General features: G+C 67.6%; 56 protein-coding genes and 1 tRNA gene (2 of these 57 only partly in view). 21 read left to right on the plus strand and 36 right to left on the minus strand.

Translation table 11 applies throughout. The features are described from left to right. The 18 genes from M1K48_RS03450 to M1K48_RS03535 all read right to left on the minus strand — a co-directional run. Positions 1 to 2,194, minus strand: partial view of a chemotaxis protein CheA gene (locus tag M1K48_RS03450; protein ID WP_249504475.1) — the 5' portion only. The gene continues 158 nt to the left of window position 1, outside the view; the window shows 2,194 of its 2,352 coding nt (coding positions 1-2,194); it begins with the start codon at positions 2,192 to 2,194; its stop codon lies beyond the left edge, outside the window. A gap of 75 nt (positions 2,195 to 2,269) precedes the next feature. Continuing rightward, the gene (rimM, locus tag M1K48_RS03455) at positions 2,270 to 2,749 is read right to left on the minus strand and encodes a ribosome maturation factor RimM (protein WP_249504476.1); all 480 of its coding nucleotides are present in this window, start codon (positions 2,747 to 2,749) and stop codon (positions 2,270 to 2,272) included. 77 nt (positions 2,750 to 2,826) lie between these two features. Continuing rightward, positions 2,827 to 3,387, minus strand: coding sequence for a 30S ribosomal protein S16 (gene rpsP / locus M1K48_RS03460; RefSeq protein WP_249504477.1), 561 nt, complete (start codon positions 3,385 to 3,387; stop codon positions 2,827 to 2,829). 27 nt (positions 3,388 to 3,414) lie between these two features. Continuing rightward, positions 3,415 to 4,872 (minus strand): signal recognition particle protein, encoded by a 1,458-nt coding sequence (gene ffh / locus M1K48_RS03465; protein WP_249504478.1) that lies wholly within the window; start codon positions 4,870 to 4,872, stop codon positions 3,415 to 3,417. Positions 4,873 to 5,054: 182 nt separating this feature from the next. Beyond that, on the minus strand, positions 5,055 to 6,323 hold the full coding sequence (gene clpX, locus M1K48_RS03470; protein WP_168069177.1) for an ATP-dependent Clp protease ATP-binding subunit ClpX: 1,269 nt from the start codon (positions 6,321 to 6,323) through the stop codon (positions 5,055 to 5,057). A 207-nt stretch (positions 6,324 to 6,530) separates the two neighbouring features. Then, positions 6,531 to 6,605 (minus strand) — tRNA-Gln (locus M1K48_RS03475). Positions 6,606 to 6,671: 66 nt separating this feature from the next. Beyond that, a complete protein-coding gene (locus M1K48_RS03480) occupies positions 6,672 to 8,264 on the minus strand; it encodes an MFS transporter (protein ID WP_249504479.1) in 1,593 nt (530 codons plus the stop codon). 52 nt (positions 8,265 to 8,316) lie between these two features. Continuing rightward, positions 8,317 to 9,189 (minus strand): branched-chain amino acid aminotransferase, encoded by an 873-nt coding sequence (locus M1K48_RS03485; protein WP_249504480.1) that lies wholly within the window; start codon positions 9,187 to 9,189, stop codon positions 8,317 to 8,319. A gap of 31 nt (positions 9,190 to 9,220) precedes the next feature. Further along, positions 9,221 to 10,009 carry a pyrroline-5-carboxylate reductase family protein gene (locus M1K48_RS03490; protein WP_249504481.1) on the minus strand — a complete coding sequence of 263 codons (789 nt, stop codon included), beginning with the start codon at positions 10,007 to 10,009 and terminating at the stop codon, positions 9,221 to 9,223. 235 nt (positions 10,010 to 10,244) lie between these two features. Continuing rightward, the gene (locus M1K48_RS03495) at positions 10,245 to 10,760 is read right to left on the minus strand and encodes a type III secretion system chaperone family protein (protein WP_249504482.1); all 516 of its coding nucleotides are present in this window, start codon (positions 10,758 to 10,760) and stop codon (positions 10,245 to 10,247) included. Between the two features lie 2 nt (positions 10,761 to 10,762). Beyond that, the gene (locus tag M1K48_RS03500; protein WP_249504483.1) at positions 10,763 to 11,140 is read right to left on the minus strand and encodes an accessory factor UbiK family protein; all 378 of its coding nucleotides are present in this window, start codon (positions 11,138 to 11,140) and stop codon (positions 10,763 to 10,765) included. A 2-nt stretch (positions 11,141 to 11,142) separates the two neighbouring features. Beyond that, a complete protein-coding gene (locus M1K48_RS03505) occupies positions 11,143 to 11,676 on the minus strand; it encodes a TspO/MBR family protein (protein WP_319941196.1) in 534 nt (177 codons plus the stop codon). Beyond that, positions 11,657 to 12,412 (minus strand): TlyA family RNA methyltransferase, encoded by a 756-nt coding sequence (locus M1K48_RS03510; RefSeq protein WP_249504484.1) that lies wholly within the window; start codon positions 12,410 to 12,412, stop codon positions 11,657 to 11,659. Before M1K48_RS03510 ends, M1K48_RS03505 begins: the two co-directional genes overlap by 20 nt. Positions 12,413 to 12,473: 61 nt before the next feature. Then, a complete protein-coding gene (locus M1K48_RS03515) occupies positions 12,474 to 12,887 on the minus strand; it encodes a GxxExxY protein (RefSeq protein WP_249504485.1) in 414 nt (137 codons plus the stop codon). Positions 12,888 to 12,923: 36 nt separating this feature from the next. Beyond that, positions 12,924 to 14,852 carry a 1-deoxy-D-xylulose-5-phosphate synthase gene (gene dxs / locus M1K48_RS03520; protein ID WP_249504486.1) on the minus strand — a complete coding sequence of 643 codons (1,929 nt, stop codon included), beginning with the start codon at positions 14,850 to 14,852 and terminating at the stop codon, positions 12,924 to 12,926. A 46-nt stretch (positions 14,853 to 14,898) separates the two neighbouring features. Further along, on the minus strand, positions 14,899 to 15,912 hold the full coding sequence (locus tag M1K48_RS03525; RefSeq protein ID WP_249504487.1) for an AAA family ATPase: 1,014 nt from the start codon (positions 15,910 to 15,912) through the stop codon (positions 14,899 to 14,901). Next, positions 15,909 to 16,472 (minus strand): nicotinamide riboside transporter PnuC, encoded by a 564-nt coding sequence (pnuC, locus tag M1K48_RS03530; RefSeq protein WP_249504488.1) that lies wholly within the window; start codon positions 16,470 to 16,472, stop codon positions 15,909 to 15,911. Before pnuC ends, M1K48_RS03525 begins: the two co-directional genes overlap by 4 nt. Before the next feature lie 35 nt (positions 16,473 to 16,507). After that, complete coding sequence (locus tag M1K48_RS03535; RefSeq protein ID WP_249504489.1) at positions 16,508 to 16,966, minus strand: Fur family transcriptional regulator; 459 nt, start codon at positions 16,964 to 16,966, stop codon at positions 16,508 to 16,510. Positions 16,967 to 17,036: 70 nt separating this feature from the next. Here M1K48_RS03535 and M1K48_RS03540 point away from each other — a divergent pair, with 70 nt between their 5' ends. Then, positions 17,037 to 17,729, plus strand: coding sequence for a TMEM175 family protein (locus tag M1K48_RS03540; RefSeq protein WP_249504490.1), 693 nt, complete (start codon positions 17,037 to 17,039; stop codon positions 17,727 to 17,729). On the opposite strand, the gene M1K48_RS03545 is transcribed toward M1K48_RS03540, so the two are convergent. Further along, a complete protein-coding gene (locus M1K48_RS03545) occupies positions 17,726 to 18,115 on the minus strand; it encodes a MerC domain-containing protein (RefSeq protein ID WP_249504491.1) in 390 nt (129 codons plus the stop codon). The two genes, M1K48_RS03540 and M1K48_RS03545, sit on opposite strands and share 4 nt — an antisense overlap. Positions 18,116 to 18,243: 128 nt before the next feature. Between M1K48_RS03545 and M1K48_RS03550 the strand changes: the two genes are divergently transcribed. The 4 genes from M1K48_RS03550 (at position 18,244) to rpsI (ending at position 20,863) form a co-directional block, all read left to right on the plus strand. Next, positions 18,244 to 19,347 carry a COX15/CtaA family protein gene (locus M1K48_RS03550; RefSeq protein WP_249504492.1) on the plus strand — a complete coding sequence of 368 codons (1,104 nt, stop codon included), beginning with the start codon at positions 18,244 to 18,246 and terminating at the stop codon, positions 19,345 to 19,347. A gap of 3 nt (positions 19,348 to 19,350) precedes the next feature. Further along, the gene (gene cutA, locus M1K48_RS03555; protein ID WP_249504493.1) at positions 19,351 to 19,671 is read left to right on the plus strand and encodes a divalent-cation tolerance protein CutA; all 321 of its coding nucleotides are present in this window, start codon (positions 19,351 to 19,353) and stop codon (positions 19,669 to 19,671) included. 126 nt (positions 19,672 to 19,797) lie between these two features. After that, positions 19,798 to 20,277 (plus strand): 50S ribosomal protein L13, encoded by a 480-nt coding sequence (rplM, locus tag M1K48_RS03560; protein ID WP_249504494.1) that lies wholly within the window; start codon positions 19,798 to 19,800, stop codon positions 20,275 to 20,277. A 1-nt stretch (position 20,278) separates the two neighbouring features. Beyond that, a complete protein-coding gene (gene rpsI, locus M1K48_RS03565) occupies positions 20,279 to 20,863 on the plus strand; it encodes a 30S ribosomal protein S9 (RefSeq protein ID WP_249504495.1) in 585 nt (194 codons plus the stop codon). 67 nt (positions 20,864 to 20,930) lie between these two features. Here rpsI and M1K48_RS03570 read toward each other — a convergent pair whose 3' ends face one another. The 3 genes from M1K48_RS03570 to M1K48_RS03580 all read right to left on the minus strand — a co-directional run bounded on the left by M1K48_RS03570 (position 20,931) and on the right by M1K48_RS03580 (position 22,986). After that, complete coding sequence (locus tag M1K48_RS03570; protein WP_249504496.1) at positions 20,931 to 21,365, minus strand: GFA family protein; 435 nt, start codon at positions 21,363 to 21,365, stop codon at positions 20,931 to 20,933. Continuing rightward, positions 21,362 to 21,838, minus strand: coding sequence for a DUF2238 domain-containing protein (locus M1K48_RS03575; RefSeq protein WP_249504497.1), 477 nt, complete (start codon positions 21,836 to 21,838; stop codon positions 21,362 to 21,364). The genes M1K48_RS03570 and M1K48_RS03575 overlap by 4 nt, the downstream gene beginning before the upstream one ends. A gap of 122 nt (positions 21,839 to 21,960) precedes the next feature. Then, complete coding sequence (locus M1K48_RS03580; protein ID WP_249504498.1) at positions 21,961 to 22,986, minus strand: aspartate-semialdehyde dehydrogenase; 1,026 nt, start codon at positions 22,984 to 22,986, stop codon at positions 21,961 to 21,963. A 58-nt stretch (positions 22,987 to 23,044) separates the two neighbouring features. Here M1K48_RS03580 and M1K48_RS03585 point away from each other — a divergent pair, with 58 nt between their 5' ends. Beyond that, complete coding sequence (locus M1K48_RS03585; RefSeq protein ID WP_249504499.1) at positions 23,045 to 25,285, plus strand: M20/M25/M40 family metallo-hydrolase; 2,241 nt, start codon at positions 23,045 to 23,047, stop codon at positions 25,283 to 25,285. Positions 25,286 to 25,362: 77 nt separating this feature from the next. On the opposite strand, the gene rplS is transcribed toward M1K48_RS03585, so the two are convergent. The 3 genes from rplS to M1K48_RS03600 are packed head-to-tail and all read right to left on the minus strand — an operon-like array spanning position 25,363 to position 26,779. Beyond that, the gene (rplS, locus tag M1K48_RS03590; protein ID WP_249504500.1) at positions 25,363 to 25,755 is read right to left on the minus strand and encodes a 50S ribosomal protein L19; all 393 of its coding nucleotides are present in this window, start codon (positions 25,753 to 25,755) and stop codon (positions 25,363 to 25,365) included. After that, entirely contained in the window at positions 25,752 to 26,489 is a 738-nt protein-coding gene (gene trmD, locus M1K48_RS03595; protein ID WP_249504501.1) for a tRNA (guanosine(37)-N1)-methyltransferase TrmD, read from the minus strand. Before trmD ends, rplS begins: the two co-directional genes overlap by 4 nt. After that, on the minus strand, positions 26,486 to 26,779 hold the full coding sequence (locus tag M1K48_RS03600; RefSeq protein ID WP_249504502.1) for a hypothetical protein: 294 nt from the start codon (positions 26,777 to 26,779) through the stop codon (positions 26,486 to 26,488). Before M1K48_RS03600 ends, trmD begins: the two co-directional genes overlap by 4 nt. Before the next feature lie 57 nt (positions 26,780 to 26,836). Here M1K48_RS03600 and M1K48_RS03605 point away from each other — a divergent pair, with 57 nt between their 5' ends. Further along, positions 26,837 to 27,823: an NAD(P)/FAD-dependent oxidoreductase gene (locus tag M1K48_RS03605; protein ID WP_249504503.1), complete on the plus strand. Its 987-nt coding sequence runs from the start codon at positions 26,837 to 26,839 to the stop codon at positions 27,821 to 27,823. Between the two features lie 5 nt (positions 27,824 to 27,828). Here the strand turns inward: M1K48_RS03605 and M1K48_RS03610 are convergent, their stop codons facing one another. Beyond that, positions 27,829 to 28,455, minus strand: a complete 627-nt coding sequence (locus M1K48_RS03610; protein WP_249504504.1) for a histidine phosphotransferase family protein — start codon at positions 28,453 to 28,455, stop codon at positions 27,829 to 27,831. Positions 28,456 to 28,543: 88 nt separating this feature from the next. On the opposite strand from M1K48_RS03610, the gene M1K48_RS03615 reads away from it, so the two are divergent. The 3 genes from M1K48_RS03615 to M1K48_RS03625 are packed head-to-tail and all read left to right on the plus strand — an operon-like array spanning position 28,544 to position 30,976. Further along, complete coding sequence (locus M1K48_RS03615) at positions 28,544 to 29,500, plus strand: RluA family pseudouridine synthase (RefSeq protein ID WP_249504505.1); 957 nt, start codon at positions 28,544 to 28,546, stop codon at positions 29,498 to 29,500. A gap of 60 nt (positions 29,501 to 29,560) precedes the next feature. Further along, complete coding sequence (gene rpoH / locus M1K48_RS03620; protein WP_249504506.1) at positions 29,561 to 30,463, plus strand: RNA polymerase sigma factor RpoH; 903 nt, start codon at positions 29,561 to 29,563, stop codon at positions 30,461 to 30,463. A 42-nt stretch (positions 30,464 to 30,505) separates the two neighbouring features. After that, complete coding sequence (locus tag M1K48_RS03625; protein ID WP_249504507.1) at positions 30,506 to 30,976, plus strand: NUDIX hydrolase; 471 nt, start codon at positions 30,506 to 30,508, stop codon at positions 30,974 to 30,976. On the opposite strand, the gene M1K48_RS03630 is transcribed toward M1K48_RS03625, so the two are convergent. Continuing rightward, positions 30,973 to 32,229: a YihY/virulence factor BrkB family protein gene (locus M1K48_RS03630; RefSeq protein WP_249504508.1), complete on the minus strand. Its 1,257-nt coding sequence runs from the start codon at positions 32,227 to 32,229 to the stop codon at positions 30,973 to 30,975. The two genes, M1K48_RS03625 and M1K48_RS03630, sit on opposite strands and share 4 nt — an antisense overlap. Before the next feature lie 173 nt (positions 32,230 to 32,402). On the opposite strand from M1K48_RS03630, the gene M1K48_RS03635 reads away from it, so the two are divergent. The 4 genes from M1K48_RS03635 to M1K48_RS03650 all read left to right on the plus strand — a co-directional run bounded on the left by M1K48_RS03635 (position 32,403) and on the right by M1K48_RS03650 (position 37,932). Further along, positions 32,403 to 34,430: an elongation factor G gene (locus M1K48_RS03635; protein ID WP_249504509.1), complete on the plus strand. Its 2,028-nt coding sequence runs from the start codon at positions 32,403 to 32,405 to the stop codon at positions 34,428 to 34,430. A 106-nt stretch (positions 34,431 to 34,536) separates the two neighbouring features. Beyond that, complete coding sequence (locus M1K48_RS03640) at positions 34,537 to 35,844, plus strand: dicarboxylate/amino acid:cation symporter (protein ID WP_249504510.1); 1,308 nt, start codon at positions 34,537 to 34,539, stop codon at positions 35,842 to 35,844. A 5-nt stretch (positions 35,845 to 35,849) separates the two neighbouring features. Beyond that, positions 35,850 to 36,638: an HAD hydrolase-like protein gene (locus M1K48_RS03645; RefSeq protein ID WP_249504511.1), complete on the plus strand. Its 789-nt coding sequence runs from the start codon at positions 35,850 to 35,852 to the stop codon at positions 36,636 to 36,638. 13 nt (positions 36,639 to 36,651) lie between these two features. After that, complete coding sequence (locus M1K48_RS03650; protein WP_249504512.1) at positions 36,652 to 37,932, plus strand: multidrug effflux MFS transporter; 1,281 nt, start codon at positions 36,652 to 36,654, stop codon at positions 37,930 to 37,932. On the opposite strand, the gene M1K48_RS03655 is transcribed toward M1K48_RS03650, so the two are convergent. Continuing rightward, on the minus strand, positions 37,850 to 38,731 hold the full coding sequence (locus tag M1K48_RS03655) for a phosphoenolpyruvate carboxykinase (ATP) (protein WP_249504513.1): 882 nt from the start codon (positions 38,729 to 38,731) through the stop codon (positions 37,850 to 37,852). The two genes, M1K48_RS03650 and M1K48_RS03655, sit on opposite strands and share 83 nt — an antisense overlap. A gap of 47 nt (positions 38,732 to 38,778) precedes the next feature. On the opposite strand from M1K48_RS03655, the gene M1K48_RS03660 reads away from it, so the two are divergent. After that, positions 38,779 to 39,816 carry a nucleotidyltransferase family protein gene (locus M1K48_RS03660; RefSeq protein ID WP_249504514.1) on the plus strand — a complete coding sequence of 346 codons (1,038 nt, stop codon included), beginning with the start codon at positions 38,779 to 38,781 and terminating at the stop codon, positions 39,814 to 39,816. Here M1K48_RS03660 and M1K48_RS03665 read toward each other — a convergent pair. The 7 genes from M1K48_RS03665 to M1K48_RS03695 all read right to left on the minus strand — a co-directional run bounded on the left by M1K48_RS03665 (position 39,806) and on the right by M1K48_RS03695 (position 48,409). Then, positions 39,806 to 41,185: an O-antigen ligase family protein gene (locus M1K48_RS03665; protein ID WP_249504515.1), complete on the minus strand. Its 1,380-nt coding sequence runs from the start codon at positions 41,183 to 41,185 to the stop codon at positions 39,806 to 39,808. The two genes, M1K48_RS03660 and M1K48_RS03665, sit on opposite strands and share 11 nt — an antisense overlap. Next, positions 41,182 to 42,372, minus strand: coding sequence for a tetratricopeptide repeat protein (locus tag M1K48_RS03670; protein ID WP_249504516.1), 1,191 nt, complete (start codon positions 42,370 to 42,372; stop codon positions 41,182 to 41,184). Before M1K48_RS03670 ends, M1K48_RS03665 begins: the two co-directional genes overlap by 4 nt. Next, positions 42,372 to 44,579 (minus strand): GumC family protein, encoded by a 2,208-nt coding sequence (locus M1K48_RS03675; RefSeq protein WP_249504517.1) that lies wholly within the window; start codon positions 44,577 to 44,579, stop codon positions 42,372 to 42,374. The genes M1K48_RS03670 and M1K48_RS03675 overlap by 1 nt, the downstream gene beginning before the upstream one ends. A gap of 37 nt (positions 44,580 to 44,616) precedes the next feature. Next, positions 44,617 to 45,312: a polysaccharide biosynthesis/export family protein gene (locus tag M1K48_RS03680; protein WP_249504518.1), complete on the minus strand. Its 696-nt coding sequence runs from the start codon at positions 45,310 to 45,312 to the stop codon at positions 44,617 to 44,619. 64 nt (positions 45,313 to 45,376) lie between these two features. Then, the gene (locus M1K48_RS03685) at positions 45,377 to 46,432 is read right to left on the minus strand and encodes an SDR family oxidoreductase (protein ID WP_319941197.1); all 1,056 of its coding nucleotides are present in this window, start codon (positions 46,430 to 46,432) and stop codon (positions 45,377 to 45,379) included. Further along, positions 46,425 to 47,207, minus strand: coding sequence for a metallophosphoesterase (locus M1K48_RS03690; protein ID WP_249504519.1), 783 nt, complete (start codon positions 47,205 to 47,207; stop codon positions 46,425 to 46,427). Before M1K48_RS03690 ends, M1K48_RS03685 begins: the two co-directional genes overlap by 8 nt. Before the next feature lie 11 nt (positions 47,208 to 47,218). Continuing rightward, complete coding sequence (locus M1K48_RS03695; protein WP_249504520.1) at positions 47,219 to 48,409, minus strand: glycosyltransferase family 4 protein; 1,191 nt, start codon at positions 48,407 to 48,409, stop codon at positions 47,219 to 47,221. 110 nt (positions 48,410 to 48,519) lie between these two features. On the opposite strand from M1K48_RS03695, the gene M1K48_RS03700 reads away from it, so the two are divergent. Continuing rightward, on the plus strand, positions 48,520 to 48,933 hold the full coding sequence (locus M1K48_RS03700; protein WP_249504521.1) for a hypothetical protein: 414 nt from the start codon (positions 48,520 to 48,522) through the stop codon (positions 48,931 to 48,933). A 68-nt stretch (positions 48,934 to 49,001) separates the two neighbouring features. Here the strand turns inward: M1K48_RS03700 and M1K48_RS03705 are convergent, their stop codons facing one another. Further along, on the minus strand, positions 49,002 to 50,222 hold the full coding sequence (locus tag M1K48_RS03705) for a polyhydroxyalkanoate depolymerase (RefSeq protein WP_249504522.1): 1,221 nt from the start codon (positions 50,220 to 50,222) through the stop codon (positions 49,002 to 49,004). Between the two features lie 128 nt (positions 50,223 to 50,350). Between M1K48_RS03705 and M1K48_RS03710 the strand changes: the two genes are divergently transcribed. The 5 genes in view from M1K48_RS03710 to paaZ are tightly spaced (at most 35 nt apart) and all read left to right on the plus strand, a layout consistent with a single transcriptional unit that may run on beyond the window. Further along, a complete protein-coding gene (locus M1K48_RS03710; protein ID WP_249504523.1) occupies positions 50,351 to 52,141 on the plus strand; it encodes an ABC transporter transmembrane domain-containing protein in 1,791 nt (596 codons plus the stop codon). Positions 52,142 to 52,149: 8 nt separating this feature from the next. Continuing rightward, on the plus strand, positions 52,150 to 52,635 hold the full coding sequence (locus M1K48_RS03715) for a YkgJ family cysteine cluster protein (RefSeq protein ID WP_249504524.1): 486 nt from the start codon (positions 52,150 to 52,152) through the stop codon (positions 52,633 to 52,635). Next, complete coding sequence (locus M1K48_RS03720) at positions 52,632 to 52,901, plus strand: PqqD family protein (protein WP_249504525.1); 270 nt, start codon at positions 52,632 to 52,634, stop codon at positions 52,899 to 52,901. Before M1K48_RS03715 ends, M1K48_RS03720 begins: the two co-directional genes overlap by 4 nt. Further along, the gene (gene paaG / locus M1K48_RS03725) at positions 52,898 to 53,680 is read left to right on the plus strand and encodes a 2-(1,2-epoxy-1,2-dihydrophenyl)acetyl-CoA isomerase PaaG (RefSeq protein ID WP_249504526.1); all 783 of its coding nucleotides are present in this window, start codon (positions 52,898 to 52,900) and stop codon (positions 53,678 to 53,680) included. Before M1K48_RS03720 ends, paaG begins: the two co-directional genes overlap by 4 nt. A 35-nt stretch (positions 53,681 to 53,715) precedes the next feature. Continuing rightward, positions 53,716 to 54,766: the 5' portion of a phenylacetic acid degradation bifunctional protein PaaZ gene (gene paaZ, locus M1K48_RS03730; protein ID WP_249504527.1), read on the plus strand. Its footprint extends 974 nt past the window's final position; only the first 1,051 of its 2,025 coding nucleotides appear in the window; its start codon is at positions 53,716 to 53,718; its stop codon lies off the right edge, out of view.

Raw genomic sequence — 54,766 nt, forward strand, 5'->3', positions numbered from 1 at the left:
TGGCGAGGTCCGCCTCCGCCTCGGCATCGGCCGGCACCACCCGGTAGCCCGCGGCCTCGACGATCGGGCGCAGCATGTTGCGCACCCACGGGTCCTTGAGCTCGAGCCGGCATACCGGCAAGGCGGCCGGGTCCCCGCCGGTAGCATTGGAGGCACCAGCGAACAGCCAGTGGGCATCGACCAATTCGGCCGGCTCACCCGCTACCAGGGTCACGCCTTCGACCATTCCCGGAGCCTCCGAAGAAATGATGTGATCGGCGATGGCTTCGAGGTCGATTACCTCGCTGAAGGCGAGACCAAGCTGAGACACGCCGTCACTGAGGCGGAACAGGCGCACCTTGGCGTCCGGTGCCGGTAGGGCGTCGAGCCCTTCCAGCGGAAGGATGTCGTCACCCAGTTGCACCCTCACCCGTCCGGCGGAGAGCGAGACGTTCGAGCCGCGGACTTCCTCGATCCGGTCGACCACGCCCAGACGGATGGCGCGGCGCGATCCGGCGCAGTCGCGGAACAGCAGCACCGGAGTGGCTTCCTCGGTGGCGACTGCCGACGCAGCATCGTCGAGCAGGCGAACGCTCCGCTCCTGCGCCTCGAAACGGACGCCGCCGACGCGGGCCAGACCGGCGGGATCGAACAGCAGGATGGGCGAGCCATCGTCGGCCAGCGTGGTGCCGGCATAGAGGCCGGTCGCCATCACCGCGGGCGCGGCTGGCTTCACCACCAGTTCCTCATGGTCGTGCACCCGGTCGACGCTAAGGGCATAGACGTCGCCGCCGGCGGGCTTGAGCACGATCAGCGTCCGCTCATGGCCAGGCAGGGGGCTGTCGAGGCCAAGCAGGTCCGCCAGCACCAGTTGGGGTACGCGGCGGCCGCGGATGGTGACGATCCCGGCGCCGCCGACTTCGGACAGCTGCACGCTGTCTCCGCGCGCGCGCACGATCTCCTCGATCGCCACGCGGGGAATGGCGAAATGCTGCGAACCGATCGACACGGTGAGGGCCGGAATAATGGTCAGGGTCAGCGGGACGCGCAGCGTCATCCGGGTGCCCTGTCCGGGGGTCGAATCGACCTCGACCACGCCGCCGATCCGCTCGACGTTGGATCGAACCACGTCCATCCCGACCCCGCGCCCGGAAATGCTGGTGACGGAGACGGCGGTCGACAGGCCGGCTTCGAAGATCAGGTGCAACTGCTCCTTCGGACTGAGCCGGGCGGCTTCTCCACGGTCGATGATGCCCGCCGAAATGGCCTTGTCGACCAGCCGCGCGCCGTCGATCCCGCGGCCATCATCGACGATGTCGATCAGGATCTGGTTGCCCGACTGGCGAGCCGACACGCTGAGCAGGCCGATTTCGCGCTTGCCGGCCTTGAGCCGCTCGGCCGGCGCCTCGATCCCGTGATCGACGGCGTTGCGGACGATATGGGTCAATGGGTCACGGATCATCTCGATCATCTCGCGGTCGAGTTCGACGTCGCCCCCATCGATGTCGATCAGCACCTGTCGCCCAAGCTCCGCCGACAGGTCGCGAACCATGCGGGGCAGGCCCACGAACAGGCTTTCGATCCGCTGCATGCGGGTGCGGGTGATGGCGTCGCGCATCTCGGCGATGATGCCGCTCATCCGCTCGAAGGCGCTGTCGACGGTGACGTCGGTGCTGCTGTCACGAAGCCGGCGGGCGAGTTCGTTGCGGGCAAGCACGAGGTCCGAGACGCCGCTCATCATGCGGTCGAGGAGGTCGACCGAGAGGCGGATAGTGCGAGGTGCGGCCTGGCCCTGCGGCGCGGCGCTGGCAGCGCTGGCCACCGGGGCCGCGGCGGGGGCCTGCTCGGCGCCTGGCTTCAGCGCTTCTATCAGGTCGTCGTCATGTCCGTCAGGTAGGGGCGACCCGCTGGCGATGACTTCCACCATTTCGCCGATGCGGTCGATGACGGCGAGAACCGCGCTGACCAGGGTGGCATCGGGCTGGCGACGGCCGGCGCGCACGTCGGCCAGCGCGTCCTCGGCCGCGTGGCTAAGCGCCTCCAGGCGCGGGAATTCGAAGAAGCCGCAATTGCCCTTTACCGTGTGGACAAAGCGGAAGATGCAGTCGAGCCTTGCGCGGTCCTGCGGAGCGGCCTCCCAGGCGACGATCTCCCCGCCGAGGCTTTCCAGCATGTCCCGGCATTCGGAGACGAAATCGGCAATCAGGTCGTCCATGGCCCCACTTCGCGTCAGGTGACGGGAGTGTGGGTTAGACGGCGAGGGTTAAGGGTGCGTTAGTGGGCTTGGCGCTCAGGCAAGGAAGGCAGGATCGAGGACGATGCGGCCGTCTTGCAAGTCGGCGATGCCGGGCTTGAACGGGATCAGCGATTTCCTGCCGCCTTCCAGTTCGATCTCAAGCAGGTCCCCTGCCCCGAAATTCTCGACCGCAGATACCGAGCCGACAGCACCGCCGTCCTGGTCGAAGCATGGCAAACCGAGCAGGTCGGAGTGATAATATTCGCCCTCTTCGAGTGGCGGCAAGGCGTCACGCTCGACCTCGATGAGGGTGCCGCGAAGGCTCTCGGCCGCCAAACGGTCGGCGACGCCCTCGAGCCGTGCCGTCGGGCTCTTGGCGGTCCCACCGACGTGCAGAAGACGGCGCGGGGCGCCATCGACCAGCACGACGTCGTGGGCCGACAGCGCCTCGGCACCATCGGCGAATAGCTTCAGGCGCACTTCGCCGCGGACGCCGTGGGCGCCGGCGATCGCGGCAAGGGTGATGCGGGTCATCTTGGGTAAGTCTCGACTTCGCCCGACACGAACGGCTTCAAACGCCGCTTGTCCCGAGCGAAGTCGAGGGACCTGTCTTAGCCTTCGGCCTTTTCGGCGCCCTCGGCCGGAGCGGCGTCATCGCTGCCCTCGGCCGGCTCAGGCTGGGTCGGAGCGCTGACTTCTTCGGTCGGAGCCTCGGCGGCCGGAGCTTCCTCGGCGGCCGGAGCCTCTTCGGCTGCGGGAGCTTCGGCGGCAGGCTCTTCAGCGGCGGGCTCTTCGGCCGGCGCGGCAGCGGCAGCGGCAGCAGCCTCGGCCGCTTCAGCGGCCTTGGTCGCACGCTCTTCGGCGCGCTCGGTGGCCTTCTCGCCCGGCTTGCCCTTGTTTGGGTTGCTGCGCGCGGCGCGCTCCTTGAGGCCGGCGGCGTCGAGGAAGCGGGCAACGCGGTCGGTCGGCTGAGCGCCAACGCTCAGCCAATGCGTGATGCGGTCGGCGTCGAGCTTCACGCGCTCGGGCGAATCCTTCGCCAGCAGCGGGTTGTAGGTGCCGACCTTCTCGATGAAGCGCCCATCGCGCGAGTTGCGGCTGTCCGTCACGACGACGCGGTAATAAGGGCGCTTCTTGGAGCCGCCACGAGCCAGGCGAATTGCTACTGCCATCTGTTCAATCCTTCTCTTAGGTTTCTGTTATTTCTTGCCAAATTTGTGACCGCCGGGGGGCAGTCCGAAGGGGGTAGAGCCACCGGGCAGACCCGGCAGCCCGGGTGCGCCGGCACCGGGCAGGAGGCCGCCCATCGCGCCCTCCATGCCGCCCTTGCCGAACAGCGCCGCGAGCTTGCCAAGCCCGCCCATCTTCTTGAGGCGCTTCATCGCGCCTTCCATTTCCTGGTGCATCTTCAGGAGCTTGTTGACGTCCTGGACGGTCCGGCCCGAACCCTTGGCGATGCGGATCTTGCGCTTGGCATTGATCAACGCCGGCTTGGCCCGCTCCTTGGCGGTCATCGACGACAGCATGGCTTCGAGGTGGACCAGCGCCTTGCCGTCCTGCGCCTTTTCCATCGCGCCCTTCATGCCCTTCATGCCGGGCATCATGCCGGCGAGCGCGCCAAGGCCGCCCATGCGCTGCATCTGCTGAAGCTGCATGCGCAGGTCGTCGAGATCGAACTTGCCCTTGGCCATCTTGGCCGCGAGCGCTTCGGCTTCCTCGACCTTGATGGTCTCGGCAGCGCGCTCGACCAGGCTGACGACGTCGCCCATGCCGAGGATGCGGCCGGCAACCCGGCTCGGATGGAACGGCTCGATCGCGTCGAGGCCCTCGCCCGTGCCGGCGAACTTGATCGGCTTGCCGGTGACCGCGCGCATCGACAACGCCGCACCGCCGCGGGCGTCGCCGTCCATGCGGGTGAGGATGACGCCGGTCAGGTCGATCTGATCGGAGAAGCCCTTAGCGACGTTAACCGCGTCCTGACCGGTCAGGCTGTCGACCACGAGCAGCGTCTCGGCCGGTCGGCTGACCTCGGCCACCGCCTTCATCTCGCCCATCAACGCGTCGTCGACGTGGAGACGGCCGGCGGTGTCGAGCAGCAGGACGTCATAGCCCTGCAATTTCGCCGACTGCAGCGCGCGGCGGGCGATATCGACCGGCGACTGCCCGGGCACGATCGGAAGCGTGTCGACACCCGCCTGACGGCCGAGCACCGCCAACTGCTCCTGCGCCGCCGGACGGGCGACGTCGAGGCTGGCCATCAGGACCTTCTTGCGGTCCTTGGTCGCAAGGCGCTTGGCCAACTTGGCGGTCGAGGTCGTCTTGCCCGAGCCCTGCAGGCCGACCATCATCACAATCGCCGGCGGCGAAACGTTGAGTTCGAGCTCGCTGCTGTCGGCGCCGAGCATCTCGACCAGCGCGTCGTTGACGATCTTGACGACCTGCTGGCCCGGGGTGACCGAGCGCAGCACTTCCTGCCCGACCGCGCGGCTGGTGACGGTGTCGACGAAATCGCGGGCGACTGGCAGCGCCACGTCGGCTTCGAGCAGCGCGACGCGGACTTCGCGCATGGCGGCGCGGACGTCGTCCTCATTGAGGGCGCCGCGGCCGCGAAGCTTATCGAATACGCCGCCAAGGCGGTCGCTCAGGGTCTCGAACATGCACTCAACTCCGGTATCGACGGACGCAAAACAAAAACGCGCCGGCGGGCGAAACCTCGCCGGCCAGCGTGCCCCGAAAGGCGCTCATCGATGTGTGTCACTTGAGGACGGGGCGGCCGATAGCGCAGGACCCGCCAAAGTGCAACCGCAGGCGCCCCGACTCCCGCCGAGGCGCCTGGCGATCAGGCGGCCGCGTCGTCCTTCTGCTCGCGGTTAGCGTAGACGCGGACCGGCTCCTTGGTGCCGGCAACCACGTCCTTGTCGACGTGGACCTTCTCGACCCCGTCCATGCCCGGCAAGTCGAACATGGTGTCGAGCAGGATCGCCTCGAGGATCGAACGCAGCCCGCGGGCTCCCGTCCGGCGCTCGATAGCCTTGCGCGCGACCGCATTCAGCGCGTCGTCGGAGAAGGCCAGTTCGACCTCCTCCATGTCGAACAGCTTGGCATATTGCTTCACCAGCGCGTTCTTCGGCTCGATCAGGATCTTCACCAGCGCCGCTTCGTCGAGATCCTCGAGCGTCGCGATCACCGGCAGACGGCCGATGAATTCGGGGATGAGCCCGAACTTCAGCAAATCCTCGGGCTCGCAATTCTTGAGCACCTGCCCGGTCTTCCGCTCGTCCGGCCCGGCGACATGTGCGCCGAAGCCGATCGACTTGCCCTGAAGGCGGTCGCCGATGATCTTTTCGAGACCCGCGAAGGCGCCGCCGCAGATGAACAGGATGTTGGTGGTGTCGACCTGCAGGAATTCCTGCTGCGGATGCTTGCGGCCTCCCTGCGGGGGAACGGAGGCGGTGGTGCCTTCCATCAGCTTCAGCAGCGCCTGCTGAACGCCCTCGCCCGAAACGTCGCGGGTGATCGAGGGATTGTCCGACTTGCGGCTGATCTTGTCGATCTCGTCGATGTAGACGATCCCGCGCTGAGCCTTTTCGACATTATAGTCGGAGGCCTGGAGCAGCTTGAGGATGATGTTCTCGACGTCTTCGCCGACATAGCCCGCTTCGGTCAGCGTGGTAGCGTCGGCCATGGTGAAGGGCACGTCGAGGATCCGCGCAAGCGTCTGCGCGAGCAGGGTCTTGCCGCAGCCCGTCGGCCCGATCAGCAGGATGTTCGACTTGGCAAGCTCGACCTCGGCGCCGCTCTTGGAGCCGTGGTTGAGCCGCTTGTAATGATTGTGCACGGCGACCGACAGCACGCGCTTGGCGCGGTTCTGGCCGATCACATAGTCGTCGAGCACCTTGCAGATCTCCGCCGGCGTCGGAACGCCGTCACGGGTCTTCACCAGCGCGGATTTGCTCTCCTCGCGGATGATGTCGTTGCACAGCTCGACGCACTCGTCGCAGATGAAGACGGTCGGCCCGGCGATGAGCTTGCGCACTTCATGCTGCGACTTGCCGCAGAAGCTGCAGTAGAGGGTGCTCTTGCCGTCGCCACCGGAAAGCTTGGTCATAATCGTCCTTGTGTCGCCAGGCACCGCAGCGCCCGGATGGGCAACCTAGCCCGCTTGTCTGCCCGATACAAACTCTCCGAAGGCTTAACGCGTTGCGTTGCCCAAGCGAGGATGTGGACCAGATATGGCTTCCGGGTCACGGTCCGGCAAGGGCCTGCGGTCAGGAACGGCATGGATGACAGCAACTTGGCCGGGATTCTGGGCGGCTGGCTGGGGCGGCAGGATTCGAACCTGCGAATGCCGGTACCAAAAACCGGTGCCTTACCACTTGGCGACGCCCCAATGCGCGGGCGGCTTATAGCGAAGTAAATCGGCGCGGGAAGCCTTTGCAGCGCACCGCTGCCCTCCTCAATCGAGTTGCTTGCGGTGCGTCTCGGGGAGCCAGATCGCACTGACGATGAAGGCCATGATCACCACCGCGATCGTGTACCACAGGCCGGCATAGGCATCGCCGGTCCGCACTACGATGTACTGGCTGATTAACGGCAGGAATCCGCCGAAGTAGCCGGAGCCGATGTGATACGGCACGCTCATCGAGGTATAGCGGATGCGGGCCGGGAACATCTCCACCAGGATCGCGGCGACCTGGCCGTAGGTCATCGCCGACAGCGCGACCATCACCGCTACCGCCAGGATGATCTTCCACGGTTGCTTCTCGGCTGGGTCGGCCTTGTCGGGATAACCGGCGGCGGCCAGCGTCGCGGTGTAGGTCGCCTGGTCGAAGCCTTCGACCCGCTGGTTCCCGACGCGCAAGGCAACCGTCCCGGAATTTGCCTTGGCGTAGCTGACGCCGCGCTTGGACAGGTAGTTGAGCGCCTGCGCGCAGGGTGTGCGATGCTTGGAGGCGAAGACGTTGAAGTCGCAATCGGCGGGAAGCTCCAGCGTTACCGGATTGGTCTGCGTCGCACGGGCAAGCGCGGGATTGGCGCCGTCGGCCATCAGGTGGAACAGGGGGAACAGCAGCACCAGTGTCAGGGCATAGCCGGTTAGCAGAATCTTCTTGCGTCCCACCCGGTCCGACAAGGCGCCGAAGCCGACATAGAGCGGTGCGGCGAGCGAGGCGCCGGCGGCCATGTACAGCAGCGCCTCGGTCTCGCCGACACGGGCAGTCCCCTGAAGGAAGTAGAGGGTGCCGAACTGGCTGGTGTAGTAAATGACGGTCAGGCCCGCCGCGACGCCGAACAGGGCGACCAGGACCCGCTTGATGTTGCCGGGATAGGTTAGGCTGTCCTTGAACGGGTTGCGACTGGTGGTGCCGGCTTCCTTCATCGCCTTGAACACCGGGCTCTCGTTCAGCTTCATCCGGATGTAGAGCGAGATCGCGAGCATGATGATGCTGGCGAGGAACGGGATGCGCCAGCCCCAGGCGTCGAACTCATCCGGCGTCAGCGCGCCGCGGCAGGCCAAGACCATGATCAGGCTAAGGAGGAAGCCCCCGACCACGCTGACCTGGATCCAACTGGTATATTGGCCGCGCTTGTTCGGCGGGGCGTGTTCGGCGACGTAGATGGCAGCGCCGCCATATTCGCCGCCTAGCGCCAGACCCTGGAGCAGGCGGAGGCTGACCAGCAGGATCGGCGCGAGCAGGCCGGCCTTTTCGTAAGTCGGGAGAAAGCCGATCGCCGCGGTGGCGCCGCCCATCAGGGAGATGGTGACGAGGAAGGTGTATTTGCGGCCGATCCGGTCGCCGAACCAGCCAAATAGCAAGGCGCCGAGCGGCCGGACCCCGAAGCCGGCACCGAAGGCGGCCAAGCTGGCGAGTGTCGCGGCAGTGGGGTTGTCGGCGGGGAAGAACAGGCGGCCGAGCAGCGCTGCGAGGATGCCGTAGACGAAGAAATCGTACCATTCGAAGACGGTGCCGAGCGCGCTGGCGGTGATCACCAGCCGATCGCGCTTGGGGTCTACGACGTAATTGTCCGTTGGTGCTGCCGTGGTCGCCAAATCGAGTTCCCCCTCACCCCGACATTAGCTTTGCCGGAGAGAGGGGCAAGCGTCAGGCGAGGCGGCCGTTCACCAGGTCGTCATAGTCCTTGGCCAGTTGCTGCTGCAGCGAGGTAATCTCGAACCGCCACGGACCCGCCGACTGGACAAAGGTGACTTCGGCGGCCGAGCCGGTGAGGAAGAAGCCTTCGAAGCTTTCGAGCTCCTCCGGCCAGATCGCCCGCTCCTGGACCTCGACCCCGCGGCGGCGCGCCAGGTCGATCAGGGTCTGGCGAGTGATCCCGTTCAAGAAGCAGTCGGGCGTCGGGGTGTGGATCACGCCGTCGCGAAGGAAGAAGGCGTTGGCGCCGGTCGCCTCCGCCACCTGGCCGCGCCAGTCCATCATCAGCGCGTCGTCGAACCCGCCGGCGTCGGCCTTGGCCTTGGACATGCTGGCGATCATGTAGAGGCCCGCAGCCTTGCTCTGCGTCGGTGCGGTGTAGGGCGCGGGACGGCGCCATTCGGCGAGGTCGAGGCGGATGCCCTTGGCGGCCTTTTCGGGCGGATAATATTTGCCCCAGTTCCACGCGGCGATGGCGAGGTGCGGCTTGGTCCCGATCGGGTTCACCCCCATGCTCTCCGACCCGCGCCAGGCGACCGGGCGCATGTAGGCGTCGACGAGGTCGTTGGCGCGAAGCACTTCCTCGCAGGCCGCGTCGATTTCGGTGACGCTCCACGGCAGTTCGAAACCGATCAACTCGGCCGAGCGGCGCAGGCGGGCGCTGTGGTCGGACAGGCGGAAGATCTTGCCGCCATAGGCGCGCTGGCCCTCGAACACGCTGGAAGCGTAATGGAGGGCATGGGTGAGGACGTGGACGTTGGCTTCGCGCCACGGCACCAGCTTGCCGTCGAACCAGATCCAGCCGTCGCGGTCGTCGTAGCTCACTATATCTTCCCTCGAATTGCCTCCGTCGCGCTTAGGAGCCGCGGGTCTCCGCCGCAAGTTCGGCCGATCGCGCGGTGGCGGCGGCGAGCGTGCGGTCGATCAGGCCGGGAAGTTCGGCGTCGAGCACCTTCAATCCGGCTTCGGTGGTGCCGTTGGGGCTGGTCACACGGCGGGCGAGGTCGGTCATCGGCTCCCCGCTGCTTGCCGCCAGCCAGGCCGAGCCGAGCACCGCCTCACGCGCGGCGGTGAGCGCGATACCGGCGTCGAGGCCCCTGCCCTCGCCCGCCGCGGCGAACGCGGCGATGAAGCGGGCGACATAGGCGGGGGTCGAACCGGCGACGAAGCCGATCGCGCCGAATTCTTCCTCCGAGGCGCACCAGGGCGCGAAGCCGAGCATGGAGAACCATGGCTGGAGTTCGGACTGAAGCGCCGGGTCCGAACACAGCAAGGGCAGCACGCCGCGGCGAACGGCGACCGGAAGGTTGGGCATGACCCGGACGATTGCGCGGGCGCGGGGGAAATAGCCTTTCAGGGTCGCCATGTCGGCGCCGGCGAGGATCGAGATGATTGTCGTACGCGAGGTCACCCAGCGGGCCACGTCAGGGGCGAGGTCGCGCAATTGCTGGGGCTTGAAGCCGAGGACGATGCGGTCGGGCATGAGGTCGGCTTCACCCACCGAGCGGACGGTGCGGATCCCGGGAACGGGGGTGCCGCTGGGGCGGACCGCGGTGAAGCTGGCGGGATCCTCTCCGGCGACCAGCCACCCGGCGACCATCGCCGAACCCATGTTCCCGCAGCCGATGAAGAGGTTTTGCGTCATGGGTCGGCTCGCTTCGTTAGATGAACAAGGTCACAAAAGTCACAGGTGACGGCATGTCAGAATTGACGGTTTTTCGCCGTTTTCGATTCGCCACTCAGTCCGGTCGGTTCGGAAGACGGAGCAGGGGAAATCCTACTTTGCAAGCTTCAGCTGTCTTTTCGTCCGCCCTGAGCGAAGTCGATGGGCATCGGCGCAGGCGTGCTTCGATGGCCCCCAGCATCAACGACCCTGGGACCTAGGCCTCGCCGGCGGTCTCGATCAGCGCGGCCTGAATCGCCTCGGTTGGGGTCTTGCCGCCCCACAGGACGAACTGGAAGACGGGATAGAAGCGCTCGCACTCCTCGAGCGCGGCTTCGCTGAGCGATTCGGCCTGTTCGAAGCTGAGGCCTTCGTCGCCGCCATCGACCAGCGCGGCGTAGCGGAACACGATCAGCCCGCTCGATGACCAGAGTTCGAAATGGCCGAGCCACAATTGCTCGTTCACCAAGCCGAGCGTCTCGTACATGGCGGCGCGCTTGTCGGCGGAAACCTTGACGTCGGGGAAGGCGAGGAACTGGAGGACCTGGTCCTCGGGTCGCCACACGCCGCGTAGCTCGTACTGCGCCCAACTGCCCGGAGCCGAGGCAACGATCTCGCCGTCGCCGGTCCGCTCGCACGGCCAGCCGCGCGCTTCGAAATAAGCTTCGAGCACCTCGATCGGAGCGCCGTCGTCGCGCTCCTCGGTCGCATTGTCCTCGTCGCGGGCGGGCAAGCTCACTCCTCCGGGGTCTCGATACCGGTGGTGCCGACCGGGGGTGCCTTGGCATCCCCGCCATACGAGACGGGTGCCTTGGCATCCCCGGCGGTCGAGGCCGGGGCCTTGGCGTCGCCTTCGGGCGCCTTGCGGCCGAACTTGCCGCCCTTGAGCGCGGCGACCTCGGCCTTGAGCGCCTCGACCTCCTCACGCGCGGTGGCGGCCATCTGCTTCACCGCTTCGAACTCGTCGCGCGAGACGAAGTCCATTCCGGCGACCCATTCCTTGGCCCGCTCGCGCATGCCGTCCTGCGCCTCGCGGGTCATGCCGGCCACGGTCCCCGCGGCACCGTTCATGATCTTGACCAAATCCTCGAAGAAGCGGTTCTGAGACTGCATCCTTAACCCCCTGTAATCCCCAGCGGCGCCCGGTCGGCGCCCGGATTGAGGCGTCCGATCTCGAAGTTGAGAGCGGTCGCCAGGCACAGCCATGCCAGATAGGGCAGAAGCAGCAGCGCCGCTACCTTTTCCACTCGCCAGAACAGCGAGATGGTGAGGCACAGGGCGACTGCCATAGCGATGATGATGAGGAAGCCGACATCGATCGCGGCGGCGCCGAAGAAGACCGGCGACCACAGATAGTTGAGGACCAGCTGGACGGTGAAGAAGATCAGCCCGCGCCGGCGCCAGGCCGAGTTGGGGGCGGAAATGACCATCGCCACCGACAGGCCCATCAGCGTGTAGAGAATTGTCCAGGCGACCCCGAACACCCAGCCAGGCGGCATGAAGCCCGGCTTCCTGACCGCGTCGAACCAGGGGTTGCTGTAGCCCGAATTGGACAACAGGCCCGACAGGTTGCCGAGCACCACGATGACCGGGACGGTGACCAGCGCCACCTTCCACCAGGCTTTGCGTTCAGTGGCTTGGGCGATCAACTTCAGGTCCCTTCCGAGCTGCGAGGAGGAATTCGACATTGCCTTCTGGCCCGGTGATCGGGCTTTGGGTCACGCCCATTATGCGCCACCCCCGGCCCGTGATCCATCGCGCCGCTTCGTCGCAGACACGGGCGTGGACGAGGGAGTCGCGGACGACGCCGCCCTTCCCCACCTCGCTGCGGCCGGCCTCGAACTGGGGTTTGACGAGGAGCAGCGCCTGGCCATCGGTGCGGACGAAGTCGATCGCCTTGTCGAGGACCTTGTGCAGCGCGATGAAGCTGGCGTCGCAGACCAGCAGGTCGATGGGCTCGGGGATCTGTTCAGCTGTGAGGTGACGGGCGTTGGTCTGCTCAAGCACGACGACTCGCGGGTCTTGGCGCAGCTTCCAGGCGAGCTGGTTGGTGCCGACATCGACGGCGAAGACTTTGCTTGCTCCGCGAGCGAGCAGGACGTCGGTGAAGCCGCCGGTCGAGGAGCCGACGTCGAGGCAGGTGGCGCCAGCCGGGTCGAGGGCGAAATGGTCGAGCCCGCCGACCAGCTTCAGCCCGCCGCGGCTGACCCACGGGTGATCCTTGCCGCGCACGTCGAGCGGGGCATCGGCGGGGATGGTGTCGCCGGCCTTGGCAATCTTGCGCTCCCCGGCGAACACGAGGCCGGCCATGATGAGGGCCTGGGCGCGCGACCGGGACTCGGCGAGGCCGCGGTCGACGAGGGCCTGATCGACGCGTTGTTTCATGGTCGAAGCAAGAAGGCAGTTTGAACGCGAAGGCGCGAAGGAGAAGGAAAGGCGCGAAGGGTCATGCGGTGCCGGCCATCCCGTTGACGACCCGGCGGAGCCCTTGCCGGAAGGTTTCTCCGCCAAAGTTCATAAGCAGCCCTACGGGCTGTTTTGAGAGGCGAAGATAAGTAAGTAATTGGGCCGAATGAAGAGAAGCAAGGCGCTCCAGCGCCTTGATCTCAATGATCAATCTTCCTCCAACCAACAGATCAACGCGGTATGCGGCATCAAGTTTGAGATCGGGTAGGTCGATCGGAAGCACCTTCTGGCGCTCGACAAGCAGGCCGTGCTTTTCCAATTTGGCGGCAAGCAGCGTTTCGTAAACATTCTCTAGTAGCCCGGGGCCAAGCTCCCGATGGACCTGAAGGCCGCAGTCGACGGCGATCCGCGCGACTGCCTCAATATCCCCGACGTCCTTCGCGCCTTCCTTCACTTCTTCGCGCCTTCGCGTTCAAACTGCCTTCTGTTCTTACGCCCGCGCTCCGTTCTCCACGCCGACGCTGTTGCGGCGGAGGGCTTTCAGGACGGTGTCGACGATGTGCGGGGCGTTGAGGCCGGCGTCGTCATATTGCTTGGTCAGATTGTCCTGGTCCTGGAAGGCGTCGGGCAGGCGCATGGTGCGCAGTTTGAGGCCGGCATCGATCAGGCCTTCGTCGCTGGCGAGAGTCAGGACGTGGGCGCCGAAGCCGCCGACGGCCGCTTCCTCGATCGTCACCGCGACTTCGTGGGTGGTGAGGAGCTTGCGGATCAGCGCTTCGTCGAGGGGTTTGGCGAAGCGCATGTCGGCGACGGTGGTGCTGAGGCCCATGCTTTCAAGCTGGTCGGCGGCCTTCTGGGCTTCCTCGAGGCGGGTGCCGAGCGAGAGGATGGCGACGGTCTTGCCTTCGCGGACCACCCTGCCCTTGCCGATCTCGAGCTGCTGGGGCTCGGCCGGGAGCGGGAGGCCGACGCCGTTGCCGCGCGGGTAGCGGACCGCGATCGGGCCGCTGTCGTGGAGCGCCATGGTGTGGACCATGTGGGTGAGCTCGACCTCGTCGGCCGCGGCCATCACCACGAAGTTCGGCAGCGTGCAGAGGTAGGCGAGGTCGAACGAGCCGGCGTGGGTCGCGCCGTCGGCCCCGACCAGCCCGGCGCGGTCCATCGCGAAGCGGACCGGCAAATTCTGGATCGCGACGTCGTGGACCACCTGGTCGTAGGCGCGCTGGAGGAAGGTCGAGTAGATGGCGCAGAACGGGCGGAAGCCTTCGGCGGCGAGGCCGGCGGCGAAGGTCACCGCATGCTGCTCGGCGATGCCGACGTCAAACATCCGGGTCGGGTGCGCGGCGCCGAACACGTCGAGGCCGGTGCCGCCGGGCATGGCGGCGGTGATGGCGACGATCTTCTCGTCGCGATTGGCCTCGGCGACCAAGGCGTCGGCGAATACGCGGGTGTAGGCGGGCGGGCCGCCGCCGGGGCCCTTTTCCTGCTTGCCGGTGACGACGTCGAACTTGACCACGCCATGATATTTGTCGGCGCTGCTTTCGGCCGGGGCATAGCCCTTGCCCTTCTGGGTGACGGCGTGGATCAGCATCGGGCCGTGGTCGCTGTCGCGGACGTTCTCGAGGATCTCGACCAGGCTGAGGATATCGTGGCCGTCGACCGGGCCGACGTAATAGAAGCCCAGTTCCTCGAACAGGGTGCCGCCGGTGACCATCCCGCGGGCGAATTCCTCCAGCCGCTCGGCGGCGTTGCGCATCGGCTTGGGGAGGTGGCCGGCGAGGCGCGCGGCGAGCTTGCGCGGGCTGAGATACTTGTTGCTCGACACGAGTCGGGCGAGCGCGTTGCGAAGGTTGCCGACCGGCGGGGCGATCGACATGTCGTTGTCGTTAAGGATGACGATCAGCCGGCTGCCGCCCGCCTCGGCATTGTTCATCGCCTCGAACGCCATGCCGGCGGTGGCGGCGCCGTCGCCGATCACCGCAATCGAGCGGCGGTTGGCGCCCTCGAGCCGGGAGGCGACTGCAAAGCCAAGCGCGGCCGAGATGCTGGTCGAGCTGTGGGCCGCGCCGAACGGGTCATATTCGCTCTCTGAGCGCTTGGTGAAGCCCGACAGGCCACCGCCCATGCGCAGGGTACGGATGCGGTCGCGGCGGCCGGTGACGACCTTGTGCGGATAACATTGGTGGCCGACGTCCCAGACCAATTTGTCGCTGGGTGTGTCGAACACATAGTGGATGGCGACGGTCAGTTCGACCACGCCGAGGCCGGCGCCGAGGTGGCCGCCGGTGACCGAGACCGCGGAGATCACTTCCTGGCGAAGCTCGTCGCAGAGCTGGGGCAGCTGGCTCTTGTCGAGGGCCCGGATGTCGGCCGGGGTGTTGACCGTGTCGAGGAGCGGAGTGTCGGGTCGCGAATTCATAGGGTTGAGTTCCTAGACCTTCATGAAGGCCAAGTCGAATAGGTCCTTAGGCCGCGGGTGCGACTGGCGAGCGGCGGCTGGCGACAAGGTCGTCGATCGCCGCCTTGGCGGCTTCGAAGCGGGCGTCGTAATCGCCTTCGATGGCCACGGTGGGGACCCGGGTCAGCTTGAGCACGTCGCGGGCGACGACGTCGAAGCGGTTGCGCTTGGCGGGGTCGCCGAACACCCGGGTCCCGTCGTCGACGAAAGGTGCGTCGGCCCCCAGCATCAGGTAGAGGTCGGACTTGCGGTGGCAGACGAGATGATCGGGGACGAAGCCGATCATCATCTGCGACCAGGCGGCGGTCATCAGGGCGTCGGTGTCGGCGATGAGCAGGCGGTTGCACCACGGGCGGGCGGCCTCGATCTCGGCCTGCTGGGTGAGGCCGATGAGGGTGAGGTCCTCCTCCCGGCAGTCGGTGCCGTGCGCCTCGCAATGGGCGCGGCCATATTCGGCGACCATGACCGTGTCGTAATGGTCGGCGAGGCGCTGCGCGAGCGTGGACTTGCCGACGCTCTCGACGCCGTGAAGCACGACGGAGAGCGAATAATAGTCGCGGACCGGCTCGGGCAGCCATTTCCAGTGGCTCCACCAGTCGGCCCGGATCGCGCTTCCCGACAGGCCGCCGATGCCGTTCGCGTCGGCACCGAGCACGCGCCCGCCGAGCGGCACGAAGAAGGCCGCCAGACGGCGGGCGAGTTCGGCGCCGTAGTCCTCGCCGGCGAACAGGCGGTTGATCGGTTCGGGATGATGGTGGCGGACGATCCGGGTCCATTCCTGCCAGAAATGCGGGCTGTCTGCGGGCTGCTGCGGGCAAGCGGGATCGCTGTGATAGGCGATCCGGCAGCCGGGAAAGGTGTCGCGCATCCACTGCAGCCGGATCTCGCCGGGGATGGGATCGTCGGGCAGCGCGCAGACGAGGATCGTCAGTTCCTCGACCAGCGCGGCGGCAGAGCGGATCAGGGAGAGATGACCCGCGTGGAGCGGCATGAACTTGCCGAGAACGAAACCGCGCTTCACGCCTGCACGACCTTTCGCTGCCATTCGCGCAGACCGAGCAAGGCGAGCACGAGGAAAATGCCATAAAGCGCGGCGGTGACGGCCAGACCGCGCGAGAGGAAGAGCGGGATAGCGGCGAGGTCGACCGCGATCCACAGCCACCAGCATTCGACCTTGCGGCGCGACTGGAGGATCTGCGCGGCGACGCTGGCGACCGCGATGCCGCCGTCGACATGCGGCGCGGCGGCATCGGTGAGGCTGGCCATCGCCGTGCCCCAGGCGGCGGCGGCGAGCAGGATGCCTCCGGCCCACCACGCACGTTCGCGGCCAGCCAGCCGCTCGACGAGGATATGCCGGTCATCGGCGCGGTCGGCCCGCGCCCAGGCCCACCAGCCGTAGAGCTGCACCGCGAAGAAGAAGATCTGCAGCAGCGCGTCGGAATAGAGCCGCGCGTCGAAGAAGACGAAGAAATAGAGGGCGACCATCGCCAGCCCGAACGGGTAGTTCCACAGGCTGCGGCGCACCACCAGCAGCACGTTGACGACGCCCAGCGCCGCCGCAATGGCTTCGATCCCGTTCAACGTGTCCGCTCGTGACTGGCCCCCCGGCGGAGGGCCTAGCCGCAATCCTCGCAAAGGCCGCGCACTTCGATCACTGGGCGGCTGGGGGAAAAGCCGCTTTTCTCCGCGGCCTTGCGGACGTTGTCCGCGATGCTGTCATCGTCGATGTGCTTGGCCTGGCCGCAATTGTCGCAGATCAGGAAAATGCAATCGTGCAGGCAGCCCGGGTGGTTGTTCGCAACATAGGCGTTTTCACTTTCGACCCGGCGGGCAAGGTTGGCGCCGACGAACAGGTCGAGGATGCGGTACACACTGTTGGCGGCGACCCGGCGGTCCTGCGCCTTGCTGACGGCTTCGGCGATGTCATAGGCGCTGGCGGGACGGTCGAAGCCGGCAAGCGCGTCGAACACCGCTTCGCGCATCCCGGTCCACTGCTCGCCGCTCTCGGTCAGCCGGTCCCGCGCGGCGCTCTTAAGGTCCGCGCCGCCGCCGTCGTGATGATCATGCCTGGCCATGGGCGTATATAGGCGCGCGGGCGGCGGTTCCACAAGTGAACCAGCAGGCGCCGTGGCCCGTTGCGGCCCCATGGCAGAACCCGATCCCCAGGCCCCCGTTCGGCGCGACGACCACGAGGGCGAGGGCGCGACGCGCGGCACCGCGCGGATGGAGGCATTCGCCGACGGGGTGTTCGCCATCGCCTTCACCCTGCCGATCTTCAACGTCGCCCTGCCCTCGCTGCAGGGATCGGGCGCGGGGTTCGGCGGGCGGCTGGTGGAGGGGTGGCCGGAAAACCTCAACTACCTGCTCGCGAGCATGGTGATCGGCCTCTACTGGGTGCACCATCATTTCTCGGGCGCGATCTACCGCACGACCGGCCATTATTTCCTGCTGGCGACGGTGCTCTTCCTGACCATGATCGGCTATATCGCCTTTCCGGTCCGGGCCTTCACCGAAAGCCTGCTGCATGCCGAGGCGGTGCCGGATTCGGCGGCGTTCCTGGCCTGCAGCCTGGCGCTGACGTCACTGACCTGGCTGCTCAAATGGACGGTCGGCAATGCCCACGGCCATGTCGATGCGCGGCTGGACCCGGCCTATCTGGCGCGGCTGACGCGGCGTTACCGGGCGATCACCGCCTGGAACGTGACCGCGGCGGTGCTGGTCTGGTTCTGGTGGCCGGTGGGCATCACGATGGCGTGGATGGGGGTGCTGGCGAAGCTGCTGCCGCCCGAGACGCCGCGTTACCTGACGCAGGCACCGGCGATCGAGGGCGAAGGCTAGGCCCGGCGGCCGAACGGATGCGCGGTGCCGCGGCGGTTGAGGTCGTGGCCGAGCGCGAGGATCATCACGCCGAGCATGGTGGCAACCGCCTCGGTCCCGTCGTGCGGAAGGGTCAGCGAGCCGGCCATCACGCCCAGGCCCATGCCGCCGACCGCGCTGGGCATGACAAAGCCATGCTCCAGTATACCGCGGCCAAGGGCGAAGGCGCCGAGGCACATGGCGAGGGTGAGGCCGATCTCGTGAATCCAGTGCGACCCGAGCAGCCCGCCGAACGCCGACACGAAGGCTAGCAGGACGGTGGTGGCGAGGCAGTGGACGAGGCACAGCCCGGACAGGCCAATGGCCAGCCGGTCCCAGAGAGGGTTCGAGGCGTGCGTTTCACTCATCGTCGCGTGTCGATGTTATAGTGCAACATTGCGAAGGTTACAACGTCTCGTAAGCGGTTTGTTGCACCAAAGGGGTGGACAATTGGTCCGCTTGCCCGATTTTCGCGACGCGACCATATGGCCGCCTGATGACCGATGCCGCCCTGCCCCGCCCGACTGCGCGACCGCTCGCCGTTTCGAACTGGCTGCTGACGCTGTGCGGGTTGATAATCGTGATGGTGGTGGTCGGCGGAATCACCCGGCTGACCGAGAGCGGACTGTCGATCACCGAGTGGAAGCCGATTAGCGGCGCCATTCCGCCTGTCACCGAGGCCCAGTGGCTTCGTGAATTCGAGCTCTACAAGCGCATTCCCGAATATCAGCAGATCAACCGCGGCATGAGCCTGGCGGACTTCAAGAACATCTTCTTCTGGGAGTGGGTGCACCGCCAGCTGGGGCGGGTGATCGGGTTGGCCGCGCTTCTGCCGCTGGTCTGGTTCGCGGCCAAGAAGGCGATCCCTGCCGGCTATGGCTGGCGGACGGGAAGCATTTTCCTGCTGGTTTGCGTGCAGGGCGCGATCGGGTGGTGGATGGTGGCGAGCGGGCTGACCGAGCGGACCGACGTCAGCCATGTGCGCCTGGCCGTGCATCTGCTGACCGCGCTGTTCATCTTCGGCTGGGCACTGTGGACCGCGCTCGACCTGCGTTCGGCGGGGGCGAGGCCGCGCCGGGTGCCGACGCTGGGCCTGTGGGCGTTCGCGGCGCTGCTGCTGCAATTGCTGTTCGGCGCTTATGTCGCCGGGCTGGACGCGGGCTATGCCTTCAACAGCTGGCCGCTGATGGGGGATGAACTCTATCCCAGCGCCGCGCCGTGGCTTGAGCCCTTCCTGCGCAATTTTGTCGACAATCCGATCACCGTCCAGTTCATCCACCGCTGGTGGGCGTTCGTGGTGCTGGTGTTCGCGGTAGTGCTGGCGCGCAGGCTGCGCGGGGTGAGCCGGCGCCATTCGATCTTCCTGCACTCCGCAATCGGGCTACAGATCCTGCTCGGCATCTGGACCCTGCTGTCTGGCGTCAGCCTGCACGTCGCGGCGGCGCACCAGGCGACCGCGGTGCTGGTAGTGGCGAGCTTCGTGGCGGGGGTGCATAGGCTGGCGAGGGTTGGGGCGAGCGCCTCGACTTCGCTCGGCACGAGCGGAACTGAAGAGCGCGACTACACCCCGCTGGTCCCGAGCGAAGCAGAGGGACGCTGAGCGATGAGCATCGTCACGGTCTATTGCGTATTCGCCGACGAGGCCGAAGCCCGGCGGATCGGCCGGCTGGTGGTCGAGGAGAGTCTTGCCGCCTGCGTCAACATCATGGGCCCGTGCCGCTCCTTCTACCGGTGGGACGGCCAGGTCGAGGAAGCGCGCGAGGTCCCTGCCCTGTTCAAGACCACCGCCGACGTGGCCGAGCGGCTGGTCCAGCGCCTGTCCCTGCTTCACAGCTATGACGTGCCGGCGATCACCGTCTGGCCGATCGATCGCACGCTCGACGACTATGAGAAGTGGGTCGCGCGCAGCGTCCTGCAACCTTAGGGTAACATTTTACCCGCCCTGAAAGCCGCTGTTTTGCTTGACTTTCGGGACCCCCGACGCGATTAGGCCCGCACAAGCGCTGCCCACCTGGGCGGCGTTTTCCTGTTTGAAAGAGGGTTTTCAGCCATGAAGGCGCTGATGAAGACCACCAAGTCGGCCAAGCCGGCTGAGGTCGAGAAGAAGTGGCATCTGATCGATGCCGACGGACTGGTCGTGGGGCGCGTCGCCACCTTGATCGCCAACATCCTGCGCGGCAAGCACAAGCCGAGCTTTACTCCGCACGTCGACTGCGGCGATCACGTGATCGTGATCAACGCCGACAAGGTGCGCTTCACGGGCCGCAAGGCGCAGCAGAAGATCTACTACAAGCACACCGGTTATGCCGGCGGCCTGAAGGAAGTCACTGCCGCCAAGATCCTCGAGGGTCGTTTCCCCGAGCGCGTGCTGGAAAAGGCCGTCGAGCGGATGATCCCGCGCGGGCCGCTCGGCCGTGACCAGATGCGTGCCCTGCACCTCTATAACGGGACCGAGCACCCGCATAACGGCCAGGACCCGCAGACGCTCGACGTCGCGTCGATGAACCGCAAGAACAAGGTGGGCGCATAACATGGCCGACAAGAAGTCCCTCGCCGATCTCGCTGCGCTGACCAGCCAGCCGGCCCCGGAAGCCGAGACCGCTGCTCCGGCCGAGAATGCCGCTGCCGACGGCGCCGAAGGCGCTGCTCCGGAAGCTGCCGACGAAGCCCCTGCCCCGTTCGTGCCGGCCGTGTCGGACGCTCCGCTGCGCGAGCAGCAGCTCGACAAGTATGGCCGCGCTTATGCGACCGGCCGCCGCAAGGACGCCGTTGCGCGCGTCTGGCTGAAGCCGGGGTCGGGCAAGATCGTGGTCAACGGCCGCGACCAGGAAGTCTATTTCGCGCGTCCGACTCTGCGCCTGGTCATCAACCAGCCGTTCGGGATCACCGATCGCGCCGGCCAGTATGACATCATCGCCACCGTCAAGGGCGGCGGTCTGTCGGGCCAGGCCGGCGCGGTGCTTCACGGCATCGCCCAGGCGTTGTCGCGCTACGAGCCGATCCTGCGCACCACGGTGAAGCGGGCCGGGTTCCTGACCCGCGATCCGCGCGTCGTCGAGCGCAAGAAGTACGGCCGGGCGAAGGCTCGCCGTAGCTTCCAGTTCTCGAAGCGCTAAGCTTCTTCCATCCTTCAGCCGAAAAGGGCGTCCCGTTCGCGCGGGGCGCCTTTTTCTTGTGCCGGGATCAGCCCTCGGCTTTGGCCCAGCGCTCCTGCAACGCCGGATATTCGTCGCTGCGGGTTTCGGGCAGGCCCTCGGTGTTGAGCCAGGCGCGATGAATGCTCTCTGCGCCGAACTGGTAATGCGGCGTGAAGAAGCCCGGATCGTCGAACGAGGCGACGGTCAGGTCCATCTTCTCGGGTGAGTCGATATAACGGAAGCCGAGGCTGGTCCCGCAGGTCGCACAGAACGGGCGCTCGGCGATGGCGCTGCTGCGATACCAGTTGGGCTCGCCCTCCCAGCGGATGGTCGCGGTCGGCAGCACCACCATCGCTAGGCTGACGTTGCCGCACGCTCGCTGGCACATCCGGCAGTGGCAGAGATAGGCCTTCTCCTCGCCCACCTCGGCCGTGAAGCGCTTGGCGCCGCACAGGCAGCCGCCGGTCATCGTCTGGGTCATCGCTTGCTCCTTCCGAACAGCCCAAGCGCGGCCAGCGCCAGGAGGTTGCCGGCCAAGGCCAGCGCCATATCCTTTTGCGCGTCGAAGCCGTCGCCCTGCTGGCCGTTATACGCCTCGGCCGATTCTGGTGCCATGAAGAGCGCCAGGCTCCACTCGAAGATCTCGTAGAACGCGCTGACCGCCTGCACGGCCAGAAAGGCGAACAGCAGCGCCTTACCTGCCGAATAGCCGGCATGGCGCCGCGCTCCCTCGACCAGCGGCAGCGTCCACAGCAGGCCGAACAGGAAGTGGATCAAGCGGTCGAAGTGGTTGCGCCCCTCCCCCACCAGCCCGAGCCATTCGCGATAGGGCACGAAGCTGTAGCTCCACCGCGCCGCCAGCAGGTGGAGGCCGACGAACAGGGCCAGGCAGGCCACCGAGCCCGTCGACAGATGCCAGCGCCGCAACCCAGCCCAGGCGACCGGCAGGAACAAGGCGACCGGCCCGACCTGCAGCCAGGTGTTCTGAGGGTAAACCGCACCCCAGGCGCTTAGCGGGACGCCGAGCGCGAGGAGAGCCAGCAGCGCTTGTTGCGAGCGTGGAAGCGGCAGGCGCCTCAGCCCTTCTGGAGGTGCTTGCGGCCCAGCAGCTCGGCGATCTGCACCGCGTTCAGCGCCGCGCCCTTGCGCAGGTTGTCGCTGACGCACCACAGGTTGAGGCCATTTTCGACCGTCGGATCTTCGCGGACGCGGGAGACGAAGGTAGCATAATCGCCGACGCACTCGACCGGGGTGATGTAGCCGCCGGGCTCGCGCTTATCGATCAGCATGACGCCGGGCGATTCGCGCAGGATGTCCTGCGCTTCCTGGGCGCTGATCTCGCGCTCGAACTCGATGTTGATGCTTTCGGAGTGTCCGACGAACACCGGCACCCGGACGCAGGTCGCGGTGACCTTGATCTTCGGGTCGAGGATCTTCTTGGTCTCCACCACCATCTTCCACTCTTCCTTGGTCGAACCGTCGTCGAGGAAGTCGTCGATGTGGGGAATGACGTTGAAGGCGATCTGCTTGGGGTAGAAGACCGGGTCGGTGGAATCGCCGACGAAAATGTTGCGCGACTGGGTGAACAGCTCGTCCATGCCCTTCTTGCCGCTGCCCGAGACCGACTGGTAGGTTGAAACGACCACGCGCTTGATGCCGGCGGCGTCGTGCAGGGGCTTCAGCGCCACCACCATCTGCGCAGTGGAGCAATTGGGATTGGCGATGATGTTGCGGGCCTTGTAGCCGGCCAGCGCCTCGGGGTTCACCTCGGGCACGATCAGCGGCACGTCGGGGTCCATGCGGTAGAGCGAGCTGTTGTCGATCACCGTGCAGCCCGCCGCCGCGGCGCGAGGCGCGTGGGCCTTGCTGGCGGCCGAGCCCGCCGCGAACAGGGCGATGTCCCAGCCGGTAAAGTCGAAATGGTCGATGTTGACGACCTTCAGCTCCTCGCCGCTGTCGCCGAAGTCGATGATGTCGCCCTGGCTGCGGCTGGAGGCGACGGCCGCCACCTCGTCCAGCGGGAATTGCCGCTCGGACAAGATCTGCAGCATCTCGCGCCCGACATTGCCCGTCGCGCCGACCACGACGACCCGATAACCCATGCTTGTTCTCCCTGGCCCGCGCCTTATCCTGAGGGCTCGCATGTGGCGAGGGGGACGAATGCGCAAGACGTTGCTGTTGGCGCTGATCGTCGCCGGATTGCTGGCCGGCATGGCGGCGACCCGCTGGCTGAGCCTGCCGCCCCCGCTCCGTGCCAACAACGCCGCCGGCCAGTTCGACGCGGTGCGGGCCAAGGCGCGGTTGGCGCGGGTGCTCGGGAATGAGGCGCCCCACCCCGCCGATAGCGCCGCCATCGATGGCGTCCGCGAGCGGCTGATCGCCGAGATTCGCGCATTGGGGCTGCAACCGCGGGTCACCGATCGCTTCGCCTGCAACAAGCTGCAGAAGTCGAGCGGCGTGTCTTGCGCCCGTGTCCGCAACGTCCTGGTGACGGTCGGCACCCCGGCAAGCGCGCCGAACCTGCTGATCAACTCGCATTATGACAGCGTGCCGGTGGGTCCGGGCGCGTCCGACGCCGGGCTGGGCGTCGCGGCGATGCTGGAGACGTTGGCGCTGCTGAAAGATCGCCAGCTGCCGCGGCAGCTCACGTTCCTGTTCAACGAGGGCGAGGAAATCGGCTTGATCGGGGCGCGGGCGTTCCTCGATGCCGATCCCCTGAGCCGCCGCATCGACGCGCTGATCAACCTAGAGGCGCGGGGCACGACCGGGCCGGTCAACATGTTTGAGACCTCGGTCCCGAACGGGGCGGCGGTGAGGCTGTTCAAGGAGAATGTCCGCAATCCCGTCGCCAACAGCATGGCGGTCAGCGCCTACCGGTTGCTTCCCAATTCGACCGACGTCAACACCTTCGTCGAGGAGCGCGACTGGCTGTTCCTCAACTTCGCGCCGATCGGCAACGAAACGCGCTATCATTCGCCGGGGGACGATCTCGCCGCGATCGACCTCGCCACGTTGCAGCACATGGGCGACCAGCTGCTGGAGGTCGGCGGCGCGCTGGCCAGTGGCGCCACGCCGGAGAAGAGGGACAGCGACAAACTGTTCATGAGCATCGGCACGCGCTGGCTGCTGACCATGAGTGCGATCTCCCCGGCCTTTCTCGCCGTGCTGCTGGTCGTGGGGCTGTGCATCGACTTCGTGCGGCGCGAGCGGCGAACGGAGGCACTGCCGGTCGCGACGGCCATGCCGCTTTTGCTGCTCGTCCTGCTGGTGCCGGTGGCACTGGCCTGGGCGGGGCTGAGCCTGGTCGGCACTCTGCGCGAAGGCCAGTTCTGGCGCGCGCACCAGACGACCAGCGAACTGGCGATCTACGCCGGGGTGATCGCCGCCGGGGTGGCGCTGCTGGCGGGGATGAAACGCTGGACCCTGCCCCAGCTGCGCCGTGCCTGGTGGCTGCTATTCGTGCTGATCGGCGTTCTGTTCAGCGTCTTTGCGCCCGGGGCGATGGTCTATTTCCTCCTGCCGCCGCTCATTTTCGTGATCGGGACCGCGTCCCGCACCCGCAAGCCTGCCGCGGAGACCGCAGGTTCGTTACTGGCGGCAATGTTGCTGTTCGTCACGCTGGGTGCGGCGCTGGGGCTTGTGCAGGACCTGATCAACAGTGGACCGTTGTGGCTGCTGGCGTTGCTCGGCGGACTGGTGCTGATGCCGTGGCTGATCGAGGCGCGGCCGCTGGTCGAGGGCTGGCGCTGGTCGCGCGTGGCGGCGGTCGCCCTCGCCTTTGCGGTGCTGGCTTGGGTCCCGGCGGCGGTTGCCCCCGCCTACAGCGCTGACCGGCAGCAGCAGTGGACGCTGCAATATGTCGTCGGCGCCGGGCCGGACCAGCCGTTGTGGTCGGTGGTCAATGATCGCAAGCCTCTACCGAGCGAGTGGGCCGGGTTCGGGCCGTGGCGGCAAGGCACGCTGCCATTCAGCACGCGGCCCCGCTGGCTGGCCCCGGCGCGACCGGTGGCGGGACTGGTTCCGGCCCGCGCCTTGCCGGTCGAGGCCAGGGCGACGCCGGGAGGACGACGGGTGCGCCTGAGGCTGCAGTCGAATGGTGCCGACAGCATCGCTCTGATCGCGCCGCCGGCAGCCGTGATTGCCGGGCTTGGCATTCCGGGGCAGCTACGAGCGGTCGATCGGGGGGCGAAGGGCCCGTATAGCCTCACCTGCACTGGCCGGTCGTGCGACGGGCAGGTGGTCGAGTTGTCGGTCGGGCCGCGGCCCGTGGTGCTGCAGGTCGTCGGCACCCGCTGGGCCCTTCCGGCAATCGCCGCGCCGCTGGTGGCCGCCCGCCCGGCCAATGCCCGCCCGCAATATCTGCCCGACGCCTCGATCACGATCGAGCGGGTGCAGATCTAAGGGGCCGGGCAGCCCCAACGAAAAAAGGGCCCGGCCTTGCGGCCGGACCCCTTTTCGTCCCGATCGGGAGAAGTCGCTTACTCGGCGGCCGGAGCAGCCTTGGCCGGGCGCGGATCGCGGCGCTCGGCGATACGGGCCGACTTACCGGTGCGGCCACGCAGATAGTAGAGCTTGGCGCGGCGGACGACACCGCGGCGGACGACGGCGATCTCTTCGATCGACGGCGAGTAGAGCGGGAACACGCGCTCGACACCTTCGCCGAAGCTGATCTTCCGAACGGTGAAGTTGGAGCCGATGCCCTTGTTCGAGCGGGCGATGCAGACGCCCTCGTAATTCTGGACGCGGGTGCGCTCGCCTTCGACGACGCGGACGCCGACGCGGAGCGTGTCGCCCGGACGGAATTCGGGAATGGCGCGCTTAGCGGTGAGCTCGTCGATCTGCTCACGCTCGAGGGTCTGAATCAGGTTCACTTCGATCTACCTTCGTCTCGTTGCCGCGCACCAGAGGGCGACGCCTGCGAGACGCCCCCGTGGCGCTCGTACAGGTCCGGCCGCCGTAGCCGTGTATCTTCGATTGCCTTGGCTTTACGCCATGCGGCAATCTTCGCATGATCCCCCGATCGCAGCACTTCGGGGATCGTGCGCCCTTCCCAGTCAACTGGTCGGGTGTAATGCGGATGTTCGAGCAGCCCCGTTTCGAAGCTCTCGTCCACACCGCTATCCGGCGCGCCCATTACGCCGGGAAGCAGCCGAACGCAAGCATCGAGCAGGACCATCGCGCCGAGTTCGCCGCCCGACAGGATGTAGTCGCCGATCGACACGGGTTCGACCGGCCGGGCGTCGAAGATCCGCTCGTCGAAGCCTTCGAACCGACCGCACAGGATGATCGCGCCTTCGCCCGCCACGAGGTCGCGGACGCGGCCTTGCGTCAGTGGGGCGCCGCGCGGGCTCATGGCGAGGATCGGGCGGCCGTCGGCGACGCTGTCGATCGCGGCTGCAAGGACGTCGCAGCGCAGCACCATCCCCGCCCCGCCGCCGGCCGGCGTGTCGTCGACGGTGCGGTGCTTGTCGATCGCGAAGTCGCGGATGTTGGTGGTGTCGAGGCTCCACGTCCCCGCTTCCAGCGCTCGGCCGGCGAGGCTGGTGCCGAGCGGGCCCGGGAACATGTCGGGATAGAGGGTCAGGACGGAGGCGCGGAAGGTCATCGCTCGCCCGCGCCCGCCCGGCGATACCAGGCCCCGAACATGCCGCCGGTCAGGGCGAGCAGGCTCATGATCACACCCAACACGACCACCGAAGCCGCCGCAAGCCCGGCGAAACCGTCTCCGCTGTCCGCCGTGAGCAGGATATAGCCGACCATAACCGCGGTCAGGGCAAGCAGGACCAGTGGGAGCAGGCCAGCCGCCTTCAGCAGGCTCACCGCTTTGTTGCCGGCCCGCCAGGCGCCAAGGCCGAACCCGGCGCCGAACACAGCGATGAAAAGGATCCACTTCACCCGGTCGCTTTAGCAGGGCGGCGGGAACCGCCAAGCCGCGCCGCTCATTGCGGCCCCATGTCCGACAGCGAACCTCATGACGTCCTGATCATCGGCGGCGGCCCGGCCGGGCTGACCGCCGCCATTTACCTCGCCCGTTTCCACCTCGACATCGTGGTGGTCGACGAGGGCAAGAGCCGGGCGAGCTGGATCCCGTGCAGCCACAACCATGCCGGCTATCCCGACGGGATCAACGGCAAGGAGCTGCTCGAGCTGATGCGGACCCAGGCGCAGAAATACGGGACCAGGATCGAGACCGGGCGCGTGCACCGACTCGACAAGGACGAGGACGGGCTGTTCAGTGTCGATTGCGGCGGCGGGGCGCAAAGGGCGCGGGCGGTGCTGCTGGCGACCGGCCTCACCAACCGCAAGCCGCCGATGGACCCCGAGCTTCACGACGAGGCGATGGCCCGCGGGCTGATCCGCTATTGCCCGATCTGCGACGGGTTCGAGGTGACCGACAAGCGCGTCGGAGTGATCGGATCGGGCAAGGGCGGGGTCGGCGAGGCGATCTTCCTGCGCTCCTACACCGCCGACGTGACCCTGATCGCGCCGGACAAGAAGCTCGAGATCAGCGCCGAGGATCGCGAGAAGCTCGAACAGGCCGGAGTCAGCCTGGTCGACGGCCCGGCCGAAGCGATCGGATGCATCGAGGAATGCATCACGGTCGACACCGCCGAAGGACTGCTGAGCTTCGACAGCATCTACCCGGCGCTTGGCTCCGATACCCATACCGGGCTGGCCGAAATGGTCGGGGCGAAGATCAATCCCGAGGATTGCTGTCTGGTGTGCGACGACAAGATGCGGACCAGCGTCGAGGGGTTGTATGCCGCCGGTGACGTGGTCCACGGGCTCGACCAGATCAGCCACGCGATGGGCGAAGGCGGGCAAGCCGCCACCACTATCCGCAACGACCTTGCCGCCAAGCGCCCGATGCTGCGCCAGCCGGTGGTCCCGGCGGAAAGCGACACGAAGCGGGAAATGGCCGAAACCGGCGAGGGCTAGCTGCCCTAGAAAGAAGCGCCGATCATCAGGACCGGGCTGTCGATCGGCGAGATCTGCAGCTTGCCGCCGGCTTCGGTGATCAGGGCGTGGGCGAGCCAGGCGCCGGCCGCGCGGGGTTCGACGGTGCCGGCAGCGCCGCGTTCGAGGGTAGCGCGCAAATTGGGGTCGAGCAGCAGGCGCGGCCCCTCGGCGCGGATCACGATCTCGGTCCCGGTGTCGCTCTTCTCGGCGCCGATGTCAAGCTGGCCGCCTCGGACCAAAGCGTCGCCGGCGACCAGCGCGAGGTTGAGCAGCACCTTGACCGCCTCCTTGGGCAGCTTGTCGGCGGCGACCATCCAGCCGAGTGTGATCTTCTTTTCGGCCCCGAACAGCCCTTCGAGCGCAGCGCGCGCCTCGCGGGTGTCGATCTCCTCACCGAAGCCGCCCGCCGCACCGAAGGCGAGGCGGAAGAACTTGAGCTTCGACGCGCTGGCCTTGGCGCTTTCGGCGAGCAGTTCGAGGCAGCGTTCCCGCATCTCGGGATCCTGCTCGTCGGCCATCAGCTCCAGGCCGTTGTTCAGCGCCCCGACCGGGCTGAGAAGGTCGTGGCACAGCCGGGAGCAAAGCAGACTGGCGAGTTCGATCGCATTCATGGGCCGGGTGGTGGCGCAAAGGGGTCGTTTGTTCAAGCCAATGCGTGATCTTGAAATCGCACTTTCGCGTCCCAAATTGCATCGTCCAATGACCGGGGGGTCCGACATCATCGACGTGGCGCTGGACGCCGGGCACGCGGGCTGGCGGCTCGACCGCGCGCTTGCCGACGCGCTTCCGACGATGAGCCGCGAGCGGCTGAAGAGCCTGGTCAAGTCGGGTGCGCTCGACCGCGCGGGGACGCCGGTGCGCGATCCATCGGCCAAGGTCGACGGCTCCGAACAATTCCGCCTGACCGTACCGCTTCCAACCGAGGCGAGCGCTGCAGCGCAGGACATCCCGCTGGTGATCGTTCACGAGGACGAGCATCTGCTGGTGGTCGACAAGCCGGCCGGGCTGGTGGTCCATCCCGCCGCCGGCAACCTCGACGGGACCTTGGTGAACGCGCTGCTCCATCACTGCGCCGGGCGCCTCAGCGGTATCGGCGGCGTGGCGCGGCCGGGGATCGTCCACCGGATCGACAAGGATACGTCGGGCCTACTGGTGGTCGCCAAGACCGACGTCGCCCACGAGGGCCTCGCCCGCCAGTTCCAGGCCCACACCATCGACCGGCGCTACCTGGCGGCGGTCGGCGGACGCCCGGCCAAATTGGAGGGCAGCATCGATGCCGCCCTCGCCCGCTCGACCCACGACCGCAAGAAGATGGCGATCGTCGAGGCCGATCGCGGCAAGCGGGCGGTGACCCACTATAAAGTACTGGCGGTAAGCAACGCCGCGGCGAGGATCGAATGCCGGCTGGAGACCGGGCGGACCCACCAGGTCCGGGTGCACATGTCCAGCATCGGCCACCCGCTGCTCGGCGATCCGGTCTACGGCCGGGCCCCGGCGCAGAAGCTGCGTGAATTATTGAACCGGCTCGAGTTCAGGCGCCAGGCGTTGCATGCGGCAAGGATCGGCTTCGTTCACCCGGTGACGAAGGACCGTCTATCGTTCGAAAGCGCCGTTCCGCAGGATATGCAGGAACTGTTCAGAGCGCTTGGGGTATAGGATTTCACATGTCAGGGTGGTGGGGAAAGCCGCTCCGACAGGCAAGGACGTGATACCGAGATGGCACAAACGAAGGCATTATCGATCCCAGCGGGCGCCGGCGAAGTCGGCCTCAACCGCTATCTGTCTGAGATCAAGAAGTTTCCGATCCTTGCCCCAGAAGAAGAATATATGCTCGCCAAGCGCTGGCGGGAGCATGAAGACACCGAGGCCGCGGCCAAGTTGGTCAATAGCCACCTGCGACTCGTGGCCAAGATCGCCATGGGTTATCGCGGCTACGGCCTGCCGGTCAGCGAGCTGATCAGCGAGGGCAACATCGGCCTGATGCAGGGCGTCAAGAAGTTCGAGCCCGACCGGGGCTTTCGCCTGGCGACCTATGCCATGTGGTGGATCCGCGCGAGCATCCAGGAATTCATCCTGCGCTCGTGGAGCCTGGTGAAGATGGGCACCACCGCCGCGCAGAAGAAACTGTTCTTCAACCTGCGTCGGATGAAGAACCAGATCGATGCGTTCGAAGAAGGCGACCTCAAGCCTGCCGACGTGACCAAGATCGCGACCGACCTCGGGGTCACCGAGGACGAGGTCATCTCGATGAACCGCCGCATGTCGATGGGCGGCGACACCAGCCTCAACGCGCCGCTCAAGGGCGACGAGGGCGCGGAAGCCCAGTGGCAGGACTTCCTGGTCGACAATGGCCCGCTCCAGGACGAGCTGGTCGCCGACGAGGAGGAGAAGCAGGTTCGCCACATGCTTCTGACCAATGCGATGGAGTCGCTCAACGAGCGCGAGAAGTTCATCCTGACCGAGCGGCGGCTGGCCGACGATCCCAAGACGCTGGAGGAACTGAGCCAGGTCTATGGCGTCAGCCGCGAGCGGATCCGCCAGATCGAGGTCCGGGCATTCGAGAAGCTGCAGGCCGCGCTGATGAAGAGCGCAACCGAGCAGCGGCTGCTTCCCGCTTAATAGTTACCACTAGCTAATCATGATGGGGTAGTGGAGCCGCTCATGGGCATCCACACCCCGTTTTGTCGTTTCCTCTACACGCTGGAAGTCCCACGCCTTGGCGGCAAGCCGGCGCAGGCGGGGGCGCTGTGCTGGCGTCGCCACGAGGGGCGGCTCGAAGTGTTGCTGGTCAAGGCCCGCTCGTCGGGGCGCTGGGTGCTCCCGGCCGGCTGGGCTCTGCGCGGCCGCCCGCTGGCCGCAACGGCGGAGCGCGAGGCGTGGGAGGAAGGCGGGGTGAGTGGCACGGTCGCCAACAGCGTCCTAACCGTCGTTCCCAAGCGCAAGCGCTATCGCCTGGCGGGCGAGATCGAGTGGCAGATGGCGGTGTTCCCGTTGCGCGTCGACAGCGTCGCCGACGATTATCCCGAAGCGGGCGAACGGCAGCGCGGCTGGTTCTCGCCCGAGGAAGCGGCCAAGTTGGTCCACCCCTCCTCGCTTGGTCCCGTCCTGCGCGACGTCGCCGCGGGCCGCTAGCGCCGTTTCAGCAGCGCCAGGCCGGCGGCGGTCACTAGCAATACCGCACCGGTCTTCTCCCGGCCGCGCGTCCCCAGGAAACCGAGGGCAAGGGTCGCGATCCCCGAACTGAGCATCGAGATCCTGCGGGCGCCGGCAAGCGGCCCAGTGCGCGAGGCGATGCGGCTGGCAAGATAGGGATGGCCCTCCCCATCCTGCGCCGGAGGGTAAGGCGCTACGGAGCGGGTCGGCGCAGGGGGTTCGCCGCCGAGCCCTTGGCTGCCGTCGTCGGTCTCGTCCTTGCCCGCGGCGACATGATCGGCGCTCCACGCCCCTCGCGCCCCGAGCGGCTGTTCGTCCTCACCTGTCGTCGTGTCCCTGGCGGTCTGGTGCTCGACCTCGCTGTTGAGTTCGGCACCGAAGATCAGGACATAGCTCGACAGGTAGAGCCAGGTCAGCAGCACCACCACGCTCGACAGGGCGCCGTAGGTCGCGCCGTAGCTGCCGAAGTTGCGGACGTAGAAACCGAACGCCAGCGTCAGCAGCAGCCACACCACTGCGAAGAAGATCGACCCCGGCGTCAGCCAGGTCCAGCGTGCGTTCTCGCGGCTCGGCCCGTAGCGGTAGAGCGTCGCCGCGGCGGAGGCTGCAACGCCGCCCAGCATCACAAAGGTGATTGCCGAGGTCAGGAACCGGCCAATCGGGCCCACATCGGGAAGAAGCTTTCCGATTGCGGCCAGGATCGCCACCGCCGCGCCGACCAGGCCCGCCAGCACCACCGCGCCCAGCGTCATTGCCAGCGCCAGCAAGGTTGTCGCGACGATCCCGCGCTTCTCCTCCTCCTGGTAGGCGATGTTGAGCGAGGTGACGATCGCGCCGGCCGCATTGCGCGCGCCCCAGAAGGCGACCGCGATGGCGGCGACCAGGCCGAAGCCCTTCTTGCCGCCCGAGGTCTCGACCACATTCAGCAACTGCTCGCCGACCAGCTTCGCGGCTTCCTCCGGCAGGAAGGCTGTCAGGCCCTGCGCCTGCCGGACCACCATGTCGGGTTCGGCGAACAGCCCGTAGGTGAGGACGGTGGCGCCGAGCAGCGGGACCAGCGCAAGGAAGAAGTAGAAGGCGACACCCGCCGCGACGATCCCGACATTGTCCTTGCCGACCTCCTTCCAGGTCCGCTTGGCTATCTCGAGCCAGCCGCTCGAGGGGATGTCGGTGGGCTTGTCGGCCGAGCGACCCTTGTCGGCCTTGTCGATACTGGCGGCGGCAGTGGCCATGAAACGCGTTACTCCCCCTCGCACCATGCGATCACGCGCCCAACCGACGGTCCGCCGCGACCGTTCCTCTTGCCAAGCAATGGCGACAGGCAGACCTTCGCACTCCCCCAGGCGCGTGAGGCGCCCGAAGCGACTCGACGCGCCCCAACCCGGGCGAAAGGAGAGCTGCAACCATGCATGAGGCCATCACAGGCACCAGAGCCATTGCGCTGGTCGGTCCGGCGGGCGCAGGCAAGACCTGCCTTGCCGAGGCGATGCTGTACGCCAGCGGCACGATCGATCGGCAAGGCGACACTGCCGCCAGGAACAGCGTCGGCGACTGGAGCCCGGAAGCGCGAGCGCGCGGCGGGTCGACCGAACTCAATCTCATGGGCTTCGATTGGCTGGGCGAGCATTTCGCGCTGATCGACGTTCCGGGCGGGACCGGCTTCCAGGCCGACGGCGCCCGGGCGCTCGCGCTGGCCGACCTGGCGATCGTGGTGGTCGATCCCGACCCCGCCCGCGCAGCCCTAGCCGCGCCGATGCTGCGGCTGCTGGACGAGCTTGGCCTGCCGCACCTGATCTTCGTCAACCGGATCGACGGCGCCCGCGCCTCGATCGGCGAGCTGCTGGAAGCGCTTCAGCCGCTGAGCGTGTCGCCTCTAATTGCGCGCCAGGTCCCGATCACCACCGGCGACAAAGTCACCGGTTTCATCGACGTCGCGCTGGAGCGTGCCTTCCACTACCGGCCGGGCAAGCCGTCCGAGCCTATCCCGATGCCGGCCGAGCTGGACGCGGTCGAGGCCCAGGCCCGCACCCGATTGCTCGAGCAGCTCGCCGATCATGACGATGCCCTGCTCGAACAATTGCTGATGGACGAGGTGCCCGAGCCCGGGCGCGTGCTGAGCGACCTTGCGCGCGAGACCAGCGAGAATCTAGGCGTGTCGGTGCTGTTCGGGTCCGCCTCGAGCAGCTGCGGGGTACGCCGATTGATGAAGGCGCTGCGCCACGAAACGCCCGCCCCCTCCGCTACCGCCGACCGGCTGGGCGTCGACCAGCCGGCGTTTCACGCGGTCAAGGTCAGCCATGCGCATCAGCTGGGCCGGCTGGTGATCGGGCGATTGCTCGGCGGCTCGCTGAAGGAGGGCCAGGAGTTGGCCACCGCCGATGGCCGCACCGTCAAGGCGAGCGCGATATTTACCCTGCAGGGTGAGCGCAACCAGCGGCTGGGCGAGGCGCCGGAGGGCGCGGTGCTGGCGCTGGCCAAGGCCGATGCGCTGAACGCCGGCGACTGGGCGGGAGGCGGGCGCCTGCCCCCTGCCCTCGACGTGCCGCTGCCCTCGCGCAACATGCGGGCCGCGATCCAGCCGGCCGATCGCAAGGACGACGTCAAGCTGTCGGGCGCGCTGCACAAGCTGGCAGAGGAGGACCCTACCCTCCATGTCGAGCATGACGAGGAGGATCACTCGCTGGTCCTGTCCGGGGTTAACGACGAGCAGCTTGGCGTGGTCCTCGCCAGGCTGAAGCGACGCCACGGGGTCGAGGTTACCCAGCGCCCGACCAAGGTGCGCTATCGCGAATCGATCCGCCGGCCGGTGACCCAGCGCGGCCGGCACAAGAAGCAGTCAGGCGGCCACGGCCAATTCGGCGACGTGGTGATCGAGCTGGCGCCACAGGATCGCGGCGCGGGCTTCGCCTTTGCCGAGCAGATCCATGGCGGCGCGATCCCGCGGCAATATGTCCCCGCGATCGAGCAGGGCATTCGCGATGCCTGCCAGAAGGGACCGCTCGGCTTTCCGGTGGTGGACGTGGCGGTCACGCTGACCGACGGCAGCTACCATAGCGTTGATTCGAGCGAGCTCGCGTTTCGCACCGCCGGCCGGATCGCGATGCAGGAAGCGCTCGGCGGCGGCCAGCCGCACCTGCTCGAACCGGTCCACAAGGTGTTGGTGACGACCCCCTCCACCGCCACCAGCAAGGTCGGCAGCGCGCTGGCGGCGCGGCGCGGGCAGTTGCTCGGGATGGTCCCGCGCGACGGCTGGACCGGCTGGGACCGGATCGAGGCGCTGGTGCCCGAGGCCGAGTTGCAGGGGCTGGAAGGCGAACTGCGAAGCCTCAGCCAGGGCCTGGCGACTTACGAGGCAAGCTTCGACCATCTGGCGGAGCTGAACGGCGCGCTGGCCGAAAAAGTGGTCAAGGGCGCGGAGATGGAAGCGGCCTGAGGCCTCACCCGGGCTTGTCATTGGCCACGAAGCGAAGCAATCCAGCACTCCAATGGATTGTGTCGGCGCTCACGCGCCTCGCAACGACGCGTGAGGAGATTGTTTCGTGGCCAAACGCCTGACCTGGTACATCCTGGCAGCGCTCATCCTTGGGCTGATCACCGGCTGGGTGATCAATGCGCAAGTTGGCGACACCACGCCCGAGGGCAAGGCTCAGCTGGAGACGATCGCCGGATATTTCGGCATCGTCACCACCCTGTTCCTGCGGCTGATCAAGATGATCATCGCCCCGCTGGTGTTCGCGACGCTGGTCGCGGGCGTGGCGCACATGGGCGACACCGCGGCACTGGGCCGGGTTGGCGCGCGGACCATGGCCTGGTTCATCACCGCCAGCCTGATCTCGCTGACGCTTGGCCTGATCCTGGTCAACACGCTGCAGCCGGGCGTCGGGCTCAACCTGCCGCTGCCTCCGGTCAATGCCGCGAGCGGGGTCGACACTTCAACCTTCGACCTCGCCAAGTTCGTCACCCACGTGGTTCCGGCTTCGGGCATCGAGGCAATGGCTTCCAACGAGATCCTGCAGATTGTGGTGTTCTCGTTGTTCATCGGCGTCGCGATCACCGCAGTGGGCGAAAAGGCCAAGCCGCTGGTCCGCGCGGTCGAGGGGCTGGTCGAGGTCATGCTCGTCGTCACCGGCTATGTCATGCGCCTGGCGCCCCTCGCGGTGTTCGCCGCCGTGGCCGCCTCCATCGCCGAGAACGGCCCCGGCGTGATCCTCACCTTCGGTCAGTTCATCGGCAGCTTCTACCTCGGCCTGTTCATCCTCTGGTGCCTGCTGTTCGGGGTCGCGTTCCTCGCCGTGGGCAACCGCATCACCCACCTCGCCCGCTACATCCGCGATCCCTTGGTGCTGGCGTTCTCGACCGCCTCGTCGGAAGCGGCCTATCCGCGCACGCTGGAGGCGCTCGACAAGTTCGGCGTTCCCCCGCGTATCGCCAGCTTCGTCCTGCCGCTGGGCTATTCGTTCAATCTCGACGGCTCGATGATGTACATGACCTTCGCGACGATCTTCATCGCGCAGGCCTATGGCATCGACCTCAGCCTCGGGCAGGAGATCCTGCTGCTGCTCACGCTGATGATCACCAGCAAGGGTATCGCCGGTGTGCCGCGCGCCAGCCTGGTGGTGATCGCCGGCAGCCTGGCGATGTTCAATATCCCCGAGGCCGGGCTGCTGCTGATCCTCGCGGTCGACCACTTCCTCGACATGGGCCGGTCGGCCACCAACGTCGTCGGCAATGCGGTGGCGAGCGTGCTGGTCGCCAAATGGGAAGGCCCGCTCGACGTCGAGGAATCGCCGATCATCGAGCATCCGGCGGCGCCCAGCCACATGCCGCCGCCGCCGCCGGAAACCTGAGGCCGGTGAAGCTGCTCGACCTGCCGGAGCGCTACCGGCTGATCTTCTGCGACCTGTGGGGCTGCGTTCATGACGGCTTCGCCATCTTCCCCGGAGTGGCGGAGACGCTGGCGGCGTGGAAGCAACAGGGGCGGCAAACCTTGTTCGTCACCAATGCCCCGCGCAGCGCCGACGCGATCCGTGCGCAGTTGCTTCGCCTCGGGCTCGACCCGGCCCTGGACAGCGGGATCGTCACCGCGGGCGAGGCCGGTCTCGCCGCTGTGCGCGGCCGGCCGGTGGGATTTTGCGGGACGGCGGCCGACCGGGCCGACCTGACCGCGCGCGGGCTGGTGGTCGCTGCGGGCGGCTTCGACGAGTTGGCCTGCGCGGGCCTCGACACCGGCGAGACCGTTGCCGACTATGCCGGACGCCTGGCCGAGTGGCGCGCGGCCGACGTGCTAATGCACTGCCTCAACCCCGACCGCATCGTCCATCACATGGGCGAGGTGATGGTCTGCGCCGGGGCGCTTGCCGACGCCTATGAGGCAATGGGCGGGCGGGTGATCTGGTACGGTAAGCCCTATCCCGCCATCTACGAACACGCCCTCCGGCTCGGCGGAAATCCGGACCGGAGCGCGGTTCTGGCGATCGGCGACGGGCTCCAGACCGACATGGCGGGCGCCGCGGCGTTCGGGATCGACGCGGTGTTTGTCGCGGGCGGCATCCACGCCGGCGAGGACCCCCGCTTCGCCGATGGCTGGCGGCCGATCGCGACCGTGCCAACGCTGGGAACCAGCGGCGCGGGCGGCGCGTAGAGCAGCCTTCCCCATGGTTTCCCTCCATCACCCCTCCCCGCTCGGCACCGGGCCCCGTCCCGGCGCGCGTGAAACGATCGCGCTGCTGGCCGCGCTGATGGCGCTGAATGCCGTCGCGATCGATTCGATGATCCCGGCGCTGGAGGATATCGCCAGTCACCTCGGCGTGACCGACGAGAACCGCCGCCAGCTGGTGCTGATCGTCTACACCCTCGGGTTCGGCGTCGGGCAATTGTTCTGGGGTCCGCTGGCCGACCGCTTCGGGCGCAAGCCGATGCTGACCATCGGTATCTCCATCTACGTCGTGTTCGCCTTCCTCTGCTCGGCCGCGCCGACGTTCGAGATCCTGATCCTCGCCCGCGTGTTCCAGGGCGCCGCCGCCGCCGCGACCCGGGTGATCGTGCTGGCGATGGTGCGCGACCTGTTCGAGGGCGAGGCAATGGCCCGGGTGATGAGCCTCGTGGCGATGGTGTTCATGGTCATTCCCGTGATGGCGCCGAGCATCGGCCAACTGATCCTGACCGTCGGCCCGTGGCAGGCGATCTTCTGGGCGCTGGGGCTGTTCGGCATCGTGGTCGGCCTGTGGGCCTTTCTGCGCATCCCCGAGACGCTGAAGGACGAGCACCGCCGGACGCTTGGCCTCGGCGACCTGCTGGAGGGCGCCCGCGCGGTGGTTACCGATCGCCAGTCGCTCGGCTACACGCTGGCCCAGACCGCGCTCTTCTCCGGCCTCATCGCCTATATCGCCTCGATCCAGCAGATCGTGTTCGACGTCTTCCGCCGGCCCGAGCTGATCGGCCTCGTGTTCGGCGCGGTGGCGGCCCCGATGGCGCTGGCAAGCTTCACCAACAGCAAGCTGGTCGGACGCTACGGGCTGCGGCGGGTGGCGCATACCGGCACGGTGGCGTTCGCCTTGTTCGCGCTCGGCCACGCCGCCGTGGCCACCTTCGGCGGCGAGGACCTGATCGGCTTCGTGATCGGGCAGGCGCTGGTGCTCGCCAGCTTCTCCTTCTGCGCGGCCAACATGAACACGCTGGCGATGGAGCGCATGGCGCCCCAGGCGGGCATGGCCTCGTCGATCCAAGGCGTGGTCAGCACCGTGCTCGCCGCGCTGGCCGGCTTTGCCATCGGGCAGGCATTCAACGGGACCCAGATCCCCTATCTGTGGGGCCTCGCGATCTGCGGCGTGACCGGCATCACGCTCGTACTGCTTACCGACCCGCGCCGCCTGTTCGAGCGGTTGCAGCCCGCGCGTGATCCAGCAGAGCGCGGCCCAGCGCATCAAGCTGGCTGAGGTCGCGCGGGCGTTCGAGGCTGAAGACCGGGACCGACGCGGCAATCCGCGCCACTGCCTGCCAGTGTCCGGCCGCGCCGCCGACCTGCTCGACATAACCGCCGCGATAAGTGTGGTCGAACAGCGCTTCGGCAGCCGCCGCGCCGCCCAGCCGGCGGATGCCGATGCCCGGCCCGTCGCCCAGCACATAGACGCAGCCCAGCGGCAGTTCTTCGATTTCATGGCCGCTGAGCGCGACCGGCACGTCCCATTTGTCGAAGTCGGGATCGACGTAGCTGGGTTCGAGGCCGTCGCTGCCCAGCCCGAAGGTATCGAGCGACTGACGCCACAACCGCACGCGCGGCGGTCCGGGAAGTGCGACCATGCCCTCGTCGGTCGGCTTGAGGGCGATCACATCGTCCCCGACCAGCCCAAGGCCCAGCCGCGAGAACCAGGCGGCGAGCGTCGATTTGCCCGCTCCCGTCGCACCGGCGACCGCGATCGCCATGCCGTCCAGCGCGACGGCGTTGGCGTGGAGCGGGAACAGCCCGCATTGATGGAGCAGCAGACCCATTGCGCTGCCGAGCAGGAACAGCCGCACATTGCGCTCGGGAATGCCGGGAAGCGCGTCGACGACGATCTCCCGCCCGTCGCGCACCGCGAAAGAGCCTGCCTTGGGTATGACGAGGTCGGCCTCCGGCCCCACCGTCCCGCGGCGGATGGTGACGTCGATCGGCGATCCGTCCGGTGCATCGACCAATCCCGGCAGGGGCAATTCGCTGGCGATGGTGAGGCCGAACAGCCGGACCAGGCTCACCATGCCCGGCTCCGGTGGCTTTCGCCCGCGCCGCCGCTAAGGACAATGGGATGGAGCCGATGCTCGTCCTTCTTGCCGATTGCTGCCGCCCGGGGCTGAGCGACGGCGATCTTGCCGTGCTCGGCCCCCGGCTGGCCGCCGCGGACGGTTCCCGGTTGGCCTTGCTGGCGAGGCGCCACCGCGTCGAAGGGTTGGTATGGAAGACGTTGACCCGGGCCGGGATCGTGCCGCTTGGCGCCCAGCCGATTGGCGCCGCAGCGCGGCGGATCGCGGCGGACGGGCTCGCGATGGTGATCGAGAGCGGGCGCGTTCATCATGCCTTCGCCCAGGCGTCGCTGCCGCACCTGTTCGTCAAGGGCCAGACGCTGGGCGCGCTGGCGTGGGGCGATCCCCTGGTCAAGCAGCAACTCGACATCGACCTGCTGGTGCCGCCGACCGCGATCGGCAAGGCGGGGCGGCTGCTCGACGCGCTGGGCTATGTGCAGCAGGTACCCGATCCATCGGTCGATCCGGTCGACTGGCACCGCGCGCGCAAGGAAAGCCAGTGGCGCAGCGACGACGGCATCCTGCTCGACCTGCACAGCCGCCTCGGCGATCACCCGTCGCTGCTGCCGAGCGCGGTCGCGACGGTCAGCCCGCTGATGGTGGAGGTGCGCGGCGGGCTCAAGCTGCCGACGCTGCCCGAGCGGTTGCTGCTGCCCTATCTGGCAGTGCACGGCGCCTCGAGCGCCTGGTTTCGGCTCAAGTGGCTGGCCGACTTTGCCGCGCTCGTGGCGCGCACCCCGCCCGAACAATTGGCGGCGATCGCCGACGGGGCGCCGCGGCTGGGCGCCGGACGCACGATGGCGGCCGGGTTGATCCTCGCCAACCGGTTGCTCGGCACCAGGCTGCCCGAAGAGCTCGAGGGCGACGGCGCGACGATGCGGCTGGTCAGCATCGCGCTGGGGGCGATCGGCGATCCGGGCGAGCCCACCGCGCGGCGCTTCGGGACGATCCCGATCCACCGGTCGCAACTGCTGATGGTGCCGGGATCGCATTATTTCCTCAGCGAGCTGACGCGAAAGTTCGGGATGCTGCTTACCCGTTGAGCGGACCATCGTCGTCCAAAGTCACGTGGCGCGGTGCCCGGTCCTGCCCGCGCGAGGAAGAGCGGCTTCCACCCGAATGGCTGCGCGGTTCGGCCATGAAGGCGAGCGACAGCGCGAACACCGCCTGGATCGCGGCATCGCGGAGCGGATAGTCGACCAGGCTGTGCGCCAGGATGGCACCCGAGGCGACGGTTGCCGCCAGCGCGATGAGGTCGGGCGTGGGGGCACGCCACAGGCGGACCGCCCGTGTGGCCCACCACAACAGCAAGGCCCCGAGCAGCAGCGCGCCGGGCAGCCCGGTCTCGAGGATCCATTCCAGCGGGTCGCTGTGCGCATGGTTGATGAAGTAGGAATCGACCAGTGCGGGGTTTTCGTACAGCCGGTAATAGGCCTGGAAGCTGCCCAGCCCGGTTCCCGCCGGGAAGGTGTCGCCGATCGCGGCAAGGGTGATGCGGTAGATATCGGAGCGGGTGGCGAGCGAGGTGGCGTTGCTCCCGGCCTCGGTCAGCACACCGACCCCGACCATAGCCGCCAGCATCAGCAGGACCGCCAGCCCGGCCAGCCGCCGCGGCACCTTGCCGGTTCCGGGCAAGGCCACCGCAAAACTGGCGAGCCCGACCGGCAGCAGCAGGCCGAGCCCCGCCATCGATCCGTTGAGGACGATTCCGAGCAGGATCACCGCCATCGCGCCCAGCGCGATCACAATCCGTCCCAGCGCCGCCGACTGCCGCTTGCGGCCTTCCCCCTGCTGCTGGCCGATCAGCGCGGCGAGGAACGGCAGGGTGGCGAGCAGCAGGGTCGCCTGGTGGTTGCTGTTGGCGAATAGTCCCGTCGCCCGATTGGTGTTGTAATTGGCGAACAGGTAAGGCCCGCCCTGGCTGAGCTGGACCGCGCCGAGCAGGACCGACAGGCAGGTTCCGACGACCAGCGCCGCCACCGCCCAGCGCGAACGATAGGCGCCGAGCACCACCACGGCCGCGATCAGTCCCAACGGTACCGCGAGCAGCGGAAGGATCGACAGGGTTTGCGCCGGAGCAAGCGACAGGGGCAGCCACGGCAGCGGCTCGCCACGCAGGACGAAGCCTTCCACCGCCGGCGCGCGGCCAGGCAGAAGGCTCCACCATTGCGGGGGTAGCGGGATCAGCTGGAGCAGCACCAGCGCGAACCACAGCCCGCCCAGCCACAGCAGCAGGCGACCGGCGCTGGTCGGATGGCTGCGGCGGCTCGACAGCAGGGCCCAGGCGATCAGCGCCAGTCCGCCCAATTGCAGGATGAAGTTGCGCCAGATGCCCTGAGGACTGCCGCCGAGCAGCAGGCAGGCGAGCAGGAATAGCGGGACGGCGAGGTGGCGAAGGGAAGTGCTGCTCATCGCGCGGCCACCATCGGAGCGAGGACGACCCGCGTCAGCTCGGCCGAGGTGGTCTTCGGGAACTCGCCCAGGCGCCCCCATAATGCCACGCGCTGCGCCGGACAGTCGGCGGGAACGTCGAGCATTTGCGTGCTCGCCGGGGCGCCGACCGGCCAGGTAGCGAGCGCTCGCCCGCCCTGAAGGCAGGTTACGCGCCATTCGAACGTTTCAGGCGGAGGCGAGCCGGCGAACTGCGCCTGAAAGCGGTAGCGGCCCGCCGGCAACAGCAGCAGATGGTCGGCCAGCGAAGCGTCGGCACGGCCGTAGAAGACCAGCCGCAACGGGCCGCCAGTGACCGGTTCGACCACCCCGTCCGACCCGGCGGGAAAGCGCCACGACAAGGGCCCGGCATCGTCGCCTGCGGCCCACGGCGTCAATGCCGTCCCGCCGCCGCTGATCCGAGCGGCGGCGAGCAAGGCGCGGGCCCCGCCGACATCGCCGCCGGCAAGTTGCCGCTCGAAGGCGTTGCGGAACCACTCCTCGCCGCTGTCCCCGCGGCCGGTCAGCAGGCGCAGCGACGTCGCGGCCGACGGGTCCTGCGCCAGCCTCGTCATCACCGACTGGCGAAGCGCCCGATCGGTCTGCAGCATCGGGCGCACGTCGGCGATCCTGGCGGGATCGCGTAGATAGACGGCGAGCGCGGCCGCGAAGGGTTCGGCACCGCCGCCGCGGATCCGCCGACCGAGCACCGCGACGTGGCTCAAGGCATCCCCTACCCGCTGCTCGCGAACGTAGAGGTCGGCCAGCAGGAAGTGCGCGGCGGACGAACGCGGTTCGCGGCGGAGGGCCGCCTTCAGCAATTTCTCGCCCCCCTGGCGATCGCCGGCGGCGAGGCGCGCGGTCGCGGCGACCAGCAGGGGATCGACCGCAAGCGGATCGGCACGGCCGACGCTGCGGATGCGCTCGAGCGCCTCCTGGTCCGGCGCCTTGCCTTCGCGGGCTGCGGTACCGATGCTGGCGAGGGCGAGGGTCGCCTGCGGGACGGGATGCGAGGGCCACAGGGTGTGGGCGGCCGCCGGGCGGCGCTCACCTTCGGCGGCAATGAACGCCGAGCGGCCGGCCTGGACCGCCAGCAGCAGCACGGCCGCGACGCCCAGCCACGCCAGCGGTGATCGCCGTGCCGGTCCGGCCGCCTCCCCTCCCCGCATCAACCTTCCTGGTGATGGGGGATAAGGGCGATCCGCTCGCGCTTGTCGGCAAGTTCGCCGTAGCGGTAGTTGTAATAGCTGTAGTTGCCGTTGGTCTCGCTGGCCTTGGTCAGCAGACCGCCGATCAGGTGGGCACCCGACGCTTCAAGGTTGTTTAGCGCTTCGGCCGCCTGACGGGTCCGGGTGCGGCCGCTTTCGACCACGAACAGCACGTTGCGGCAGGTGTGCGCGATGAGCGGCGCATCGGCGAGACCCATCACCGGCGGCGAATCGACCAGCACCATCTGGAAGTGCAGTAACGCCTCCTCGATGATCATTCCGAAGCGCGCGGTGGCGAGCAGATCGGCGGGGTTGGGCGGCAACGTCCCGCACGGCAGCAGCGACAGATTGTCGAACTGGGTTGGGGCGACATGGCCCAGCAATTCCTCCTCGTTGGTGAGGAGCTTGGTCAGCCCGATCTCGTCATTGGCGGCGCGGAACGCCGGCTTGCGAAGGTCGGCATCGATCAGCAGCACGTTGACGCCGCGGCGGGCGAAGTTTTGCGCCAGCGCCAGAACCGACGACGACTTGCCCTCGGCCGGCGAGGTCGAGGTCACCATCATCACCCGCGGCGCGCCATGTTCAGTGGTGAAGCGAAGCGCGGCGGAAGTGGCGCTATAGGCCTCGGACACCAGCGACCCCGGATCCTTGAGATCTTCGACGAAATCGCCCTTGGTCTGCCGCCGGGGGATCTGGCCGATGCAGGCGAGACCGAGCTTGGAGCGCATGTCGTCGCGGGTACGGATGGTGTCGCGCAGCAGGTCGAGCCCGACCGCGGCGCCCAGCCCCCCAATCAGGCCAAGCGCGAGGCCGGCCAGCAGGTTGCGGGGAAGGTTCGGCTTGAACGGCGCGCCCGCGGGCTCGGCCCGGTCGACGATCGAGATCGGCGACGTGCCGATGCCCCCGGCGACTCCGATCTCCTTGTAGCGGCCGAGCAGGGCGTCGTAGAGGCTGCGATTGGTGTCGACCTCGCGCTGCAGGATGCCATAACGGACGCTTCGGCCACGCAGGTCGAGCACCTGGCCCTTCAGGGAATTGACCCGCGCCTGGAGCGCCCGTTCAGCCGCGGCCGCACCGCGATATTCGGCGGCCAGCGTGTTGTTGACACCGGCGCTGGCCTGCGCCCCTTCGCGCGCGATCTGCTGGTTGAGCTCGGCGATGCGTTCGCGCAGGCTGATCATCTCGGGATGGTCAGGCTGAAGCGAGGCGCGCTTTTCGCTATATTCGGCTTCGACCTGGGCGCGGCTGGCGCGCAGGGCCTGGGTCGAGGTCGTGACCGCGCTGCCCGGACCCGACGCCGCGGAGGCACGATAGGCGCCCTCGGCCGCGACCCGCCGTGCTGTCGCCTGGGCCAAAGCGGCGTTGATCGCGGAGAGGCTGTCGCCCTGCAGCGAATTGCCCGCCTCGGGCGAGCCCGAACTGCCTTGCCCGGCGCCGCCGAGCGTGATGATTCCTTCGGCCTGGGCATAGCGGGCCAGCGACTGCTCGCTGCGCTCGAGGTCGCCGCGGGTCTTGGAGATTTGCCGCTCGAGGAACTGGCGGGCGTAGGCCGAGCTTTCGAAGCGGCGCTGCAGGCCGGCATTGATGAAGCTGTCCGCCACGCCGTTGGCGATGGTCGCGGCGAGCTGCGGGTCGGGCGAGGTATAGGAGTAGCGGATCAGCGTGCCTTCTTCGGGCATGGTGACGCTGAGCCCGCCGGCGACGGCGCTCGTGGCACGCGCCAGCCGGTCCTGCAGCGAGCCTTCGGTGCCGGCGACGGCCGGATTGGCGGCAAGGTTCAGGTCCTGCGCGGTGCGCTCGGCAACGGCGCGGCTTTGCAGCAGGCCGACCTGCGTCGCGATGAAGTCCCAGCTTTGAAGGGACTGGCTTTGCGAATCGTCCTTTGCGAGCACCTGCACCTGCGGCGGGTTGACCTCCAGGGTCGCCACCGCCCGATAGAGCGGAGTCGTCAGCATCGTGATGACGATCGCGCCCGCCACCCCCAGCACCATTGCGGCAAGGATCAGCCAGCGCCATTCGCGGACGATGCGAAGCAGGCTCGCGAAGTCGAGCTGGTTGTGCCCCACGGCACTGCGGGCGCGGCTGCCCGGGGCCGCGGGGCCAGGCGGAAATTGGCCAGGGGCGGCCGGGAGGCGCCCATTGGAACTGAAGGCAAGATCACGATTCAAGATTGCGGCTCCTTCGCGGCAGCACGACCCCGTTGGGTCAGAACGGCCGGAAAATGGAGAGGATCGGGATGTTGCTGAGGATCCGCTTCTGCGTTTCCTTCACGCCCGACCCGTCGACCACGACGATGTCGCCCGCATAGATGGCCGGATCGGCGGCTTGCCCGCGGCGGATCTGCTGGAGGTCGAAGGCCGCCGCCTGGCGCTGGCCCGATACGGTACGGAACACCGCCACCCGGCGCAGATTGGCGTCCTCCGACGCGCCACCCGACAGCGCGATCGCCTGCAGCAGCGTCAGTGGGCCGTTGATCGGATAGGACCCGCTCGACTTGACCGCGCCATCGACGGTGACCGCGCGGCGGGTCGACGACTTGACTCCGACCGCGACGTCCGGATTGACGAGGTACTTCTTGCCATAGGCGGCAGTAATCTTCTGATCGAGCTGGGCGGTCGTCAGGTCCACCGCCTCGACCGATCCGATCAGCGGCATGCTGATCCGGCCGGTCAGGTCGACCTCGTAATCGCCCGACAGGTCCTTCTGACGGAATACGCTCACCGACACCGTGTCGAGCGGCGCGATCTTGTAATTTTCCTCGAGACTGAGGGCGCGCGGCTGGTCGGGCGGCGCAAGCGTTACGTTGTACGGGATCGGCCCACCCGGCTTGTCGGCGCAGGCGCTGAGCGCCAGGGCAAGAGAGCCGGCCGCAAACACGGGCAATTTCAACGTCAAACGCATGTTCGGACCTTTGTTACTCCAAACTCGCCATGACCTTAAAGCATCGCCCCGGCAAGCAACAGGCTCAATCCCGCGTGCCCGCCGCCTGTGCAAGGTACCAGGGTAACGCCTCGGCGAGCCCGGCGGCGATGTCGTGGGTGGGAGCGTAGCCGATCATCCGCGCCGTCTTGCCGATATCGGCCTCGCTGTGGCGGACATCCCCGTTGCGGAACGGCCCGTAGCTGGCCTCGCCGGGCGCATTGCGACCGTGACGCTGCAATCCGTCCCGCAACAGGTCGAACAACTGGTTGAGCGTGGTCCGCTCGCCGACGGCGACGTTGAACACCTCGCCCTGCACTTCGTCGGGTGCAAGCGCCGCCAGCAGATTGGCCTGGACGGCATTGGCGACGAAGCAGAAATCGCGGCTGGTCTCGCCGTCGCCATTGATCACGATTGTCTCGCCCACCAGCAACGAATCGACCCAGCGCGGGATCACCGCGGCATAGGGGCCGTGCGGGTCCTGGCGCGGGCCGAAGACGTTGAAATAGCGCAGGCCGGTCGCCTTGAAACCGTAGCTGCGGGCGTAGACGGCTGCGTACAGCTCGTTGACTAGCTTGGTCACCGCGTAGGGCGACAGCGGGTTGCCGATCCGCTCTTCGCGCTTGGGCAGGTTGGGCTCGTCGCCATAGGTGCTCGACGAGGCGGCATAGACGAACCGCCCTACCCCGGCCTGACGGGCGGCATCGAGCATCTGGACGAAGCCGGTGACGTTCACGTCGTGGCTGGTCAGCGGATCGGCGATCGATCGCGGGACCGAGCCCAATGCTGCCTGGTGAAGGACGACATCGGCCCCGGCGCAGGCCTCGGCGCAGGTGCGCGGATCGCGGATGTCGCCGGCGATCAGGCGAAAGCGTGCCGCCTGCGCCGTCGTGACGGCGCCCAGCAGCTCGTCGAGATTGCGCTGGTGACCGGTCGCGAAATTGTCGAGCCCGACCACTTCCTGGTCAACCCGCAGCAGCGCTTCGACCAGGTTCGAACCGATGAACCCCGCCGCTCCGGTCACCAGCCAGCGGCGCGGCCGGGCGCGCAGTTCGGGAAGGTGATCGGCGAGGCCCGGGGCGGAAAACAGCGCGTCAAACAAGGCTGTTCTCCGTTTCGTGCAATCCGTCCACCGTATCGATCAGCCAGCGCCGGTCACCCTCGATGCCGAGCGCGGTCAGCCGGCCGGTGGCATAGGCACCAGTGTCGATCCCGATCCGCGATCCCACCGCCTCCACCCGCTCGCTGATGGTGTGGCCATGGACCACCACCATGCCGTGATCGCGGGTGTCTGTAAGGAACGGCTCACGGATCCAGCGCAGGTCGCGCAGGCTCTGCTGCTCGAGAGGCACGCCGGGACGGATGCCCGCGTGGACCAGCAGGAAGTCGCCGAACCGCATCGAATCCGCCAGCTGCTCGAGGAAATGGCGGTCCTCGCGCGGAACGGCCTCGGCGATCCGCCGCTGCGCCGCCGCGGGGCTCAGGCCTTCCAGCGTCTTCGGGTCGAGCCCATAGCTGAGAACGGTCTCCGCTCCGCCGAAATAGAGCCAGCCGGCCACCTCGGTCGGATCGCCGGCGAGGATCTTGAGCAGCACTTCCTCGTGATTGCCGGCAAGGTTGATCAGCTTGAAGTCGCTCAGGTCGAATTCCCGCAACCGCTTCAGCACACCGGCAGAGTCGGGTCCGCGATCGATCAGGTCGCCCAGCAGGACGATCAGCCCCCGCGAGGGCCCGCGCATCGCATGGTCTTCGGCGATCTGATCCAGCAGCCCGTCGAGCAGGTCGAGGCAGCCGTGCACGTCGCCGATCACGTAAGCCCGCCAGCCGGGCTGGCCGCGTGCCGCCGCGCGGGGCGATTTGAAGAAACGGCGGAACATCGCCGCGCCCCCTAGCGGCCTTTTGCTGTCAAGGCGATGACTGCACTGCGATAAGCCGCGATCACCAGCCGCTCGTCATATTCCCCCTCGGCGATTTCGCGCGAACGAAGGGCCCAGGCGCGGCGCTGGTCGGGGCCGGCAGTGACGAAGCGCTCGATCGCCGCCGCCAGCGCGTCTTCAGAGCGGACTTCGAACAGCAGGCCATTGTCGCCGTCGCGGACGATCTCGCGGCAGCCTGGGACATCGGAAGCAAGCAACGGCCGGGACATCGCCGCCGCTTCGAGCAGGGCGCGGGGCATGCCTTCGCGATAGGAGGGCAGGATCACGGCGTCGGCGGCGGCGATGAACGGACGCACGTCGTCGGTGCGCCCGGCGTGGATCAAAAGCCCATCGCCTACCCAGCCGTCGACTTCTTCGCGGGAAATGGCGGTCCGGTTGGCCGCGCCAAGCTCGCCGACCAGGGTCAGCGACAGGCCGGGATGGTGCGGCTTCAATTGCCGCATTGCCCCGGCCAGTTCCCGCACCCCCTTGTCGCCGAGCAAGCGCCCGACGAACACGAGCCTGAGCTTGCCGTCGGTCCGTGGTTTGGGCGGCGGGGCGGCAAAGGCCCGGCAATCGATCCCCGAGCCGGGGATCAGCCGGACCTGGCCGCGCAGGATCAGCCCCATCGTCTCGAACAGGGCGGCGTCGTCGCGGTTCTGGAAGAACACGATGGGCGATCCGCGGAATGCTTCACGGTACAGGGCGGCCTGGATCTTGAGCAGCAGGCCGCCGCGGATGAAGCCGGTGCCGAGGCCCGAGACATTGGGCAGGAACGGCCGCCGGGTCGCCCGCGCCGCCAGCCCGGCATAGATGTTGCCCTTGGGGGTGAAGCCCAGCACGACCTGCGGACGGACCTGCCGGAACAGGGCGATCAGCGCGACGAGGCTTTTCAGTTCGGCGCGCGGGGCGGTGCCGTCGGCGATCAGTGGGACCTGGTAGGTTGGAAGCGAGCCGACCGGCGGGTCGCCGATCGGTACGACCGCCGCGAGCGGCCAGCGGCCGTCGGTCTCAAATGCACGGATCAGCCCGCCGCGCTGGTGCGACAGGTTCCAGCTGCTGTTGGCGACAAGGAGGATGGGCGGGGTGTCGGACACGGTCGCCGAGCGGCTTAGAGGAGCGGCCGTGACATTCAAGCCAGGCTTTTCGACCGACTTCTTCATCTCGCCGATGCACGGCGACCGATGCAACCGTCGGGTACGACCGGCGTTTTCAAAACCGTCTGCTCCCGGTAGCTTTGGTGGGGCCGCGCGTGCGTCGAGGGGATACTCGAATGATTTCCAGCCGTTCCAAGTTCGTTGCAGCCTTTTGCAGCCTCAGCCTGCTCGCGGCAGCGCCCGCTTCCGCGGCTGCGAAGGCGGCTCCGGCAGTCGATTACAGCCCGTGGGCCGCGCTGAGCGCGTTTGCCGCGCCCTCGTCCAGCCATGCGCTGTGCGGCGCGGCTGCGGCCGCTGCGGCTGGCGCTGCCGTGCAGGGCACTCCGGGCTGCGTCTTCCCGATGCTCGACGCGCCAGTTGCGCCGCCGGTCGCCGAAGCCGCTCCGATCGCCACGCCTGCCGCGGTGGCGGCTGGCGGCCGGGTCGGCATCCTGCCGCTGCTGGTCGGTCTCGCCGCGCTGGGTGGCCTCGCCGCCCTGCTGCTCGCGAACGGCGACGACACGCCCGACCAGATTTCCGTCAGCCCCTAAACGGACGGAATCGTCCCGAGAAAAAGGCCGGCCGTCTCGCGACGGGCCGGCCTTTGTCTTGTCGCCGCTCAGTTGTAGTCGGCGATGAAACGTTCGACCACCGGAGCGATCTTCTCGCGCCACTTGCGGCCGTTGAAGATGCCGTAATGGCCCGCACCCTTTGCGAGGTGATATTTCTTGTCCGCCGCCGGAAGTCTGGTGGCGAGCTTGAGCGCGGCCTTGGTCTGTCCGACGCCCGAGATATCGTCGCGCTCGCCTTCGATCGCCAGCAGCGCCGTCTTGGTGATAGCGGCCGGATCGACCAGCCGTCCGCGGTGCATCATCTCGCCTTTGGGCAGGAGGTGGCGCTGGAACACCACGTCGACCGTCTGGAGGTAGAATTCAGCGGTCATGTCGCAGACCGAGCGATATTCGTCGTAGAAGTCGCGGGTCGCGTCCGCGCTCTCCTCGTCGCCGTCGACTAGGTGCTTGAACATCTCCCAATGGCTGACGAGGTGGCTGCCAAGGTTCATGGTCATGAACCCCGCAAGTTGGAGGAAGCCCGGATACACCTTGCGCCCACCGCCCGGATACATGCTGGGCACCGTGCACACAACGTTCTGCTGGAACCAGGAATGCGGCCGCTCGGTCGCGAGGGTGTTGACCGCGGTCGGCGCTTCGCGGGTGTCGACCGGGCCACCCATCATGGTCAGGGTGCGCGGCGTCGCCGGGTGGTTGTCGGCGTTCATCAGCGCGGTTGCGGCATAAGCCGGGACGCTTGGCTGGCACACAGCCAGCATATGCGCGCCGGGACCGATCTTGCCAAGCCAGCCGATCAGCGTGTCGACGTAATCGTCGAGATCGAACTTGCCGTCGCTGAGTGGCACCATCCGCGCGTCGCGCCAGTCGGTGATATAAACCTCATGGCCGGGCAACAGCCGCTCCACCGTGCCGCGAAGCAGCGTCGCATAATGGCCCGACATCGGCGCCACGATCAGCAGCCGCGGCTGGCCCTCGGGTGCGCCTTCACGAACGAAGTGCTTGAGCTGGCCGAACGGCATCCGGTCGACGATCTCTTCCCGGACCGGGAGCGACTTGCCGTCGATCGTGACCGTGTCGAGGCCGAAGGCCGGCTTGCCGCGGGTCGCGGCAGCATGGGCGAAGACGTCGAGACTGGCCGAGACGATCCCGCTCATCCCGTGATAGCTCAACGGATTGGCGCTGTTGCTCAGCCAGTTGGAGGAGAGGTTTGCAAGCTGGCTTGCACCGGCCAGCCAGCTGCGCTGCACTTCATAGGCGTCGTATAGCATCCACTCTCACTTAATAGTTCTCTTGCCCAACAACCGGTGTGGAACCGAAAGGGTCCGCTGGCAAGATGGCCGGTTGCGCCGCGCGGAGGGGGTTTGTGTCCGCGCTCGCCCCTGCTAACCGCTGCCGCATGGCGAGCGCGTCCGACGACAAGGAAAACAGCAAGGCCGGGCGCAGCATCGGCAACCTCAAGCTCGTGTTCCAGGCGGCCGGCAAATATCCGGCACGGATCCTCGCGGCATTGTTCTTCCTCGGCGTTAGTTCGGCCGCGACCCTCGCCATCCCCTATGGGTTCAAGCAGGTCATCGACCGCGGATTTGCCGGGGGCGAGGTCAGCGGCGTCGCGGTCAGCCAGGCTTTCCAATACCTGCTGATGATCGTGATCGTGCTGGCGCTGGCGACCGGCTTCCGCTTCTACTTCGTGTCGTGGCTAGGCGAGCGCACGGTCGCCGACCTCCGCCGCCAGGTGCAGCGCAACCTCCTCACCCTTCCGCCGCGCTTCTTCGAGGAGAACCGCCCGAGCGAGATTGCCTCGCGCCTGACGGCCGACACCGCGGTGCTCGAGCAGGTGGTCGGAACCTCGGTCTCGTTTGCGCTGCGCAATCTCGTCACCGGGATCGGCGGGATCATCTACCTGTTCGCGCTTAGTCCCAAGCTCGCCGGGCTGTTGCTGATCGCCATTCCCCTGCTATTCGGCCCGATCATCCTGTTCGGCCGCAAGGTGCGCGCTCTGTCGCGCGCGAGCCAGGACCGGATTGCCGACGTCGGCGCCAATGTCAGCGAAGTGCTGGGCGCGATGAAGATCGTTCAGGCGTTCGGGCAGGAGCGGCGCGAGGAGGCCCGCTTCGCCGAAGTTGTCGAAAGCGCTTTCACCACCGCTCGCACCCGCATGCGGCTTCGCGCCATCATGACGGTGGTGCTGATCGCGCTGATGTTCGGTGCGATCGTGATGGTCATCTGGGAGGGCGCGATCGACGTCGCCGCTGGCCGCATGACCGGGGGCGAGATCGCCGCCTTCGTCTTCACCGGCGTGCTGGTCGGGGGCGCCTTTGCCGCGCTGAGCGAAGTCTATGGCGACCTGCTGCGCGGATCGGGCGCGGCCGGACGGCTGGCCGAACTGATCGCCGCCAGGGCCGAGATCGGTGCGCCCGCGGTACCCAAGGCGCTGCCTGCGCCCGCCACCGGCGCGCTGGCCTTCGACGGCGTCGATTTCCGCTATCCGACCCGTCCCGACACCAAGGCGCTGCACGGGCTGACCATCCACGTCGCGCCGGGCGAGACCGTCGCGGTGGTAGGGCCCTCGGGCGCGGGCAAGTCGACCCTGTTCCAGCTCGCCCTGCGTTTCTATGACCCGCAGGCAGGAGCGGTGTCGTTCGACGGCGTCGATGTGCGCGAACTCGATCCCGCCGACCTGCGCCGCCAGATTGCGCTCGTGCCCCAGGAAACGGTGATCTTCGCCGCCAGCGCGCGCGATAATCTGCGCTACGGCCGATGGGATGCAGGCGAGGCCGAGATCGAGGCCGCTGCGCGCGCCGCGAATGCGCACCAGTTCCTGTCCGCGCTGCCGGACGGCTATGACACCTTCCTCGGTGAAAGCGGCGCGCGGCTGTCAGGCGGCCAGCGCCAGCGCATCGCCATCGCCCGCGCCCTCCTCCGCGATGCGCCCCTGCTGCTGCTCGACGAGGCGACCAGCGCGCTCGACGCCGAAAGCGAAGCCGCGGTGCAGGACGCTCTGGAACGGTTGATGGAAAGCCGCACCACCGTGGTCATCGCCCACCGCCTGGCGACCGTCCGTGCCGCCGACAGGATCATCGTCATGGACGAAGGCCGGATCGTCGAGGAAGGCACCCACGCCACCCTCACCGCGCGCGGTGGCCTCTATGCGCGGCTGGCGCGACTGCAGTTCGACGTCGCTGCATGAGCGAAGCGATGAACGTGGAGAGCCAACTCTGCACGTCGTGCGGCCTGTGCTGCACCGGCGCCCTGCACGACGGGGTGAAACTCCAAGCGAACGAGATCGAACCGGCCCGGTCCATCGGGCTCCCGGTAAAGGTCGACGCATCTTCGACCATCTTCGCGCTGCCCTGCCCCAAGCTCGAAGGCACCGCCTGCACCATCTATGCCGTGCGCCCAAGTGCGTGCGCTGCTTATGCCTGCCGCCTGCTCGAGGAGGTGCGCGGCGGTCGGTCGCTCGATACCGCACTGCCCGTCGTCGCGGAGGCGCGCCGCCTGGCCGGGGTGTTACGAGCAGCGCTCACTCCGGAGACCAGCTTTTCCGCTTCTCGCACCCGGCGCCGGGCCGGGACCGGATCGGCCGAGGTGCTGGTGCGGTCCTTCGCCCTCGACCATTATCTCGACCGTCATTTCCGCAACCGGAGTGAAGGTCCCATTCTCAGTTCGGAGATTGCGTCATGAGCGCCACTTATCGCCGTTCCGCCGCCACCATGTCGGCCGATGTCGGTGACGACGTGGTCGCTCTTCATGCCGATAACGGCTTCGCCTACGGGATGGAGGAAGTGACCGCGACCGTCTGGCGCATGCTGGATGAACCGCGCGACCTCGACACCCTCGTGACCCGGCTCACCAATGAGTATGACGTCGAGGAAGCCGAGTGCCGCGCCGAGGTGACCGCCCTCCTCGAGCAGATGACGAGCGAAGGGCTGGTGGAGCAGGTCCGATGAGCGATCCCACCATCCTCTACGCCGAGAGCGACCGCGTCGCCCGGATCACGCTCAACCGGCCCGACCGCCTCAACAGTTTTACCGCCGCGATGCACGCGGAGTTGCGGGACGCGCTTGACCGCGCCACGGAGAGCGCCCGGGTGATCGTCCTGACCGGCGCGGGCCGCGGCTTCTGCGCGGGCCAGGACCTCAACGACCGCGCGGTCGCGCCCGGTCAGGTGGTCGACCTCGGCGAGACGGTCGAGGGGTGCTGGAACCCGCTGGTCCGCCGCTTCGCCAGCCTCAGTCAGCCGGTGATCGCCCGGGTCAACGGCGTCGCGGCCGGCGCCGGCGCGAACATCGCGCTGGCCTGCGATCTGGTGGTGGCGGGCCGCTCGGCCAAGTTCATCCAGAGCTTCGCCAACCTCGGCCTCATTCCCGACAGCGGCGGAAGCTGGCACCTGCCCCGCCTGGTCGGCCAGGCCCGCGCGCTCGGCCTCGCGCTGACCGCCGAACCGCTGCCGGCGGAGAAGGCGGCGGAATGGGGCCTGATATGGAGGTGCGTCGACGACGAGGCGCTGGACACCGAAGTCGATGCGCTGGCGACCAGGCTGGCGGGCCTCCCGCCGCTCGGCCTTGCCGCCATCAAGAAATTGATCCGCAGCAGCGGCGAACGGACCCTCGACCAGGAGCTCGACCTCCAGCGCGAGGAGATGCGGCGGCTCGGCTTCACCGAGGATTATCGCGAAGGCGTCGCGGCGTTCCTCGAGAAGCGCCCGGCAACCTACCGCGGGCGGTGACGTCCGATCTTCCTTTTATGCTTGGGTAAATTCCGATGAAGACGCAGCAACTCCTCAACTATGCCCGCGGTGAGTGGACTCCCGGCGACCCCGCCAGCCTGACCGAATTGCCGAGCGCGCTCGACGGATCGCCGGTGGCGCTGACCGGATCGGGCGGGATCGACTTCGGCGGCATGGCCCGCTTCGCCCGCGAGGTCGGCGGCCCGGCGCTGCGCGCCCTTACCTTCCACCAGCGCGCCCGGATGCTGAAGGCGCTCGGCCTTGCCATCCTCGCCCGCAAGGAGGAGCTCTACGAGCTCAACTATGCCACCGGCGCGACCCGCAAGGACGGCTGGATCGACATCGAAGGCGGCGCCGGCACATTGCTGTCCTTTTCCAGCAAGGGGCGGCGCGAGCTGCCCGATGCGCATGTCCTGCTCGACGGCCAGCTCGAGCCGCTGAGCAAGAGCCCGCTGTTCCAGGGCCAGCACGTCTACACCTCGCTGCAGGGCGTCGCGGTCCACATCAACGCCTTCAATTTCCCGGTGTGGGGCATGCTGGAGAAGCTCGCCCCCGCGCTGCTCGCCGGGGTGCCGGCGATCGTGAAGCCGGCCAGCGCCACCGCCTGGCTGGCCGAAGCCGCGTTCCGGGTGATGATAGAGGCCGGCGTGCTGCCGGAGGGCGCCGTGCAGCTGGTGGTCGGAGGGGTCGGTGACCTGTTCGATCACTTATCGGGCCAGGACGTGGTGAGCTTCACCGGCTCGGCCCAGACCGCGCTCAAGCTTCGCACCCACCCGGTGATCCAGCGCGAAAGCGTTAAGTTCATCGCCGAGCAGGACAGCCTCAATGCCTCGGTGCTTGGCCCCGACGCCGCGCCCGGCACGCCCGAGTTCGACCTGTTCGTGGCCGAGGTCGTCAACGAGATGACGGTCAAGGCAGGGCAGAAGTGCACGGCCATCCGCCGTGCGATGGTACCGACCGCTTTCTTCGCGGCGGCCGAAGAGGCGATCGCTACCCGGCTTTCGGCGCTGACGGTCGGCAATCCTCGGGAGGAGGCGACCGGCATGGGCGCTCTCGTCAGCAAGGCGCAGCGCGACAACGTGCACG

Origin of the sequence: Sphingomonas glaciei (genome assembly GCF_023380025.1) — a bacterium.
In the GTDB taxonomy this organism is placed as follows: Bacteria; Pseudomonadota; Alphaproteobacteria; order Sphingomonadales; family Sphingomonadaceae; genus Sphingomicrobium; species Sphingomicrobium glaciei.

What these genes read in the sequence shown, in the direction of transcription:
- rimM (WP_249504476.1), bottom strand. Translation starts at nt 2,749, where the DNA reads ATGACCCGCATCACCCTTGCCGCGATCGCCGGCGCCCACGGCGTCCGC.
- rpsP (WP_249504477.1), bottom strand. Translation starts at nt 3,387, where the DNA reads ATGGCAGTAGCAATTCGCCTGGCTCGTGGCGGCTCCAAGAAGCGCCCT.
- ffh (WP_249504478.1), bottom strand. Translation starts at nt 4,872, where the DNA reads ATGTTCGAGACCCTGAGCGACCGCCTTGGCGGCGTATTCGATAAGCTT.
- clpX (WP_168069177.1), bottom strand. Translation starts at nt 6,323, where the DNA reads ATGACCAAGCTTTCCGGTGGCGACGGCAAGAGCACCCTCTACTGCAGC.
- M1K48_RS03490 (WP_249504481.1), bottom strand. Translation starts at nt 10,009, where the DNA reads ATGACGCAAAACCTCTTCATCGGCTGCGGGAACATGGGTTCGGCGATG.
- M1K48_RS03500 (WP_249504483.1), bottom strand. Translation starts at nt 11,140, where the DNA reads ATGCAGTCTCAGAACCGCTTCTTCGAGGATTTGGTCAAGATCATGAAC.
- M1K48_RS03510 (WP_249504484.1), bottom strand. Translation starts at nt 12,412, where the DNA reads ATGAAACAACGCGTCGATCAGGCCCTCGTCGACCGCGGCCTCGCCGAG.
- dxs (WP_249504486.1), bottom strand. Translation starts at nt 14,852, where the DNA reads ATGAATTCGCGACCCGACACTCCGCTCCTCGACACGGTCAACACCCCG.
- M1K48_RS03535 (WP_249504489.1), bottom strand. Translation starts at nt 16,966, where the DNA reads ATGGCCAGGCATGATCATCACGACGGCGGCGGCGCGGACCTTAAGAGC.
- M1K48_RS03540 (WP_249504490.1), top strand. Translation starts at nt 17,037, where the DNA reads ATGGCAGAACCCGATCCCCAGGCCCCCGTTCGGCGCGACGACCACGAG.
- M1K48_RS03545 (WP_249504491.1), bottom strand. Translation starts at nt 18,115, where the DNA reads ATGAGTGAAACGCACGCCTCGAACCCTCTCTGGGACCGGCTGGCCATT.
- M1K48_RS03550 (WP_249504492.1), top strand. Translation starts at nt 18,244, where the DNA reads ATGACCGATGCCGCCCTGCCCCGCCCGACTGCGCGACCGCTCGCCGTT.
- cutA (WP_249504493.1), top strand. Translation starts at nt 19,351, where the DNA reads ATGAGCATCGTCACGGTCTATTGCGTATTCGCCGACGAGGCCGAAGCC.
- rplM (WP_249504494.1), top strand. Translation starts at nt 19,798, where the DNA reads ATGAAGGCGCTGATGAAGACCACCAAGTCGGCCAAGCCGGCTGAGGTC.
- rpsI (WP_249504495.1), top strand. Translation starts at nt 20,279, where the DNA reads ATGGCCGACAAGAAGTCCCTCGCCGATCTCGCTGCGCTGACCAGCCAG.
- M1K48_RS03570 (WP_249504496.1), bottom strand. Translation starts at nt 21,365, where the DNA reads ATGACCCAGACGATGACCGGCGGCTGCCTGTGCGGCGCCAAGCGCTTC.
- M1K48_RS03580 (WP_249504498.1), bottom strand. Translation starts at nt 22,986, where the DNA reads ATGGGTTATCGGGTCGTCGTGGTCGGCGCGACGGGCAATGTCGGGCGC.
- M1K48_RS03585 (WP_249504499.1), top strand. Translation starts at nt 23,045, where the DNA reads ATGCGCAAGACGTTGCTGTTGGCGCTGATCGTCGCCGGATTGCTGGCC.
- trmD (WP_249504501.1), bottom strand. Translation starts at nt 26,489, where the DNA reads ATGACCTTCCGCGCCTCCGTCCTGACCCTCTATCCCGACATGTTCCCG.
- M1K48_RS03605 (WP_249504503.1), top strand. Translation starts at nt 26,837, where the DNA reads ATGTCCGACAGCGAACCTCATGACGTCCTGATCATCGGCGGCGGCCCG.
- M1K48_RS03610 (WP_249504504.1), bottom strand. Translation starts at nt 28,455, where the DNA reads ATGAATGCGATCGAACTCGCCAGTCTGCTTTGCTCCCGGCTGTGCCAC.
- M1K48_RS03615 (WP_249504505.1), top strand. Translation starts at nt 28,544, where the DNA reads ATGACCGGGGGGTCCGACATCATCGACGTGGCGCTGGACGCCGGGCAC.
- rpoH (WP_249504506.1), top strand. Translation starts at nt 29,561, where the DNA reads ATGGCACAAACGAAGGCATTATCGATCCCAGCGGGCGCCGGCGAAGTC.
- M1K48_RS03625 (WP_249504507.1), top strand. Translation starts at nt 30,506, where the DNA reads ATGGGCATCCACACCCCGTTTTGTCGTTTCCTCTACACGCTGGAAGTC.
- M1K48_RS03630 (WP_249504508.1), bottom strand. Translation starts at nt 32,229, where the DNA reads ATGGCCACTGCCGCCGCCAGTATCGACAAGGCCGACAAGGGTCGCTCG.
- M1K48_RS03635 (WP_249504509.1), top strand. Translation starts at nt 32,403, where the DNA reads ATGCATGAGGCCATCACAGGCACCAGAGCCATTGCGCTGGTCGGTCCG.
- M1K48_RS03650 (WP_249504512.1), top strand. Translation starts at nt 36,652, where the DNA reads ATGGTTTCCCTCCATCACCCCTCCCCGCTCGGCACCGGGCCCCGTCCC.
- M1K48_RS03655 (WP_249504513.1), bottom strand. Translation starts at nt 38,731, where the DNA reads ATGGTGAGCCTGGTCCGGCTGTTCGGCCTCACCATCGCCAGCGAATTG.
- M1K48_RS03660 (WP_249504514.1), top strand. Translation starts at nt 38,779, where the DNA reads ATGGAGCCGATGCTCGTCCTTCTTGCCGATTGCTGCCGCCCGGGGCTG.
- M1K48_RS03665 (WP_249504515.1), bottom strand. Translation starts at nt 41,185, where the DNA reads ATGAGCAGCACTTCCCTTCGCCACCTCGCCGTCCCGCTATTCCTGCTC.
- M1K48_RS03670 (WP_249504516.1), bottom strand. Translation starts at nt 42,372, where the DNA reads ATGCGGGGAGGGGAGGCGGCCGGACCGGCACGGCGATCACCGCTGGCG.
- M1K48_RS03680 (WP_249504518.1), bottom strand. Translation starts at nt 45,312, where the DNA reads ATGCGTTTGACGTTGAAATTGCCCGTGTTTGCGGCCGGCTCTCTTGCC.
- M1K48_RS03690 (WP_249504519.1), bottom strand. Translation starts at nt 47,207, where the DNA reads ATGTTCCGCCGTTTCTTCAAATCGCCCCGCGCGGCGGCACGCGGCCAG.
- M1K48_RS03695 (WP_249504520.1), bottom strand. Translation starts at nt 48,409, where the DNA reads ATGAAGAAGTCGGTCGAAAAGCCTGGCTTGAATGTCACGGCCGCTCCT.
- M1K48_RS03700 (WP_249504521.1), top strand. Translation starts at nt 48,520, where the DNA reads ATGATTTCCAGCCGTTCCAAGTTCGTTGCAGCCTTTTGCAGCCTCAGC.
- M1K48_RS03705 (WP_249504522.1), bottom strand. Translation starts at nt 50,222, where the DNA reads ATGCTATACGACGCCTATGAAGTGCAGCGCAGCTGGCTGGCCGGTGCA.
- M1K48_RS03710 (WP_249504523.1), top strand. Translation starts at nt 50,351, where the DNA reads ATGGCGAGCGCGTCCGACGACAAGGAAAACAGCAAGGCCGGGCGCAGC.
- M1K48_RS03715 (WP_249504524.1), top strand. Translation starts at nt 52,150, where the DNA reads ATGAACGTGGAGAGCCAACTCTGCACGTCGTGCGGCCTGTGCTGCACC.
- M1K48_RS03720 (WP_249504525.1), top strand. Translation starts at nt 52,632, where the DNA reads ATGAGCGCCACTTATCGCCGTTCCGCCGCCACCATGTCGGCCGATGTC.
- paaG (WP_249504526.1), top strand. Translation starts at nt 52,898, where the DNA reads ATGAGCGATCCCACCATCCTCTACGCCGAGAGCGACCGCGTCGCCCGG.